The organism is Gluconacetobacter dulcium (assembly GCF_014174165.1).
GTDB lineage: Bacteria > Pseudomonadota > Alphaproteobacteria > Acetobacterales > Acetobacteraceae > Gluconacetobacter > Gluconacetobacter dulcium.
The window spans coordinates 1-56,671 of the sequence record NZ_JABEQN010000007.1; the positions used below are offsets into that span (position 1 = coordinate 1).

Consider the following 56,671-nt stretch of genomic DNA (forward strand, 5'->3'; position numbering starts at 1 on the left):
GGGTTGAGCAAAGGCGGAAGGGACCCATGCTCCCAAACGGGCTCCAGACCCTCGGGGGGGACGGGCTCCCTTCCGCTATACATCCTCGCACATCACCAACAGACAGGGGGGACTGTATCAGACGATCGGGGGATTGCAGCGTTTACAGGGCGTAGTCGAGGTGCCAGAGGAAGGTGCGGCCGAACTCGATATAATCTTTCTGATACTGGATGGCTTCGCCGCGGGTTGTGAAATAGGCCCAGTCATTCAGCAGATTGTTGCCGTCGAAGGCGACCTGGATGTTGCGGGTGATGTTGTAGCCGACATGCAGGCTGAGGTTCCTGTTGTGCTGGACCCATTTGTCGAGCTGGTTGGAGCGCAGCGATTCGAGGTATTTTCCGCGATAGGACAGGGACAGCCGGGCATCGACGCCGTATTTCCGGTAATTGAGCGACATATTGTAGAGGAGATTGGGCGCGTAAACGAGGGGCGTGTCCTTGGTGCGCCACGATTGCCCGCTGTTGGCGCTGCTGCGCTGGAAGGTGACGTTGCCGGAGACGCCGAAGCCGTCGAGGAAATAGAGCGGGGACGCATGCGGGATCAGCCCCAGCAATGTCCGTGACGCGCTGAATTCGATGCCGTAGAGGCGGGCTTTCTTGCCGTTCTCCGGCTGGGTGATGTCGATGCTGCCGACTTCATTGGTGGCGGGGACATAGTCGCCGTTGGTGAAGATGAAATTGCGGATCTGCTTGTAATAGCCGGCCACCGATATCATGCTGTTGGCGTCCATGTAATAATCGCCAGACAGGTCGAAATTCAGCGCGCGGGCTGCCTTGAGGTTGGGGTTGCCCTGTGAGATCGCGATGATGTTGCCGGTGCCGGGATTGCGGGTGACCGTCTGGGAACCGGAGAGATAGGCATATTCCGGCGCGGAGTAGCCGGTCCAGATCGCACCGCGCAGCAGAAGGTTGCGCGTGACGGGCAGGTTGGCCGTGATGCTGGGCAGGAAGACGCCGTAGCCCTTGTAGGAGGATGCGGGCGCCAGCGTATCGCCATCGACGTTGAAGAACGTGCTTTCGGTATTGCGCCGTTCGTAGCGCAGGCCGCCGATCAGGGACAATCTGCCGAGTTCGATGTCGGTCATGAGATAGCCCGAGAAGACCCGTTCGGTCGTGTTCGTGTCGTTGCCATATAGGCTGGCGGCACTGGTTCCCGCGCCCGGCGTTGCCTGCATGGCCGTGCGGATCGCGTTGATGACGGCATCGCGCGAATAGATGGCGCCGTAATAATACCGGTTGCTCAGGATCTGGTTGACGGTGCGGTCGATCAGGCCGGACTGGGCGAGATTGAGCCCATCGAGCGATGTGCCCGAGAAATCGCCCTGCCAGAGCAGGTGATCGTAATAGCTGCGTGTGGAGTTGCGGAACTGGAAGCCGCCCTTGAAATATTTGATAATGTCGTTGACGTCGTATTTGATGTCCAGGTTGGTCGAAACGATCGTGTTGGTCGTGGCGCTACGTTCCAGGGACGCGCCGTCCAGCGGCAGCAGGGCCGGGTTGTATTGCACCGCGTTGGCGAACGGGCTGGCCGTTACCGTCGGGAAGCGGGGGTCGATGTGGCTCCAGCTTATGCCTTCATCGAAGGTCTTGTCATATTCCACCGAATATTCGTTCGGTGTCGAATCCTGGCCCCGGCTGACGCTGGCATTGAAGGTCAGGTGGAACCGGTCCTTGTCGAGTTTGCCGCCCCCCTGGAGATTGGCGAGATACTGATTGTCGTCCTCGACCTGAAATTCGCGGCCGAACAGGAATTTGGTCGGGTCCCAGATGCCGGCCGCGTTATAGTAGTTGCCGGTGTTGTTATATTCGGTCGTGTCCAGGTTGCCGGTGACCTGAAGGCGCGCATATTGGCCGTGCAGGTAGGCCGACCAGATATCCTCGTGATAATCGACGGCGAAGGAGCCGCCGACCCGCGCCTGGCGGGTGCGCCGATAGGCGAGGTCGATGCCCGGCAATTGCAGGCTGTTGAAATCGATCGCGCTCGTGCTGTCGGGGGCCTCGTGATAGGGGCGGTAGGCGCCGTCATTTTCGATTTCCTGCCCCAGGGTGTGATCGACGACGTAATAGCCCGAGAGATAGACGCCCAGACGGTCGTTGAGGAAGCGGCGCGCGCCATCGACCTGAATCTGTCCGCCGAACGAGGACTGGTCCTGCGACATCGCGCTGTCATTATATCCGGCGGCGGAATAGACCCGCAGCATCTGCGGTTTCTTGAAATCGAAGGCGGTCGGCGTCTTGAAGTCGATCGAGCCGGCGATGGCGTCGCCCATCATGTCCGGGGTCTGGGTCTTGGACACCGTGACCCCCGACATGCCGTACGGCTGAAGCAGGTTGAGCGACACGTCGCGGCTTTCGGAATTGGTGCTGGCGACCTTGGCCCCGTTGAGCATGAAATTGTTGTAGGTGCCGGCCAGGCCGCGAATGGTCACATACTGGCCCTGGCCCGTCGTCTGGTTCACGATCGCGCCGACGCCCGGTATCTTGCCCAGGGAGTCGGCGATGGAACTGGTCGTCGAACTGCGGAGATCTTCGGCCGACAGGCTGTCGGTGATCCCGGCCAGGACTCTCTTCTGCTGGATCGCCGTCCTGTCCGCGGCCGCCGCCGTGGCGGTGACGAGAATCGCCTCGGGTTTCGCGACATGCGGGGCGGACACATCCTTTTTCGCCTGGTCGGCCGAAGCGGGCGCGGCTGTGGGGCGCTTTCCCGGTCCGGACGAGGGGGGCGTGCTGTCGTCGGACGCTTTGTGGCTTGCCGCGAACGTGGGCCGATCGGCGAAGGCGAACGGGCCAATGAGTGTCGTCGTCAGCAGAAGGGTTGCCATGCGGGCGCGGCGGCGCGGGCCGGAGCCTGGCATCTGGGGCGTGGAGTGGTCGAGCGGAGAGGGCATCCTGGGCTCCCGGTTGGCCATGCGAGACATAATTGGTCCATACCAAAATGACTCGGATACGTATTGTTAAGAATCAGTGACGAACCGGAGTGATGGCGTTTTTTACTTATAAATGAAGAAAAAATGGCGTTCTTTCACGGGAGGCATGGTGGTGGTTCTGGTCGTGACGCTTGTCTTCATGCGTCAATGATCCTGTCATAGAACCTTCATTCGGCAGGGGCGACGGCTGGTTATAAAATTGTGGTATATACCAAATGGTGTCTGATGAAATCGAGCTTCGTATCGCGTCTGCCCCGACCCGCCATGACGGCTGTTGGTGGCGTCGCCGGGTTTGCCGCCTATTTTTCCATGTACGCCTTTCGCAAGCCTGTCGCCGCCGACACGTTCGCGGGGGTGGCGCCGTTTCTGCATGGTCTGGATTATAAATCTGCCGTCATCATCATGCAGATCGCGGGTTATGCGCTTTCAAAGCTGATCGGGATCCGCGTGGTCGCGCAGTTCGGCCGCACGGGGCGCGGCTATGCGATCATCGGGCTGGTATCGATTGCCTGGGCGGCGCTGATTCTGTTTGCCGTCGCACCCGCGCCATGGAATGCCGCGTTCTTTCTGCTGAACGGGTTGCCGCTGGGCATGATATGGGGCCTGGTCTTCAGTTATCTGGAAGGGCGGCGGGAGTCCGATATCCTGGGGGCGATCCTGTGCGCGAGCTTCATCTTTTCCTCCGGGGTCATGAAGTCGGTGGGAGAGGTGATGGTGCGAAGCGGCATCGGCATCTGGTGGATGCCCGCCGCCGTGGGCGCGGTGTTCTTTCCGCTGCTGCTGCTGTCGGTCTGGGCGCTGGAGAGCCTGCCGCCCCCCGATGCCCAGGACGAGAAGGAGCGCATGCCGCGCGTACCGATGTTCAGGGCCGAGCGCATGGCCATGCTGCGGGCGAACTGGATGATGATCTTCCCGCTTGTCGCCGGCTATGTGATGCTGACCGCGATCCGGGATTTTCGCGATAATTTCGCGCCCGAACTGTGGCAGGCCGCCGGCTATCGGGATGTCGCGGCGCTCTTTACCGAAAGCGAAGTGCCGGTCGCCATCGGCGTGCTGGTGGTGCTGGCGGCGTTGAACCGGGTGCGCGCGAACCTGGCCGCCTTGCAGGCGATGCAGGTGCTGATCATCCTTGGCGCGCTGATGCTGGCGGCGGCGACCGCTTCCTTTCAATGCGGCCTGATTTCCGGGCTGGTCTGGATGGTGCTGTCGGGGATGGGGCTTTATCTGGCCTACACGCCGTTCAATGCCATGCTGTTCGACAGGATGATCGCCGCGATCGGCAAGCCGGGCAATTCGGGTTTTCTGATCTATGTTTCCGATGCGGCGGGGTATTGCGGCAGTGTCGGGGTGATCGTGTCGCGCAATGCGTATGGCGCGCCGGGAAACTGGCTGTCGTTCTATGTTGCGTTTGCCTATGTCACGGCGGCGGTCGTGACCGGCTTTGGCCTGCTGTCGCTGTTTGTGGCGCACCGGCGCCTGGGGGGAGGGGCGCCGGCGCGTGTCATGCGACCGTGAGATCGACCTCGATCCGGATGGCGTTGGCGCACCAATATTCCTGGTCATATTCGATGACCCGTCCGCGTGCGTCGTAGCTGGTGCGGATGACGAGAAGCCCCGGCGTGCCGGATTTGACCCCCAGACATTCCGCCGTGTGCCGCACCAGAGCGCATGCGCGCATTTCGACATGGTTGCGCGTCACGACCAGCCCATAGACATCGCGTAGGACGCCGCTGAGCGACCCGTTGAGATTGTGACGCGCCAGGCCGGGGGCGAGCGCCGGATTGATGGTGATGTCCTCGACCAGGACCGGCCGTTCGTCGATGCTGCGGCGGCGTTCGACCCGATAGAGGGGGTTGCGGACGCCCTTGCCGAAAATATCCAGGATGGCGGGCGGCTGCTTTTCGGTCTTGACCTGAAGGGTTTCCGTGGCCGGCAGGCGGCCTTGTTCCGCCACATAGGTCATGAAGCCGGACCAGCGGGTGGGGTCGTACGTGACGGGTTTGGGCGACACGTACCAGCCGCTGCGGTCCTTGCGGTAGATCAGACCCTCGGCTTCCAACTGGGACAGGGCCTCGCGGACGGTGCCGCGGGCGCTGCCGATCAGTTCATGATATTTGCGTTCGGACGGTAGCCGGGCGCCTGATGACAGGATGCCGGCCTCGATCTCGTTCGCGATCTGGTTGCGCAGGCGAAGATAATGGGGTTCGGCACTGTCGTTTTCGGAATCGGTTTGAAACAGGCTGCATTCTCCTGATGATGGTGCGACGGTCGGAAATGTCGTCCAGCATCACGGATGGCGGATACAGCGTCAAGTATGACGCGGAGCGGCCGGCGCGGACCGGTCGTCCATGGCGGTTTCCAGCGCCGGGTCCGTTTTCGTCGGTCTGACGGCACCATACAGGCGGGCCTGGAAGGACGGGTCGGTGGTGCTCCGGATTGTCAGGGCATACCAGCCATCGCTGTGCGTCAGCGGGACCGTGACGGTGTGGACCGCGCCGGCCAGGAGCACGGTCTGGTGGAAAGTGGAATGGGCGGGCGTGGTGTCGTCCGTGAGCTGGATCTGCTGCGGCAGGGGGGTGAGGCCGATCAGCGACAGACGGAGCGACTGGCCCGATCCGGCCTCTGCCCGCACCGCGACGGGCAGGCGCGGGGAGGTGTCGCAATGATGTCTGATGAAGCCGTCGGGGCCGCGCACCGTAAAATCGTGGCGCGGATCGCTGCCGGTTTCCGCCCATAAGCGGGCATGGTGATCGTGACCGGCCCCGACCGTGAAGAAGAGCGGGGCGTTGCGGTCGCTGTTGTCATGGACGCTGAGGCATATGCCGACGGTGCCGCTATTGGCGATCAGGAGGCTGGGGGCGCCCTCGGCATCGGGCACGATGTCCACCGTGAAATCGTAAGGCAGGGGGCGGACGGGGCGTTGGCCGGCCATCTGGCGGGGCTGGCGCTGCGTGGCCGGAATGGCGAAGGCCCGGCCGGCCAGGGACCGCGCGATCCGGCTTTGGGTGTCGCGGATATGGGGGAACGTGAGGGGGATGTCGGCGGTGGGCCGGGAGAAATCGAACGCGCTGAGAAGATCGCCGCAGACGGCGCGGCGCCAGGGGCTGATATTGGGTTCCATTACCCCGAAACGCCGTTCGAGGAACCGCAGGACGGATGTGTGATCGAATAATTGTGAACAGATATAGCCCCCGCGACTCCATGGGCTGACGATGAGCGCGGGCACGCGGATGCCCAGGCCGATCGGCTGGGCGCCGGGGTGGGGGGTACCGGGCGGGTACTGTTTCGCCTCGCCGGCGGTCGAGACGGTGCTGAAACCCCGATCGGGGGTCAGGGGGGGAACCGGGGGCGCCATATGGTCGAAAAAGCCGCCGGCTTCGTCGTAGATGGTGATGAAGACCGTGCGGGCGAACGTCTCGGGGTGATCGACCAGGGCTTCGATCAGTTTCGCGGTCACAAATTCGCCGCGCGCCGGAATGGCTTCCGGATGTTCCGACAGGTCCTTTGCCGTGACGATCCATGAGACCTGCGGCAGTCGGCCGGCCGCGATATCCGCGCGGAACGCCTCGACAAGCTGGGTGCCGTCCGAACGGGTGCGATCGGCGCCGCTGCGATGCTCGCTGACCCATGAGCGGCCACGGGCATACAGGCCGGACTCGCGCGGGCAGGGCCGGAAAGCCGGGAAGACCGAGAGCAGGTTGTCGCCGAAATTATCGTATTCCTGGTAAACTTTCCACGCGATCCCTGCATTTTCCAGGCGTTCGGCGTAGGTGTGCCAGTTATAGGCGTCGGCGCGCAGCGGCTGGTCCTGTGCCATGTCGGCGCTGGGGGTTTCGGACTCGCCGTAATTGTCCATTTCCGGATCGCCGCCGACCGTGCCGCCGCCATTGCAGCCGGAGAAGAGGTGCAGGCGGTTGGGGTAGGTCTGCGTCATCGTGGACGCATGCCATGCATCGCAGAGGGTGAAGGCGTTGGCCAGATCGTAATAGAACGGAAGGTCGCCCGCGGTGAAATGCAGCATGCGCTGCCGCATTTCGTGCGTGGCGCCCCATTGGTCGAAACGCCCGCCCGCGAAGATGGTCAGGTTGGCCAGGTGGCTCTGGTCGGCGCCATCGACCGTGAAGGAGCGGGTGCTGCGGCTGTCGCCATGATAGGGCAGGACATAACCGTCGGGATGGTCCGCCGAGGGCTGGCACCATACCGGCCTGCCGCCCGGCAGCCGCAGGGGGTGGGGGTCGGAGAAGCCGCGCACCCCGTTGAACGCACCGAAATAATGATCGAACGAGCGGTTTTCCTGCATGTGGATGACGACATGCGCGACGTCCTGCACCGAGCCGGTCCGATGGGCGGGCGCGATGGCGAGGGCGCGTTCGACCAGGCTGCGCATGAAGGGGAGCCCGACGAGGGAGGCGCCGGCCGTGGACAGAACCCGACGGCGTGACGGACCGGACATATCTTTTTCCTTGCCATGGTGCGACCGAGGAGCCAATAAATAGGCCGCAAATCTGGTATAGTCCAGAATGAAATCTGAGCGTCGGGTGACTATGAATATTGTCGATCGGATCTATGACTTTTTCGCCGAATTTGGTGGTCAGGATTATGGCGAAGATGTTTCGCAGCGTGATCATGCCCTTCAGTGCGCATGTCTGGCGCAGCGGGACGGAGCGCCTGATACGATCGTCGCCGCGGCGCTGCTGCACGATATCGGGCAGTTTATCGATCGGGCCGGCGCGCAGGCGGAAATGTCGGGAACGGACGGGTATCACGAGCACCGGGGCGGGGCGCTGCTGCGGCCTTATTTTCCGTCGTCGGTGATCGCGCCGATCGTGATGCATGTCGATGCCAAGCGGTATCTTTGCGCGCGTGAGCCGGGATATCGCGAAGGGCTGAGCGCGGCGTCCGAACTGAGCCTGCGGTTGCAGGGCGGACCGTTCACGCCTGAGGAAGCCGAGGCGTTCGAGAAGAATGTCCATTTTCACGACGCCATTCAGGTCCGCCGCTATGACGATGCCGGCAAGATGCAGGACATGGCGGTGCCGCCGCTGGAATCCTATCGCGATCTTCTGATCCGGCTGGTGGCCCAGGGCGCGGATCGCCCCAGGCGGGAAGCGGCTTCGGACAAATGATATCGACCGGTGGTGCCGGGGGTGAGCCTATCCGGCGCTGTCGATCCGGTCCTGCGTCTTCGTCTGAAAATCGCTGGCTTCGTGGCGTTCGCGCAGTTGTTCTGACGGGTCGCCGCTGGTGCGGTTGACCATGCGGCCGCGCTGGACGGCGGGGCGGGCCAGCAGGCGGTCGGCCCAGGCTTGCAGATGTTTGTAGTCCTGCACGCTCAGGAACGCGGCTGACGTGCCGTAGAGCCAGCCTTTGGCCAGGCCGCCATACCACGGGAAGATCGCCATGTCGGCGATGGTGTAACTGTCGCCAGCGATGTACGGGGTTTCCGCCAGGCGGCGGTCCAGCACGTCGAGCTGGCGTTTGGTCTCCATCGCGAAACGGTCGATCGCATATTCGATCTTGTGCGGCGCGTAGGCGTAGAAATGGCCGAAGCCGCCGCCGAGATAGGGGGCGCTGCCGACCTGCCAGAACAGCCAGTTGAGGCATTCGGTGCGTCCGGCGATGTCCTTCGGCAGGAAGGCGCCGAATTTTTCGGCCAGGTAGAGCAGGATGGAGCCGGATTCGAAGATGCGGAGGGGCTCCGGTCCGCTGTGATCGACCATGGCGGGGATCTTGGAGTTCGGGTTGACGGCGACGAAGCCGCTGCCGAACTGGTCGCCGGTGCCGATATTGATCAGCCACGCATCATACTCGGCCCCCGCATGACCGGCGGCCAGCAGTTCCTCCAGCATGATCGTGACCTTCACGCCGTTGGGGGTGCCGAGCGAATAGAGCTGGAGCGGGTGCCGGCCGACCGGGAGCGCCTTGTCGTGCGTGGGGCCGGCGATCGGGCGATTGATGTTGGCGAACTGGCCGCCGTTTGCGCTGTTCCAGGTCCAGATCCTGGGCGGGGTGTAATCGGTCATGGTGATGCTCCGGTATCAGGGTGTGGGCGGGTAGTTGGACGGGAACAGGGCCCGGAGCGATTGTTCGTCCGTGGCCGTCTTGAAGACATGATCCTGCCCGACGGCGCGGGCGCGGGCCACCGCGGGGCGCGCGTCGATGGTCTGGAAGAAACGCTTCAGGTGCGGCCACGGAGCCAGCGGGTCATCCGTCGTGTTCATGACCCGTGCCGCGCGGTCGATCCAGCCCCAGGCGGACATGTCGGCAATGGTATAATGCGTGCCGGCGAGATAGGCGCGGTCTTTCAGATGGTCGTTCAGGACCTGGTAATGACGCTCGGCCTCGCGTCGATAGCGATTGATGGCGTACGCCTGATCCCCTGGCGCGAAATACTGGAAATGCACCGCCTGGCCGGAATAGGGGCCCAGGCCGGTGGCGGTGAACATCAGCCAGGACAGCAGGTCCGGCCGGTCGGCCGGGGTGCCGAGAAAGCGGCCGGTCTTTTCGGCAAGATAGAGCAAAATGGCCGTGGAATCGAAAACGCGCGCCGGTTTGCCGTCCGGCCCGTCGGGATCGACGATCGCGGGGACCTTGCCGTTGGGGTTGATGGCGCGGAAGGCCGGGTCATGCTGTTCGCCCTTGCGGGTGTCGACGGGGACGACCGTGTAGGGCAGGCCGCTTTCTTCGAGGAACAGCGCGACCTTCGCGGGGTTGGGGGTGGGGTGGAAATAAAAGCGGATCATGAAGCCTCCAGTCGATCGGGGCGCATGGGAACGGGGTGTTTTAGTACGCGCGTTACAGAATGACGTGTGGCGTTGCGTATGGCAAGATGGGCCGATGACCCGTGGATGGATGTTGGAATGGCGCGTCCGAGAGAATTTGACGAAGAGGCCGTGCTGGATGGGGCGGTCGCGTGCTTCTGGCGGCAGGGGTTCGATGCGACGTCGATCCGCGATCTGGTCGGCGAGACGGGGCTGACCGCCGCCAGTCTGTATAATGCCTTTGGGGATAAGCGGTCGTTGTTTCGGCTGGCGCTGGAACGGTATATCGAAGCGGGGATCGGCCCGCGCATTGCGCGATATGAGGCCATGACGCCGCTGGAGGGTGTGCGGGGCTATCTGGAAGACGTGATGGCGCGCTCGTTGAACGACCCGGAGAACAAGGGGTGCATGGTGGTGAACGCCGCGCTGGAATTCGCGGCGCGGGATGCCGAGTTCCGGCCGGTGATCGTGGGCACGTTCGCCCGGATCGAAGCGTTCTTTCTGGACTGTATCGAGCGGGGCCAGCAAGATGGCAGTATCACGCGCCTGCTGGCGGCGGCGGATCTGGCCCGGCATTGTCTGGCCGTGTTGATGGGGGTGCGCGTGCTGGTGCGGGTCCGCCCTGAACGCGCCGTGTTGAACGGGGCGGTCGCGGCCCTGATGGCGTCGCTGGCGGCGGGGCCGGGCGAGCGGGCGGATGCCAGCCCGGTCGGTGCCATATCACGAGAGGATTGAAAAATGATCTTGCCCGTAACGCATCTTGCCGCGTTCGCTCTGGTCGCGCTGGGGATGGCGCTGACCCCCGGACCGAACATGATCTATCTGATTTCGCGTTCGATCTGTCAGGGGCCGCGTGCGGGGCTGGTCTCGCTGGGCGGGGTCGCGCTGGGGTTCGTCTTCTACATGGTCTGTGCCGCGTTCGGGATCACGGCGCTGGTGATGGCGGTGCCGTATGCCTACGATGCGCTGCGGCTGGGTGGCGCGGCCTACCTGCTCTTTCTGGCGTGGCAGGCGATCCGGCCCGGTGGGCGCTCGCCGTTTCAGGTGCGGGCGCTGGCGGCGGATGGCAATCGGCGGCTGTTCCTCATGGGGTTCATGACCAATCTGCTGAATCCCAAGATCGCCGTCATGTATCTGTCGCTGCTGCCGCAATTTACCGTGCCCGGTTCGTCGATGCTGGCGCAGATCCTGATGCTGGGAGCCATGCAGATCGGCATCAGTGTGCTGGTCAATGCCGCCATTGCGCTATCCGCGGGGAGAATGGCGATGTTTCTTGAAACCAGGCCGGGTTTTGCCAAGGCCCAGCGGTGGGTCATGGCCACTGTGCTGGGCGGGTTGGCGGCGCGGATGCTGACCGAGCATCGGGGCGCATAGATCGCGGGGCGCCTAAATCTCGGGCTCGGGCTCGGGCTCCGGCGGGGGCATTCTCCGTCGGGTGAGCAATGCATCGTTTTATGATGGAAAGGGTGGCTCCCGAAGTAGGACTCGAACCTACGACCCAGCGATTAACAGTCGCTTGCTCTACCAACTGAGCTATTCGGGATCAGCGCCGGGGCACCGTATAGCGGAGGTTCGGGACGGAGGTAAACCCCCTGATGCGTTTTTTTTTGACGGCTAGGAGAGGAGGCCCCAACCATGCGATGAAGCCTCGTGCGCGATGAGCTGCATTGCGCCGGAGAGGGGCTGAAGGGGGCCTGGGACGGGGATGGATCAGAAGGCCGGTCATCCATGCGTGGCCTGACGAGGCGGCGCCTGCTGCTTGGCGCGGGCGGTGCGACAGCAGGGGCGGCCGTCGTGGGCGCTGTGGTGGTGCATTATCGGCGCCCCCGGCCGGTGGTGATGCACAAGGTCGTGCTGGATGGTCGGGCGCGGCGGATGGTCCTGTCCTGGCCGTCGTCGAATCGTTTGTTGTTCCATGTCGCGCAGGCGCGGTTTTTCGGCACGTACAATCTGGACGTGACGCTGGTGGATGGGGCGCGAACCGGCCGGACGACCATCGCCGATGTGGTGGAAGGACGGGCCGTGGGCGCGGCGGCGCCGATTCTGACCTGGCTGGACCGTTACCGTCTTGGCCCGATTCCGGTGCATCTGGTCACCGGTCTGCAATCGGGGGGCTTTCGCCTGCTGGTGCGGCGTGGGGTCAAGGGCTCGCGGCTGGATAATGTCGCCGGTATGCGCATTGCGGTGACGGACCAGGATATGGCCGACCGGCTGTTCTTCTCGGTCATGATGCGGCGCAAGGGCATCAATCCGGACGATGCGGTGCATTGGGTGACGCTGGCGCCGGCGCAGATCGAAGACGCCGCGCGGGCCGGCGAGATCGATGCCGTGGCGGCGCACGATCCGCTGGCGTGGCAGTGGCTTCACGCGCCCGATCCGCTGTTCTTTGAACTGGCGAACAGCACGACCGGGCATTACAGCCAACGGACCAATCTGGCCCTCGGCCTCTCCGACGCCCTGTTGCGGTCCGACCCGGTGGGGGCCGCATCGCTGGTGATGGCGCTGCGCGCGGCCTCGGACTGGGTCCGCCAGCATCCCGACGAGGCCGCCGGGCTGATGGCCGAGGCGACGGATGGCATGGATGCCGCCCAGATCCTGGCCATGCTGCGGCATGAAAGCCTGGGGATCAGCCCCGTGGGGCATGACCTGCGGGTGCAGGTGTCGCAATATGTGGATGAAATGAAGCTGCTGGATCGCGTGCCCGATGCGGTCGGTTCGGCCGCTTATGCGCGGCGGCTGTGCGTCAATGTGCTGGAGGCCGATGAATCCGGCGCGCTGCTGATTCCGGATGCCGGGCCGGCCTGATGCCCGGCCCGGCATCCGTTCAGTCGTAGAATTCGGGCGCCTGCCGGAAGTGGGGCCAAGCCTCGGGGTCGTGACCGGTGACGATCCGGGCGGCGGTGCGTTCGGCCAGGGCGTGCAGTTTGCGCACCGAGCGCACGCTGTCGATCGTCGAGGTGAGGAAGCCGGGCAGGGAGCGTTCCGCCCAGTGATCGAGCGTGTAGGCGGCGTCGATCGTCAGCAGGGTGGCGCCGGTTCCGGGGAGGCGGACCAGGAACGACATGTGACCCGGTGCGTGGCCGGGCGTGAACACCGTGGTCAGCACGCCGTCGCCATATAGATCGTGATGGTCGTCCGCGAGGCCGTTGAGGAACTGCCATTTCAGCCCCGGACGATCGAAATCGCGCCGGATATAGCCGCCTGTCGCGAACCAGTCGGGCGCGTAGGCATAGTCATATTCCGCCTGCTGGACGATGTGGGTGGCGTTTGGAAAACGGCCGATCGCGCCGGTATGGTCCAGATGCAGGTGCGATTGCAGGACATGGCGCACGTCCTCGGGCCGGATGCCCAGGCGGGCGAGCTGGGCCACGCATCCGTCCGCCTCGGTCATCACGGGCCAGTAGGTGTCGCAGATCGCGCCCCAGTAGCCGCGCGGGTCGGTCGCGACCTCGACGGCGTTGCCGCCGTCGATGATCGTGTGGCCCTTGGGATGCGTGATCAGGAAGAAGGGAATCGGGATTTCATAGTCCGCGCCGTTGCCTTCGTTCATCTTGATGTTGTGCAGCTTGCATTTTACGGACCCGCTCTGGAACATGTACAGCCGGATATCGGTCATGGTGGGGCGTCTTCGTGGCTTGGGCCGTTTGCCGGCCTCGTGGTTTCGACTGGATTTCGCCGGGCGGTTCAGAAGGCCTCGCGATACAGGGCCAGGGCGTCTTCTTCGGTGATTTCGACCGGGTTGTTGACCAGGAGCCGGGTCTGTTTCATGGCGTCGCGGGCCAGCATGGCGAGGCTGTTGTCGGTCACCTTGACATCGCGCAGCCGGCGGGGGGCGCCGCTTTCGTCCATCAGCGTCATCATATGCGTGACGAAGGCGGCCGCGCGGGTGTGGATGTCGCCTTCGCCCGGCGCGCCGACGACATCGGCCAGTTCGGCATAAAGCGGGGCGGCGATGCGGGCGTTGTAGCGCAGCACCGGCCCCAGCATCAGCGCGTTGGTCAGGCCGTGGGGCAGGTGGTAATGGCCGCCCAGCGGATAGGCCAGCGCATGGACGGCGGCGACCGGCGCGTTGGCGAAAGCCTGGCCGGCGAACAGGGCGCCCAGCAGCATGTTTTCGCGCGCCGCGCGGTTGTGGCCGTCGCGGCACGCGGGCAGCAGGTTGGCCGACAGCAGGCGCAGCGCCTCGCGCGCCAGCATGTCCGAGATCGGGTTTTTCCGGAATTTCGACGTATAAGCCTCGATCGCGTGGACCATGGCGTCGATGCCCGTCGCCGCCGTGTGGATCCGCGGCAGGCCGACCGTCAGCGCGGCATCGAGCAGGACGAAATCGCCGTAGAGCTGGGGGGAGACGACGCCCATCTTGGTCGTCTCGCCCGTGGTGATGATCGAGATGTTGGTGACTTCGGACCCCGTGCCGGCCGTGGTCGGGATCAGGGCCAGGGGCAGGCGCGTGCCGGTGACGTTGCCGACGCCGTACATCGAGGCCAGATCCTGTGCCGACCCCGCCGTGACGGCGATGAGCTTGGCGATGTCCAGCGACGAGCCGCCGCCCAGTCCGATGACGATATCCGCCCCCTGTGCCCGTGCGGCGGCCGTGCAGTCCAGGACCACGCTTTCCGGCGGATCGGCGACGACATCGTCGAAGAGCGTGACCTGAAAGCCGGCCTGTTCCAGCGAGGTCCGCACCGGGTCGATCAGTCCGGCGCGGACCAGTCCGGCATCGGTGACCAGCAGGGCCGAGCGGGCAGCGAACCGCCCGGCCAGTGTCTCGCCCAGGCGGCCTGCGCCGCCCCATTCCACATGGATATGGGGGACCGTGGTGAAGCCGAAGGGAGTGAAGGTCATATCGTTATTCTCTTTTGATCTTGTTTTTTGAACGATACTGGCCCGATGCCGGTTTTTTTTAGCCTATGGCGGAGCAGAGATATTTGATTTCCAGATATTCCTCGATGCCGTGACGCGAGCCCTCGCGGCCCAGGCCGGACTGCTTGATGCCGCCGAAGGGCGCGACCTCGTTGGAGATCAGGCCGGTATTGTGGCCGACCATGCCGTATTCCAGGGCCTCGGCGACGCGCCAGACCCGGCGGACGTTCTCGGTATAGAAATAGGCCGCCAGACCGAATTCGGTGTCGTTGGCCATGGCGATGACCTCCTCCTCGGTCTCGAAGCGGAAGAGGGGGGCGACGGGGCCGAAGGTTTCCTCGCGCGCGACCTTCATCTTCTGGGTGACGCCGGTCAGGATCGTCGGTTCGTAGAAATTGCCGCCGAGCGGGGGTTGCCTGCCGCCCGTCACCAATGTCGCGCCCTGGGCCAGTGCGTCGGCGACGTGGGATTCGACCTTTTGGACCGCGGCCTCGTCGATCAGCGGGCCGACGGTGACGCCGGGCTCGGTGCCCCGGCCGAGTTTCATTGTCCGCACCGTCTCGGCCAGGCGGGCGGCGAAGGCGTCATGGATGCCGGACTGGATGTAGAGCCGGTTGGCGCAGACGCAGGTCTGGCCGGCATTGCGGTATTTCGAGGCCAGCGCTCCTTCGATCGCCGCGTCGAGGTCCGCGTCGTCGAAGACGATGAAGGGGGCGTTGCCGCCCAGTTCCAGGCTGAGTTTCTTGATGGTGGGGGCGGACTGGGCCATCAGGATGCGCCCGACCTCGGTGGAGCCGGTGAAGGACAGCTTGCGCACCACGTCCGACCCGGTCAGCACGCCGCCGATGGCGCGGGCATCGCCGGTGATGACTTGCAGGACGCCGGCCGGGACGCCTGCCCGTTCGGCCAGCACGGCCAGGGCCAGCGCGGTCAGCGGCGTCTGTTCGGCCGGTTTGACGATCATGGTGCAGCCGGCCGCGAGTGCCGGCGCCGCCTTGCGGGTGATCATGGCGGCGGGGAAGTTCCACGGCGTGATCGCGGCGCAGACGCCGACCGGCTGCTTGATGACCAGCAGCCGCTTGTCGGCGGTGGGGGCGGGGATCGTCTCGCCGTAGATGCGCTTGGCTTCCTCGGCGAACCATTCGATGAACGAGGCGGCATAGAGGACCTCGCCCTTCGCCTCGGCCAGGGGTTTGCCCTGTTCGGCGGTCATCAGCGCCGCCAGGTCGTCGGCGTTCGCGATCACCAGATCGAACCAGCGGCGCATGATGGCGCCCCGATCCTTCGCGGTGCGGGCCGACCAGGCGGGCAGGGCGCGGGCGGCCGACGCGATGGCCGCTTCGGCCTCGGCCGCGCCCAGATCGGGCACCTGGCCGACGATCTGCCCGGTGGCCGGGTCGGTCACGGGCGTGGTGCGTCCTGGGGCGGGGCCTCCGGGCGCTGTGATCCATTTGCCGTCGATCAGGCAGTCCGACCGCAGCAGGGTCGGGTCTTTCAGCATTACCATTGCCGTCTCCCTATCGTTCAATATATTGAACGGATGGTCATCATGATGAACTGTGGGAGCGTCGCGCTTCTTCGGTCAAGGTGGGAGGGGGCGGTGGAAGGTCACGATCAGATCAGGTCCGCCGGGGCGCATGTGCCCGCGCTGCGCCGGGCGGTGGCGATTCTCGACCATGTTGCGGCGTCTTCCGACGCGCCGACGCTTTCCGGACTGGCGCGCGCGCTGGGGTTGCCCAAGAGCACCGCGCATGGGCTGGTGCAGGCGATGGAGGAACTGGGGCTGCTGGTGCGCGCGGCTGACGGCAGCCTGCGGACGGGGCCGCACCCCTTGCGGTGGGCGGGCGATTTCCTGGCCCGGACCGATCTGGTCTCGGTCTTCCGGCATGCCATCGCTGAATCGCGGCGATTCGACCGGTTCACCGTGACGATGACGGTGCTGGACGGGGGGGAGGTGGTTTATATCGCCTGTTCGGATGCCAGCCGTCCGCTGGACGTGACGTTTCGGATCGGCATGCGTTTGCCCGCCCCTTTCACCGCGACGGGCAAGGCGCTGCTGGCGGCCCGGCCGGAGCGGGACCTGGATGGACTGTTCGCGCAGGGATTTCCGGCGCCGCTGACGCGCTACAGCGTGGCCTCGCTGCCTGCTCTGCGACGGGAACTGGTCGAGACGCGGGAGCGGGGCTTTTCGATCGACGATGGGCAGATCCGCGAGGGGCTGTTCTGCCTGGGGGCGACGGTTGGCGATCATACCGGCCACGCCGTGGCGGCGCTGGCGCTGTCGCTTACGCGCAGCGAGGCCACGCCGGAGGTGATCGCAACATTGGGGCGCAGCCTGGTCGAGGCTGCCGCCGACCTGTCGCGCCGGCTGGGGGGCGGCTGACCGGCGTTGCCGGTCTTATGCCGCCGCGCGGCGTTTGCGGGCCGGGGTTTCCTTTGGGGCGGCCTTCGTGCTGCTTTTCGTCGTGCCCTTGGTGCGCTGCGTCGTCGGGGCGTCGTGGCGGAAGATCGCGAGGATCTGCATCGCGATCTCGGCACGGGACATGCGGCCTTCGTGGTACCAGGTATCCGCCGTGTTGAGCAGGCGCAGCAGCAGGATGCGATAGATCTGGCGGTCCATCTCCGGCGGCAGGGGCAGGGCGTCGACGATGTCGCGGAAGATGGTTTCGAACTCGTCGCGCTTCTTGACGAGGGCGGCTTTCACCTCCTCGGGCACCGAGCGGAAATTGTTCATGATCGGCAGGGTGAGGGATTCGGCATTGAGCTGGATTTCCAGCATCTCGCTGCATGCGGCCTCCAGCCTGGCCCACGGCGCGGTGTGCGAGGCCATGGCGGCGCGCACCCGCCGTGCCGCCGCGTCCAGCGCCCGGTCGTGGATTTCGATGAACAGGGCCTCTTTCGAGCGGATATGGTAGTATAGCGATCCGCCCATCATGCCGGCCCGTTCGGCGATCTCGCGGATCGATGTCGCCTTGTAGCCATATTCGGCGAACAGCTTGGCGGCGATTTCCAGGATTTCCTGTCGGCGTTCCGGGTTCGGGACGGTATCGGCCGTCGCGGGGGCCTGTGTGCGGCCGCGCCGGGCCGGACGGGCCGGGGGATCGTCATGCGTCCTGTTCGAACCGGTGGTTTTCTGCCTCACGCTCACGCCGACCTGTGCTCCTGATGCCTGCTTTCTGGTAATTCTTAATGCATGGCCGGTTCATGTTCCATGGTCTGATGGGCGGTCTGGCCGAAAGGGCGTGTTTCGCGCGTCCGCGTCCGGCGGGGCCGCACGCTCTCATGTGCGATGAGGCATGCGTCCTTTCGGTCCGGGCAGGACCGTGGAATGGCATGAAGGGTCGATATTCGGGACATGGAAAGCCGGTCTGTCCGGGGGCGCTGTCGATGCGCATGACGCGTGGGTGTGCCGTTTCACGGCGTCTGCCGGTTCTGGCTGCCTTGGGATTGCTGCTGGCCGGCTGTGCCGGAACCGGCCGGCCCCTCGCCTGCCGGGCCGTGGGAGGCACTGCGGTCTATCTGGTCGATCGGGGGTGGCATACCGAAATCGGCGTGCCGGTGGCCGCACTCTCCGGCCCGCTGGCGGTTTATCGCGATATCTTTCCCGGCGCGCGGACCGTTCTGTTCGGTTACGGCAAGAAGACGTTCTTCACCGCGCCGGCGTCCAGCGTGGAAGAATATCTGATCGGACCGTTTCCCGGCCCGGCCGTGGTGCAGGTCTTTGCCATGACCACCACGCCCGATCGGGCCTATGGCCCGGATGCCGTGGTGGTGCTGCCGATGAGCCGGGCGGAGACCGATCGTCTGTCGGAATTTATCGGGGGGGATCTGGAGAGAGGGCGGGACGGCCGGCCACGGCTGATCGCGGTCGGCCATCGGCCGGAGAGCCTGTTTTATGCGGCGCGCAGCCGCTACACGCTGTTCCATACCTGTAACGGATGGGTGGCGCAGGCGCTGGGCCGGGCGGGCCTGCCGGTTTCGGACGATGGGGTGGTGTTCGCGGGCCAGGTCATGGCGCGCGGCGCGCGTGCCGCCGCCATGATGTGCCGTCCGGAGGGGCCGTGAGTGGTGTTACGGACAAGGCGGGTGGGTGCCGTCGGGGCAGACGACATCGGTGCCGCGCGGCACGACGATGACGTTCTTGCCGTGGGGCGGGTGGTCGTCGCCCTCGCCGCTGGCGGAACTGCATGCGGCCAGCGGGAGAAGGAGCAGGCACAGGGCGGTGGAGAGGCGGAACGGGTGGCGTGGCAACGGAACGTCGGTCATGGAAGGTGCCTTGCGGGAGGAATGAGAGCGGCAGCTATTCAATCGCGCGGTTTTCGTTCCGGTTGCCGGTCGGCGGTGATTTTTCCCGTGATGTTCGTCGGTTAGGCGCTCGGGTGGCCGTCCAGCCCCGGCATGCCGATGAAATCCGGCAAGGCCCGGACCCGGCCGAACCATCGCCGCAGGGCTGGATAGGGCGTGAGGTCGATGCCCCCTTCGGGAGCGAGCGCCAGATAGGGAAACAGGGCGCAATCGGCGATCGTGGGGTGGTTGAGCGCGAACCAGTCCCGCGCATGCAGATGGGATTCGAGGATTGGCAGGAGCCGGTTGGTCCAGCGCAGGGCGTCGGCCATGTCCAGCGGATAGCCGAATTTCCGGATCAGGCGGGCGGCGTTGGGGCCTTTGCGGATTTCGCCGGCGGCGACGGACAGCCATTCGGCGACCCTTGCCTGATCCGCCGGGTCCTGGGGCCACCAGCTTCGATCGCTGCTTTTGCCCGCGAGGTAGATGAGGATCGCCTGCGAATCCCGCAGCACGAGGCTGCCATCTTCCAGGACCGGGACTTCGTCGAACGGGTTGAGGGCGTGGAAGGCGGGCGCGTGATGGGCGCCGGCGGCGAGATCGACGGGGACAAGATCCAGCGTCGTGCCGCTGAGCGCGGCGAAGAGGCGGACCTTGTAGCAGTTTCCCGAAACGTCGAGATCGTAGAGACGCATGGGGGCGTACCCTTTTCCGTTTCTGCGGATGGTCTGCTTGCGCCGATGGGGCGACCCGCTTACCGGTAACGGACGATCATTCGTGGGTGGGCGTGAGTCAAGGCGCGAATGAAAGAGGCTGTTCCCCTGCGCCGGATCGTTGTCGAGGATTGCGGGTTGTTTCGTGAACGGACTTATGTGGGTGTGTCCTTGCGCGAACCGGCTGTGCGGGTGGGCGTGCGGCGGCAAAGCCTCTATACGCGCTTTGCAGCATATGTTCGCGATGCCGATGCTGCCGTCTTGCTTTGCCATTCTGCTCCATGGCCGGTACTTCGGGCGTGAACGACCGCCGATAGCGGAGGGAAGATGAGTTCGTTGCCAGTTCTGGAAGGTCGGATCGTGCTGCCCCGGCGGATCATGTCGGGGCGCATCGTCTTTGACGGGCAGATCCGCGAGATCGCGTCACGCCCGGAGGCGCCGCGACACTACATCCTGCCGGGTTTCATCGATTGCCATGTTCATGGCGGCGATGGCGCGGATACGATGGATGGGGCGGCGGCGATCGGGCGGCTGTCGCGTTTTCATCTGGCGCATGGCACCACGACGATCCTGCCGACCACCATTACCCGGCCCTGGTCCGACGTGATGGACGCGCTGCGCGCGGTTGCCGAGGTGCGTCGGGCTGGGGTGCCGGACGGGCCTGACATTCATGGCGCGCATCTGGAAGGGCCGTTCGTCAGCCCGCACAAGCTGGGCGCGCAGCCGCCCTTTGCCGTGGCCCCGCATCCCGACCTCGTGCGGGAGGTGCTGGAGACCGGCATTGTGCGCGTGGTGACCCTGGCGCCGGAACTGGAACATGCCGAGCGGGCCATGCGGATTTTCGCCGGCGCCGGGGTGCGGGTCAGCCTGGGCCACATGACGGCCGATTACGCGCAGACCGAGCAGGCGATCTGCACGATCTGCGCCGCCGGCGGGACGGTGGGGGCGACGCATCTGTTCAACGCCATGGCGCCGATCGAGGGACGCCGCCCCGGCCCCGCGACCTCGTTGATGTGCAGCGATGCGGCTTATGCCGAAATGATCCTGGATACGCATCATGTCCATCCCGCCACCTTTCGCATGGCCGCGCGCCTGATGGAGGGGCGCCTGCTGCTGGTGACCGACGCGATGCGCGGTACCGGTCTGCCGGACGGGCCGAGCCAACTGGGCGGGCAGGACGTGATGATCCGCGACGGGGTGGTGCGACTGCCGGGCGGGTCGCTGGCGGGCAGCGTGCTGACCCTGGATGTGGCCCTGCGCAACGCGGTGGAGAGTGGGGGTGTGGCGCTGCCGCGTGCCGCCGATCTGGTCAGCGGCGCGCCGGCCCGTTATCTGGGCCTGCATGATCGGGGCGTTCTGGCTGTGGGACGCCGCGCCGATTTCGTCGTGATGGACGAACAGTTGCGGGTTCGGCAGGTGTGGGTCGCCGGACGGCAGGTGTGCTGAGGGCCTGCTCTGGCGACGCGGGCCGGCTCCGGGACGCGGTCAGGTCGGGTCGCTGTCGGAGGGTTCGGCGACGCGGATGCCGCGCCGGGTCAGGGCTTCGCGCAGCAGGATTTCCATCTGCGCGTTGACGCTGCGCAGGTCGGCATCGGCGCTGCGCCGGATGGCCGCGAGCAGGGCCGGATCGAGGCGGAGCGCGAACGCCGCCTTGTCCGGCCCGCGCGGCCTTCCCCTGCGGCTTTCGCCGGTCACGAATACAGCGTGCCCGTGTTGACGACCGGTGTGACATCACGGTCGCCGACCAGCACGACCAGCAGATTGGAAATCATCGCCGCCTTGCGTTCGGCGTCCAGGACGCCGCCCAGGCGATCTTCGAGTTCGTTCAGGGCCTGTTCGACGATCGCCACAGCGCCGGACGTGATCGTCCGCCTTGCGGCGATGACGGCGCTCGCCGCCTGTTTGCGCAGCATGGTCGCGGCGATTTCGGGCGAGTAGGCCAGGTGCGACAGGCGGGCTTCCTGCACGATCAGGCCGGCCAGTTCCATCCGGTCGCGCAGGTCGGCGGCCAGGGTGGCGGTCAGCCGGTCTCCGCCGTCGCGCAGGGACAGCACGGCGCCTTCCTGGCGGAGCGGCCCCTCCACCTGCTGTTCGGCCAGGGCGTGGCGGTATTCCTCTTCGTCATAGGGGTGGCGGCTGGCCAGGCTGCGCAGGGCGGTTTCGCCCTGGGCCGTGACATAAGCCTGATAATTTTCCACGTCGAAGACCGCGCGGGACGCCTGGGCCACGCGCCATGTCAGCACCATGCCGATCTCGACCGGATTGCCTGCCGCGTCATTGACCTTCAGGGGGCCGATTTCCTGCGTCACGAGCCGGCGGGTGACCCGCTTGCGCAGGGCGAACGGGTTGACCAGCCAGAAGCCGTCCTGGCTCAGGGTTCCTGAATATTTCCCCAGGAATGTCAGCACCGCCGACTCATTGGGTTGCAGGGTGATGAACGCACGCAGCAGGAGCAGGATCGCGCCGCCGCACAGGCCCGCGCCGATGATGTGGGCCGTGGCTGCGCTGTCCGAGGCGTCTGCCTGGATGGAGAGCAGGCTGATGGCGCCGGCCAGAGCCAGAAGCGGAATGGCGCCGATGCCGACGAAACCCGAAATTGCCCGTGCCCTGATTTCAGCCGTACCCATTCTTGCTGCTCCGTTTTTTCTTATTTTATATATTTATGATATCAAAAAATAAGCAACGAAAAAATATGCGAAGAGCGGGTTTTTTGCCGATTCAGACGGTGAGGGGCGGCGGGATGGCCCGGATGACCGGGGCCGGGCACGATCTCGGTCGTGGTGCCGCCGGCGCGGTCGCGGTGGCGCGCGTGATGCGCGCGGGCTGGGCGGGGGCTGTTGCATCCGGGCGCGGAACGAGGTTGGTTGGGCGGATCGCGGGCGATTTGCTCGCCTGTTCCCTCGTTTCGGAGTTTGCCTGACGTGTCGTCCCGCCTGAATCGTGCCCTTGGACCCTGGCAGCTGATGTTCACCGGGCTGAGCGCCATGATCGGGTCGGGGTGGCTGTTCGGTGCCGAACGGGCGGCTTCCACCGCCGGGCCGGCCGCCATCCTGGCCTGGCTGCTGGGGGCGTTCATCGCCCTGGTCATCGCCGCGATGGCCACCGAGCTGGGCGGCATGTTTCCGGTGGCGGGCGGCATGGTCCGCTATGCCAACCTGACCCATGGGCCGCTGGTCGGCTTCATGGCCGCCGGGGCGAACTGGCTTTCGATCGTCAGCGTCGTGCCGGTCGAGGCCGAGGCTTCGGTGCAGTATATGAGTTCCTGGCCGTTTCCCTGGGCGCGGGGCATGTATCATGACGGGGTGCTGTCGCCGAGCGGGCTGGCCGCCGCCGCCGTGCTGGTGGTGGTCTATTTCCTGCTCAATTTCTGGGGCGTGCGGTTCTTTGCCCGGTTCAATTCCGCCATTACGGTCTTCAAGCTGATCGTGCCGGCGACGACGGCGGTGCTGCTGATGGCCAGCAGCTTCCATGCCGGCAACCTGACCGGCGCGGAGACGGGGGGCTTCATGCCCTATGGCCTGTCGGGCGTGCTGACGGCGGTGGCGACCTCGGGCATCGTCTTTGCGTTCAACGGGTTTCAGAGCCCGCTGAACCTGGCGGGCGAGGCGCGGAATCCGGGACGGAGCATTCCGTTTGCCGTGATCGGGTCGGTGGCGACGGCGACCGTGATCTATCTGCTGCTGCAATGCGCCTATCTGGGCGCGGTGCGGCCGGGTGCCGGAGGATGGGCGGGATTGTCCTTTTCCTCGCCGTTCGCGCAACTGGCGATCGCCTTCAACCTGAACTGGGTGGCGATGCTGCTGTATTTCGATGCGTTTCTCGCACCCAGCGGGGCGGGGGCGACGCATCTGGCCTCCAGCACGCGGATGACGCTGGGCATGCAGCGCAACGGCACGCTGCCTGACCTGCTGGGGGCGATCCATCCGGAATATGGCGTGCCGCGCCCGGCGCTGTGGTTCAATCTCGGTGCCGCCTATATCTTTCTGTTCTGTTTTCGCGGCTGGGGTATTCTTGCGGCGGTGATTTCGGTCTGTACCGTGATTTCGTACCTGATGCTGCCGATCTCGGCGCTGGCGCTGCGGCACACGCTGGCGGATCGTCCGCGCCCGGTGCGGGTGCCGGTGATGCGCTTGACCGGGGCGCTGGCCTTCATGTTCTCGTCGCTGCTGCTGTATTGGGCGCGCTGGCCGCTGAGCGGGTACATCATCCTGCTGATGCTGCTGCTTCTGCCGCTTTATCTGTGGTGTCGCCGGCAGGATAGCTGGGCGCAGCATCGCGCGGCCGCCCGGCATGCCGTCTGGTTCATGGTCTATCTGCCGACGATCGCGGCCCTGTCCTATGCCGGGAGCCCGCAATTCGGTGGGCATGGCTGGATTCCCTATGGGTGGGACCTGATCGTGGTGGCCGTGGTTTCGCTGTTGTTCTGCATGTGGGGGGTGCGCAGCGCCGTGGCCGCGCCGGACCTGTCGCTGATGGACGAAGAGGATGATGGATTGCCGGATATCGGGCACTGAGCCTGTCGCCGCCCTGCGGTGGCGGCTGTGATCCAGTCTGTCGAGCGGGCGGCCGCTATCCTGGAAATCATCGCCCAGGAAGGCGGGCGGGCGCATCTGCGCACGATCCACGAGCAGATGGGCATCGGCAAGACGACCGCCCACAATATTCTGAAAACGCTTGATCGCCTGGGCTATGTGCAGCGTGTGCCGGGGGATATGCGCTATCATCTGGGGAGCCGGATTCTGAATATCGCGCGTATGGCGGGGAATGATGCCATGTTGCGCGATCGGCTGCGGCCGGTGCGGGAGGCGATTGCGCGGGCCTGCGAGGCGACGGTGCTGCTGGCGGTGCCGAGCGGGGATGAAGTGGCGTATCTCGACATGATCGAAACGCCGGCCTGGCGCCTGGATGGTGCCGGATTCGGGCAGCGTGACAGGTTGGAAGGATCGGCGCTGGGACTGGTGTTTCTTGCGTTTTTTCCGGGGTTTGAGAAGAGGATGGCCCTGTCGCAGGGCCGGACCCTGAGTGCGGCGTTTCTCTCGCAGATCGAACAGGTGCGGGCCAGGGGATATGCGCTCGACCTTGAAGCCTCCCGCGCCGGATGGAACTGCCTGGCCGTGCCGTGGCGGGATAACGGCCTGGTACAGGCGGGCATCAGCATTACCGGGCCGGCTGACAGGTTGCCCCGGCGGCGGCTGATCGAATTGAGCTGGACGATGATGACGCTGGCCGCCTGACGGTTTGGGCAGGCCGGAGAGCCTGAGCGAACATGCGCGCTGGCGGCGTGTCCTCCGCGCGTTTCCTGCGCGCATTTTCTGGGCTTCGGTGCTCGTGGCCATCAAGGCCACTCCGCTCCGATGCTCGGAAACACATGTCGGGCGCGGCCCGGAACGGGCCGCTCTCGCGCGCCAGCCCACATGTTCGGTCAGGCTCTTGCACTGTGGCGGCGGCGCGGAAGTTCAACAATATTGAATAAATTCGGAATTGTGGGGTCCGGTTATTCCATGGGCGCTGGTCTCGATTAGAGTGGGGATACGCTTTCCTGACAGCATCAGAGGTCGGTTTTCATGCAGCTTTCATCTGCTACCCATATGCTCGCCGCAGCCCGTGCGGAGGCGGAGCGGCTGGGTGTCGTCGTGTGCGTGTCCATCGTGGATGCGGCGGGGTACCCGGTTGTCTTCCTGCGCATGGATGGCGTTGCGCTGGGCTGTATCGATGTCTGCCACAAGAAGGCCAGGACCGCTGCGTTGTTTCATATGGATAGCGCGGCGTTTGGCCAGGTTGCGTGCCCTGGCGGCGGGGCCTACTCGCTGGAACAGACCAATGGCGGCATGACCAGCTTTGGCGGCGGGCTGGTCATCCGGGACGAGGGCGGGGTGGTGATCGGGGGGATTGGCGTCTCTGGCGCCAGGACCGAAGACGATATCGCCATCGGCCGCGTGGCCGTGGCTGCCCTTTCGTAAATGAGCGTAGAATCCGGGATTGATCCGATGGCGACAGAAACGATTCCGGATGGGCACGGTATTGCCCGCATCCCGCCGCCGCATGGAACGGCCCTGGCATTCCTGACGCTGACATTCGGCACATTCGTCGTGGGCACCGGCGAGTTTGCGATCATGGGGATGCTGCCCGAATTCGCCGCCTCGCTTCATGTGTCGGAAGCCCGAGCCGGCTATGCCATTACGGCCTATGCGCTGGGGGTGGTGGTGGGGGCGCCGCTCTTTACCATTCTCGGCGCGCGGCTTTCTCGCCGGGAGCTTCTGCTGGTGCTGTTCGGCTTTTTCTGTGGCGGGAATGTTCTCGGCGTCATGATGCCGACGCCGGGGCTGGTCGATATGGCCCGCTTCATCACCGGCCTGCCGCATGGTGCGCTGTTCGGGATTTCGGCGCTGATCGGGGCCTCGATGGTCGATCGCGCGCGGCGGGGCTGGGCGGTTGGCCGGGTGCTGTCGGGGATTGCGATCGCCACGCTGATCGGCGCGCCGTTTTCGACCTTCGCCGCCGATCATCTCGGCTGGCGGATCGCCTATGTCGTGATCGGGTTGGCCGGCGCCGTGACCCTGCTGGGTGTGTGGCGGTATATTCCGGCCGATCAACCCGATCGTGCCGTGACGCCGCTGGGGGAATTGCAGGGGCTGGCCAATGCGCAGGTACTGCTGACCCTGCTGACGGCGGCCATCGGTTTTGGCGGCATGTTCACGCTCTACACCTTCCTGACCAGCATCCTGAACAATGTGACCCATGTGCCGGAATGGATGGTCATGACCTATATGGTGCTGTGGGGGGCCGGTATGCTGGCGGGGGCGAATGTCGGGGCCTGGATTGTCGATCGCAACCTGAATGCGGCCGTGCTGATCGCTCTGGTGGGCAGTATCGGGACCATGCTGGTTCTGCCCTATGTCCTGCATAGCCGCATCGGGCTGATGGCGGATGTCTTTCTGGTGCCGACCTTCTTCAACGCGCTGGGGCCGGCGTTGCAGACGAGATTGATGGATTTTGCCGGTACCGCGCAGACCCTGGCGGCGTCGCTGAACCATTCCGCGTTCAATATCGCCAATGCGTTGGGGGCCGTATTGGGCAGCGTTCTGCTGGCGCACCAGTTTGGCTATGGCGCGCTTGGCATGGGCGGGGCGCTGCTGTCCGTCGGTGGATTGCTCGTCTATCTCGTGGCGCTGTTTGCCCTGAAAGGGCGGAACGCCCAGTCCGCCTGAGAGCCTGACCGCAAATGCGGGCTGGTGAGCGAGAGCGGCCCGTCAGGGCCGCGCCCGGCGTGTGTTTCCGAGCATCGGAGCGGAGCGGCCTTGATGGCCGTGAGCACCGAAGCGCAGGAAACGCGCGGAGGACACGCCACCAGCGCGCATTTGCGGTCAGGCTCTGAGAGGCTGGTTGCCGCCTGTCATCCTTCGGCGGCGGCCATTTCCGCCAGTCTGGCGACCGTATTCATGTTGCGTGCGGTCCCGGCCTTTTCGCTGGGGAGGCGCAGGCGGGTCTTCGCCATGCCGTTGGGGTAGAAGACGAACAGGGCGCGTTGTCCCGGGCGGACCTGTTCGTCCTGCGCGCCGGTGGCGCCTTCCATCGGGTCGGCCGGCAGGGGGGTGTCCACGAACAGGGCCATGACGCGGTTGCCCGGCTGGTCGGGGAACGGGTTTTGGGCCACGATCGCCGCGATCTCGGGTGCGGTCCGGACGATGACGCCGACGCGCTTGCCGCAATGCGCGTGGAGCCGGTCTTCGAGCGCCGTACGGACCTGATCTTCGGTTTCGTCGCTGTGGAAGACGACGTTGCCGCTGGCGATATAGGTTTGCACGCGCGAGAACCCGGCGGCCGCGCAGAGTGCGGCCAGACTGGTCATCGGCAGTTTGCCGGTGCCGCCGACATTGACCGCGCGCAGCAGGGCGACATAAGCCGTCATGCGATTTCTCCTTTCAGGACCGGGCGACCCGGTGCAGCCATGCGGCGGCGGCCAGTGCGCCGGCCAGCAGTAGCAGCGTGAAACCGGCGACCCCGTTCCATCCCAGGCCCGTCCACCACCAGCCGCCGACCGAGCCGGCGATGCTGGAGCCGAGATAATAGGCCAGCAGGTAGAGCGACGTTGCATGCCCCCGGTCGATGCGCGCCCGGTGCCCGACCCAGCCGCTGGCCACCGCGTGGGCGGTGAAGAAGCCGATCGTCAGGAACACGATGCCGAGGAAGATGCAGGGCAGGGCATGTGGCAGGGTCAGCATGATCCCGGTTCCCATGATCAGGATGCCGGCGGTGAGCACGCTTCCGCGCCCCATGCGGTCGGACAGCGCGCCCGCGACCGACGAGGACACGATGCCAAACACATAGACCGAAAAGAGCAGGCCCAGCCGGGTCTGGTCCAGATTGTAAGGCGGGGCCATCAGCCGGTAGCCGGCATAGTTGAAGAGGGTGACGAAACTGCCCATGACCGTGAAGCCGATGGCGTAGAGGGCCGGTAGCGCCGGGTCGCGCAGGTGGCGCGCCCAGGAGGCGAGGTGATGGCGCGCGTTCAGTCCCGCTCGGCGGATGAAATTGCGCGAGGGGGGTAGCAACGCCAGGAAGCCGAGGGCGGCGAGAAGGCCGGCGGCGCCGATGATGGTCATGGCCGCGCGCCAGGAGAACGCATCGGTCAGGATGCCCGTGCCGACACGGCCGATCATGCCGCCGAACGCGGTGCCGGCGACGTACAGGCCCATCGCCAGGCCCAGTTCGCGCGGGTGGATCTCCTCGGCCAGGTAGGTCATCGCCACGGCGGGTACGCCGCCCAGCACGAAGCCCTCGGCCATGCGGGCGGCCAGCAGGGCCGGCCAGACCGGTGCCCAGGCGGCGGCGATGTTCAGCACGGCCGACAGCATCATGGACAGGGCCATGATGTCGCGCCGGCCGAGGCGTTCGGACAGGGCGGCGGCGAGCAGGATGGCGACGGCGAGGGCGCTGGTGGACAGGGAGAGGGACAGCGAACTGCTGGCCGCGCCGATGCCGAACTGGTGGGAGAAGACCGGTAGCAGCGGCTGCACGCAGTAGAGCAGCGAGAAGGTCGCGAAGCCCGCCAGGAACAGGGCCAGCCCGGCGCGGCGATAGGCCGGGCTGGCGCGAGTAATGAACGTGCCGGCATCCGCCGGAGCAAGGGGCATGGGGGCGTCCGATCGAGAGTTCAGAACTGGTCGTCGGAGGCTGTTTGAAAAATGCCGGTGCTGGCAAGCCCTGTGGGCGTTTTTCCGCGCGGTGGGCGGGAGGCTGGCGAGGGCTTTACGGCGTGGGGTTGCCGGTGCGGGCCGCGTCTTTTCCCGTGCGGGGCGCTGTCGGGGCGGCGCCGTCTTTGCTGTGTCGTCGCGGCTGGCGGGGGAGTCAATTTCGTGCGAGCCGCGCGATTGCGCGGGCTTCGGTCAACCGATCACGGTCATTCGGCTGACATCGACCAGACCGTGATCGGTGATCTTCAGGTGCGGCACCACCGGCAGGGGCAGGAAGGCCAGTTGCAGGAATGGTTCTTCCAGCGTTACGCCCATCTCGCGCGTTGCGGCGCGCAGGATGTCCAGTTGCGCCCGCACGGTCTCGAACGGTGCGTCGCTCATCAGGCCGGCGATCGGCAGGTTGAGTTCGGCGCGGACCGCGCCGCCCTCGACGATGACGAAGCCGCCGCCGGTTTCGGCCAGCCGGTTGACCGCCGCCGCCATGTCCGCGTCGTCCATGCCGACGACGCAGATATTATGCGCGTCGTGGCCGACCGATGAGGCCAGGGCGCCGCTGCGCAGGCCGAAACCCTGTACGAAGCCGCGGCCGATATTGCCGTTCAGCCCGTGTCGCGCCACGACCGCGACCTTGGCGATGTCGCGCCCGATGTCGGGCAGGACGCGGCCTTCGGTCTCGGGCAGGTCTTCGGTCAGGAAGGTGGTGATGATCTGGCCGGGGACGATGCCCATGACCGGACGACCGGTGCCGCTGCCGGGGACCGTGAAATCCTCCGCCGTGACCGGTCGGTTGAGGATGATGCTGTCGCGGCCGGGGGCCGGGATCGGCTGGCGCTCGGCCAGTGCCGGCCCGATGGGGCGGCCGCCGGCCAGCACATCGGAGACCGTGCAGCGTTCCAGATCGTCGAGGAAGACGATGTCGGCGCGTTTGCCGGGTGCCAGCATGCCGCGATCGGTCAGCCCGAAGGCGCGCGCCGCCGTGAGGCTGGCGGCGCGATAGGCGGCCAGTGGTGGCACGCCGCGTGCGATGGCGCTGCGGATCAGGAAGTCGATATGGCCTTCATGCGCGATTTCCAGCGGGTTGCGGTCGTCGGTGCAGAAAGCCAGGAAGGGGGAGGTTTCGACCGTCAGCAGCGGCGCGAGCGCCGCAAGGTCCTTGCAGACCGATCCTTCGCGGATCAGGACCGTCATGCCTTTGCGGATCTTCTCCAGTGCCTCGTCGGCGCGGGTGGCCTCGTGGTCGGTGGAGATGCCGCCCGACAGGTAGCCGTTCAGCTTCCTGCCGCCCATCAGCGGGGCGTGGCCGTCGATATGGCGGCCCGCGAAGGCGGCCAGCTTGTCCATGCAGTCGGGGGCGCCGGACAGTACGCCGGGCATGTTCATGAATTCCGCCAGGCCGATGACCTTGGGGTGGTTCATCAGCGGGGTCAGGTCGTCCGCCATCAGGACGGCGCCGGAGGTCTCGACTGGCGAGGATGGCACGCAGCTCGACAGGTTGACCCGCAGGTCCATGACCATGCGGGTCGCGGCGTCGAGGAAATAGCGCAGGGCCGGGACGCCCAGCACATTCGCCATTTCATGCGGGTCGCAGATGGCGGTGGTGACGCCGTGGGGCAGCACGCAGCGCTCGAATTCGAACGGCGTGACCAGCGACGATTCGACATGCAGATGGGTGTCGATGAAGCCGGGGACGACGATGCGGCCGCGTCCGTCGATGACGTTGGGGCCGTCGTACCGGTCCAGCGTGCCGACGATGGTGTCGCCGCAGATTGCGATATCGGTCTCGATCAGTGCGCCGGTCACCAGATCGAACAGCCGGACATCACGGATGACCAGATCCGGTGCTTCCGCGCCGCTGCCCTGACGAATGCGGCGGGCGATCAGGTCGGGAGAGATGCTTGCCATGTCGTTCTTAAGCACGGACAGGCGGTGGCGTCCATTATATCCGTGTGGCGTCCTGGCCGGCGAGCGGCGTTCCACGCGTATGCGCGGGGCGCGGGGCTGTGATGTCGGGCATGGCCCAGAGGGCGGCGCCGCCGATCAGGGCCATGACGATGACATACAGGGCCGGCCCGGTGGCATTGTGCCCGACCAGCGCCGAGACGCAGGCCGGCGTCAGCCCGCCGAAGACCGCGTAGGACAGGTTGTATGAGAAGGACAGGCCGGAGAAGCGGGTCGCCGGGGGGAAGGCCCGCACCATCGCGATCGGCACCAGGCTGACATAGCCGGCGCCGATGCCGGCCAGGGCGGCGAGCGCCATGAACCATGAGGGATGGGCGGGGGCCACCGCGTACAGCCCCCAGGCGCCGGCGATGAGCAATGCGATGACCGGTGGGATGGTGCCGCGCAGGCCCCAGCGGTCGGTCGCGGCCCCGATCGCCACGGAGGCGAGGGTGATGCTCAGTGTGGCGATCAGGCTGGCGCGCATGGTGCTGGCGGGGGAAAAGCCATGCAGGCTTTGCAGCAGAGCCGGCATCATCAGCAGCAGGACGATGATCGCGGCGGTGAGCGTCCAGGTGCCGATCACCGAGAGGACGATTGCGCGGCGGCTGGCGCGCAGCACCATGAGCAGCGGGGCCTGCCGTGCCAGCGCATCGTTGGCCTGCATTTCGGCGAAGACCGGGGTTTCGTGCAGCCAGCGGCGCAGGCGCATGGCGATCAGCCCGAACAGGCCACCCAGGAGAAACGGCAGCCGCCATCCCCAATCGGTGATCGCGGTGGGCGACAGAGCCGCATTCAGGCCCAGCGCGACCAGTGAGCCGATCAGCATCCCCGCCGTCAGGCCGCCTGTGAGCAGGCCGCAGGCCAGGCCGGTATGCCGGGGGCTGGCATGTTCGACGACGAAGACCCAGCCGCCAGGGGCCTCGCCGCCCATGGCCGCCCCCTGGGCCATGCGCAGCACCAGCAGCACCAGTGGCGCGCCCACCCCCAGCGTGTCGAAACCGGGGAGCAGGCCGATCAGCAGGGTGGGGGCCGCCATCAAGAGCACGCTGAAGGCGAACATCTTCTTGCGCCCGTGCAGGTCGCCGAAATGCGCCATGATCACGCCGCCGAGCGGCCGCGCCAGATAGCCGGCGCCGAACAGGCCGAAGGTCTCGGTCTGGCGCAGCCAGTCGGGCTGGCTGGCGGGGAAGAAATGCTGGGCGATGACTTTCGCGAAATACGCGAAGATCACGAAATCATAGAATTCCAGTGCGCCGCCCAGCGCGGCAAGCATCAGCGTGCGCAGGTCTTTCCATGTCAGGCTGGCGGTATGGGACGGGGCTGGGGACAGGGGCATGGGGGCTTGGTTCGGTGGGGGTGATTCGGTCTGTCCGACACGGCCTGCGTTCGTAACTCTTTGTCAAGAGTCGGACTCGTGTACGTCGCCGCAAAGAATGTCTTGCGTTTCGGTCGTGCTGACCTTGAAATCGGGGGCGGCCTCCCAAAAAAAGGCGGCCGGTGCGGACGTAAAAAAACAAGAACGCGAGTCTTCACAATGGTTGATACAGGCATGACCCGCTCCGAGGAGCGGTTCATTCGCTGGTCTTTCGGGACCTATTCCGGCAGCAATCCCTCGCTTTCGGCGGGCATTATCCTGCCGACATGGAAAAGCGGGCCGTTGGCGGGGCAGCCGCGTATTCCGGCGGCGATCCGCGATCTGGTCGCGCGTGGCCTGTTGCGGGTCGCGGCCGACGAGGGGCCGCCACGGGCCTATTTCACCTCCACGGGTCTTGGCGCGGTGCGGCGCATGTTCATCCGCCCCCGGTTCGATACGCGGCTTTATGTCCATCTGTGGCGGGAGGTCGAACATCGCGGGGTGTGCGAATAGCCACGGGCCGGGCTCTGGCATTTATCCACAGAAATGGGGACAATCCTGTGGGTGATGTCGGGGAAGACGGTCGGACGGATCGGATTCCATCAGGCTTGTGCATGGGATGTTGCGACCCGCTTCAAAAGGAGGCAGCCGGCATGGTGCCGATCGATCACATTCCGATTGCATTCTCGGCCGGCGTGCCGGAGGACCGGCGCGCCGACGTGCGGGCGGCGCCGCATTTCCGCCGCTGGCTGGAGCAGGCGGCCGCGCGCTTCGACCTGCGCGGCATCGTGGTGCGGGATGTGGTCTTTTTCGGGGCGCGGGTGGGATTTATCCTGGTCGATGCCGATGCGTGGCATGAGGGGCGGAAGGTGCCCGGCGCCGCGCTGTTGCGTGGGGATGCGGTCTCGGTTCTGGTCGTGCTGCATTGCCCCGGTCAGGCTCCGCGAACCATCCTGACCTGCGAGGCGCGCCTGCCGGTGGCCTGCCCCGACCTGCTGGCACTGCCGGCCGGGATGGTGGACGGTGGAAATCTGGTCAGCACCGCCTTGCGCGAACTGGCCGAGGAAGTCGGCCCCGATCTGGTCGTGCCTGCCGAGCGGCTGATCGAGCTGACGACGGTATGGCCGTCGCCCGGCGGCTGTGACGAGGCAATCACCCTTTATGCCGTGGATCTGGAGATCGACGAGGCGACGATGCGGGCGCTGGATGGACGGCGGACCGGGAACGCGGCCGAGCATGAATCGATCCGGCTGCATGTGGTCGCACTGGACGATATTCCGCGCCTGGGCCGGACGGATGCCAAGACCCTGTTGTCCTACCATCTCTATCGGGCCGGGAAGTCCATCTAGCGCCTGGTGCCCCTGCTTCCCCGAAGGCCGGTCATCGCCTGGGTTGCGTTCCCGGTGATCTCTTTCCGGTGGGGTGCAGGAGGAACAGGGTGACGCTCTGGCGGGGCAGGGAGGCGTGGAGCCGGGCGTTCGTGTAGCGGGACGGCGCCAGGTGGACGATCCTGTTATCCGCCAGTTGCCAGGTTTCCACCGTGCCGGTGTCGGACTCATGGGCCAGCGACAACGAGACATCGGCCATGCTGTCGAGCTGTTTGTTGATGACCATCACCGTCGTTGCGCCGTCCCTGGCGCGCAGGGCGGCGAAGGCGGACACCCGGTCGGCGTCGGGTACTGCGGCCTGGATGCTCGTCTCGCCGAACCCATCGCCCTGGTCGTCGTAATTGCGGTAGAGTTTCATGGCCTTGTAGACCGGCGTCCCCGGTTGGGGTGCCGTCCAGCGCAGGGCGATATCGAGCCGTTCCCGGCCGAAGATGCCCAGGAGATCGGCCTGGGCCGTCGCGCCGTTCATCAGCTTCTCGCCGCCCCAGTTATACTCCGTCAGGGCGATGGGGGTGCCGGGATAATAATACCGGTCCACCCATTGCCGCATCAGCGGAATCAGGGCGATCACGCTGTTGATCCAGGTCGGGTCCTTGTAGTGCCGGTCCCACAGGTCGCGGGTCGAACGGTTGCGGGCGCGTGCGACGGTGGGGGAATCGGAATCGGAAAACTCGCCGCCCTGCGGGTAGAAATGCAGGCTGAACACGTCGATCGGATGACCGGCGGCTTTCCATCGTGTCAGCAGCCATGGAACATAATCCTGGCCCTGTGTCTGGTTTTCCCGATCGGGCGGATGGGCCAGGCCGTGCTGTGTGTCGTATTGCTGGTCGAAGCCGCTATATTGATAGCCCGTCCAGCCCCATTCCTCCGGCCCCACGACCAGCCCATGTGGATCGGCGCTTTTGATGGCCCTGGAATAGAGGATGCTCCTGTCGGCGACTTCCTGCGCGTGGGCGCCGATGGGATGGACGTCGTAATGGGTGATGTGCCAGAGGCTCGGTTCGTTATCGAGGATATAAAAGCGGATGTCGCGGCGGGTGAAGCCGGCCGCCAGTTGCCGCACGCGGGCGTGTTCGTTGGCAGGGGTATCCGGGGTTTCGGCATCGTGCGGGTCGGCGTGGGCGATGGGCGTGCCGTCGGGCGCCCGGCCGTTTCCCGCGTCGGGAAACCATTGGGCGTCGTGTGCCTGCTGCGGCCCGTATTTCGCGATGGAAAAGCTGGCGAGGCGCGTGTGGTTCGGACCCAGTTTCGCAGTCCAGCCGATCATCGGAATCGTCACCATCGGGATGGCGCCGCTCTTTCTGGCCGTGGCGATGAAGCGTGGCCCGAACTGGGCGGTTGCGTCATCTGGTGGACATGGCAGGCTTTCGTAGAACCAGTCTGCATCGGTGTTGCGGGCGTCAAGGCGCCAGTTGTACGAACTGGCATTGTTGCCGCCGGAACGGGTGATGGGGGCGCGAAGATCGTGCAGGACGGCGGCTGAACCGAAATTGACGCCGTAGATCAGCGGGCTGATCGGATGACGCCCCGCTGCCGCATCGACGGCAATTTCGACCGCAAGCGTGTCGGCGCGGGCATGCGTGAACTGGAGGACAAAGGCGGCTACGAGGGCAGAGGCTGCTTTACGCATTGGTTTGTCGCCCATCATGGTACCCTGCGGGCTGTTTGCGGAGTGCCCCTGTCGGAGACTCGCCCCGCGTTTTCTGTGCTGCGTGGCAGGTGGCCATCAAGGCCGCGACGCTCCGATGCCCGACAGGACAATTTTTCAAACAGTCTTTCAATTGCAGTCGGTTTTCGGAATGCCCGTTCCAAGAGCTTCGAGCAGGGGACGCAACGTCTCGTTATCGGGGCGCCAGCGCCCCACGGCCGTGCGATAGAGCGGTTTGCGGACCTGCGCGACGCTTGATGTCCTGACCAGGCGCCGGGTTTCGTGAAAGCGCAGGCAGGCATCGTTCCATGGCAGGCCGCACCAGGCGATGATGCGTCGCGCATTGGCTTCGAGATCCTCGACGATGTCTTCGTAATGGACGTCCAGGATCGCGTCTGCCGGCAGGACCTGCCGCCAGTGGGCCATCTGTTGCTGATATTGGCGATGATAACGGCCCAGTTCGCCCAGATCGAACGTAAAATCGAGATTGTCGAAGGAAATCGAGAAACAGGACAGGCAGGTGTCGATCGGATCGCGACAGGTATGGATGATCCGAGCATTGGGCCACAATTGCCGAATGATTCCGATATGGAAGAAATTATCCAGCATCTTGTTCGTGATGCGTGCCGGCGGGTGGTCGCCCGTCCAGTCGATTGCTGCCAGCTTGTCCAGTCGCTGGAGATACTCTTCGGCGATGGCGTGTCGATCCTGCGCACTCAGGCAGGCCAGCGGGGTGCCGACCTGCCACGTCGGAAACCGTTTGGCCGCGTCCTTCAGCGTATCGGTCAGCGTGCTGACTTCGCCGGCGCCATACACGTCCGGATGGCTGGCCAGGATCTGCTCGACGAGTGTTGAGCCCGATCGGGGCATGCCGACGATGAAGATCGGGCGTGACGAGGGATGGCCGGTTCCGGCGGTCGCCGCCAGGGCCTCGGCGGTAAAATGCTCACGCACGGCCTTTGCCGCGCGGGCGACCGGCTTTTCGTCATAGGGCACGAGGCGGCGGCGGATCGCGTTGGCTTTCAGCAGATGGTCGAACGATTCCTGATTCCGGCCGAGGTCGGCAAGTGCTTTGCCCAGTGCGAAATGGAGAGTCATCCTGCCTCGGTCGTCAAGCGTCTCTTCGCGCCCGGCCAGGGCGTGCATGGCGGCCAGCGCGGGATCGTCGGGCGCCAGTTTCGTCAGGCGGGCGAGGGCCAGATAATGGCTCGGTTCCTCCGGTGCCAGGGCGATGGCCCGACGCCGGTGGGCGATCGCCGCGTCGATATGCCCCTGTTCCTGAAGGAGTTGGGCCAGGGCGGCGTGGATCGGCGCGTCGTCCGGCCGCAGGGCGTGGGCCTGTTCCAGGTGATGGATGGCCTCGGCGTGGCGCCCGGCTTTGCGCAGCAGCGTTCCCGTGGCGGCGTGGATGGCGTGCAGGCTTGGGTCCTGTTCCAGAACGGAGCGATAGCAGGCGATCGCCTCGTCGAGACGATTGAGCGCGACCAGGGCCTGAGCCAGATTGCGCGCCGCGTCGGGGCAGGCCGGCGTGTGGGTCAATGCCGTGCGGAACGGCTCGGCGGCCTCTTCATGTCGGCCGGCCGCGTGCAGCGCATGGCCGAGGCCGGTGAGGGCGGCCATGTCCTGTGGATCGGCGGCCAGGGCCGCGCGGTGGCGGGCGATGGCCTCCATGCGGGCTTCGATCGCCAGGACCGCACGGTATTGCTCGATATTATCCGTGGTGTGGCCGCGCGCCGCCAGGGCTTGCCTCAGGCGTGCCCGCGCGTCGGGGAATGAAGGGCGCAGGTCGATGGCCTTGCGGAAGCTGCTGATGGCTTCTTCTGTTCTTCCGGATTCATGGAGCGCCAGGCCGAGCGTGTTGAAGGCTTCCGCATTGTCGGGCATCAGGGTCTTGGCGCGTTGCAGGAAGGGGACCGCCTGTTCGAACTGCTTCCGCCATGTATGGATCGTGCCCATGAGCAACAGACCTTCGGGATGATCCGGAGCCTGGGTAAGGCGTGTCAGGGCGTAGCGGAGAGCGTCGTCGGTCGTCGCCTCGGTGGGGACGGCGGTGCCCGAGGGCAGGCAGCCAGACGCGGCCTCGCCAGCGGCAGGCTGGATATCCTCGTTTGTTTCGCGCATGCCGACAGGATAGTTGTTTAAGCCGGTATGGCTGTCAATCCGGGCGGCCGGTCGTCAGGATATGCGTGGGGCCGTGGGTCTGTCATCTGGAAGGCGTGTTGTGTCGCGCCGGCCGGTAGGGCATGAGGGGCACCTGAAACAATCCCCCCCGAAATGTCGGCAGGTCCCTGAATATGGCGGAACATACACCAATCGGTCTCGGTCATGAGGCGTCACCCGTCAGGGCACTGACCCATTCGGGCAATTTTCATGCCGACGAGACGCTGGGATATGTCATCCTTCATTATGCGCTTGCGCCGCAGGGGGACCTGCGGGCGCGGATTCTGGGCGAGGGGCCGGAGGACCGGCTGACCTTTAAGCGCTCGCGCGTGCCGGGGCAGATCCAGGCCGCGGAGATCGTGTTCGATGTCGGTGGTGTGTACGATCCGGCGGCGGGGCGGTACGACCATCACATGAAGAACAAGCCGCTGCGCGAGGACGGTACGCCCTACAGCGCGGCGGGGCTGCTGTGGAAGGATTATGGCCTGGCCGCGATCCGGAACATGCTGGCCGAGCCTGTGGAGGACGCCATGGAGGCCGCCATCTGGCAGGCCGTCGACAAGGCGCTGATCCTGCCGGTCGATCTGGATGATAACGGCGTGGCGAAAATGGGACGGCTGTCGCTGGCGGAGATCGTTTCGACCTGCGGTGCGGCCTGGGACACCGCCGAACTGTATGGCGCCGAGGAAGCGGGAAAGCGCGAAATGACCGGCTTCGCCGATGCGGCCGGGATCGTGGCGCGGTATCTGGTCGGGGTTGTCGATCGTGCGCGGGCCAGCCTGAAGGCTGTGGAGCGTGTGTTGCGTGCCTATGAGCTGGCCGAAGACAAGCGCATTCTGGTGCTGGAGACGGGGATGCCGGCCGAGAAGGTGATTTTCGAGCGCGATCTGCCTGTCGTCTATGTCGTCTCGCCGGCCGGTGGCGGCCAGTGGAATGTGAAGGCGGTGCCGCCGGCACGGGGGGAGTTCGGCCAGCGTGTCTCGTTGCCGGAAGCGTGGGGCGGGCTGGAAGGCCAGGCGCTGGCCGATGTCTCGGGGATCGGGGATGCGGCCTTCGCGCATCCGGCGCGGTTCATCTGCGGTGCGCGCAGCCGGGCGGGGGCCGTGGCCATGGCCCGCCGGGCGCTGGAGATCGGCGCGCCCTGATTTCGCCATTCCCCGTCGATCCGCCTGCCGCTGCCTTGCCGGGAGAGCGTGACGCGCTCCGTGAGGCGTGGGCCGCCCGGTCGGCGGCGGGCAGGGACTGAGTCTCTTTGACCGGCAGAGGGGGATGCGGCACGCTCCCGCTCCGTTCGCCCAACTGCTGGAGGCTCTCTGCCATGTCGTCTTATCCGGATACCTTGCTGTTTATCGACGGTCGGTGGATTGCTGCGCAGGATGGGCGGTTCATCGACGTGGTCAACCCTGCGACCGAGCAGGTGATCGGGCGGGTGGCCCATGCCGGCCAGCCTGATCTGGCCGCCGCCGTGGCGCCGCCGAACGGGGCTTTGCGGTGTGGAGCCGCATGTCGGTGTTCGAGCGCTACCGGATCATGCGGCAGGCGGCGACCCTGCTGCGGGCGCGGGTCGATGACGTTGCGCCGGTCCTGACCCAGGAGCAGGGCAAGCCGCTGGCCGAAGCGCGGACGGAATTGCTGGGGGCGGCGGATACGATCGACTGGCTGGCCGAAGAGGGACGCCGGGCCTATGGGCGGCTGATCCCGTCGCGCGCGGTGGGGGTGAGCCAGACGGTGATCCGCAGCCCGGTGGGGCCGGTGGCGGCGTTCTCGCCGTGGAATTTCCCGGTCAACCAGGTGGTGCGCAAGGTCGGCGCGGCGCTGGCGACCGGCTGCTCGATCATCGTCAAGGCGGCGGAGGAAACGCCGGCTTCGCCGGCCGCGCTGATCCGCGCCTTTGCCGATGCCGGGGTGCCGGCGGGGGTGATCGGGCTGGTCTATGGCACGCCGTCCGAAATTTCGGAGACGCTGATCGCGCATCCGGCGATCCGCAAGGTGACGTTTACCGGCTCGACCGTCGTGGGCAAGATGCTGGCCGCGCTGGCCGGGTCGCACATGAAGCGGGCGACGATGGAACTGGGCGGGCATGGGCCGGCCATCATCTGTGCCGATGCCGATATCGACCATGCGGCGGCGACGCTGGCGGCGGCGAAATTTCGCAATGCCGGGCAGGTTTGCGTCTCGCCGACCCGTTTCCTTGTGGAGCGTCCGGTCTTCGGTCGGTTCGTGGAGCGGTTCGCGGCGGTGGCCAGGGAGATCCGCGTGGGTGACGGGCTGCTGCCCGATACGAAAATGGGGCCGCTGGCCAATGTCCGGCGCGTGGAGGCGATGGAAGCCCTGATCGGCGATGCGACCGGCAAGGGGGCGACGATCGTGACCGGTGGCCAGCGGATCGGCAATGCCGGTTATTTCTTTGCGCCGACGGTGCTGACCGACCTGACCACCGACATGCGGATCATGAATGAGGAGCCGTTTGGTCCGGTGGCGCTGATGAATCCGTTCGATACGCTGGACGAGGCGCTGACCGAGGCCAATCGCCTGCCATACGGGCTGGCGGCCTATGGTTTTACCGGCGCGGCCCCCACGGCCGCCCGCCTGCGCGACGAGGTGCGGGCCGGGATGCTGACGGTGAACCATCTGGGGCTGGCGCTGCCGGAGGTGCCGTTCGGCGGGATCGGCGATTCCGGTTATGGCTCGGAAGGCGGCAGCGAGGCGCTGGATGCCTATCTGGACACCCGTTTCGTGACGATCCGAGATTATGTCTGACACGGCGGCCTTTGAGGCCGGCAGTCTGGCGGCGCTGTGGGCGGCGCGCTATCGCGAGGGCGTCGCGCCGGGGGCTTTGCCGGACGAGGCGATGCTGCGGCATCTGATGGCGCATCGCTCGGTGCGGGCCTATCGGCCCGATCCGTTGCCCGAGGGCGTGCTGGAAGGGGCGATGGCGGCTGGCCAGTCGGCCTCGACGTCCTCGAACCTTCAGGTGTGGAGCGTGGTGGCGGTCGAGGATGCCGAGCGGCGCGCCCGCCTGTCGGAACTGGCCGGTGGGCAGGCGCATATCCGTCAGGCGCCGCTGTTTCTGGCGTGGCTGGTCGATCTCTCCCGACTGGCGCGGCTGGGGGCGAGGCTGTCGCACGCCACCGAGGGGCTGGATTATCTGGAGACCTTTCTGGTCGGGGTCGTCGATGCGGCGCTTGCGGCGCAGAACGCGGCCGCTTTCTTCGAGGCGCAGGGGCTGGGGATCGTTTATATCGGCGGCCTGCGCAATCACCCGGAACAGGTGGCGCGCGAACTGCGGCTGCCGGATCGCTGCATGGCGGTTTTCGGCATGTGTGTGGGGTATCCGGATATGGCGCGGCCCGCCGCGATCAAGCCGCGCCTGGCGCAGGCGGTCGTGCTGCATCGCGAGTGCTACGATGTGTCGGGCGAGGACGCGGCGGTCGGCCGGTATGACGGTATCGACGAAGCCTTTCAGCGCGAACAGGGGCTGGCGCCGCGCGCGTGGTCGGATGCCATGGTGCGCCGTGTGGCCGGCCCGCAATCGCTGAATGGCCGCGACCGGTTGCGTGAGGCGCTGGGTGCGCTGGGATTTGCGCTGCGATAGGTCGTGCCGTGCGGGCATGGCGTGGGTGTATTGATCTGATCTTGCTGCGATGGAGATGATGCGCATGCGGCGTCGCGATTTGCTTCGATCTGTTCCGGTCCTGCTTGTGTCCCCGGCGTGCGCGCGGGCGCCGGCGGAGGGCGCGATCGCGGCCTATGAACGCGCGACGGGCGGGCGGGTCGGCGTTTTTGCCCTGAATATTGCCAGCGGAAAGCGTTTTGCCTGGCGGCAGAGCGAACGGTTTGTGATGTGCAGCACGTTCAAGGCCTCGCTGGCCGCGTGCGTGCTGGCGCGCGTCGATCGGGGGGACGCGGATCTGGATGAGGTGATCGCGTTTACGGCCGCCGACATCGGGGGGATGTATGCGCCTGTCGCGAAAGAGAATCTGGGCCGGGGCGCGATGTCGGTGCGCGAGATGTGCGCGGGGGCCGTCGAATTCAGCGACAATGTCTGTGCCAACAAACTTCTGACGCGGATCGGTGGTCCTGCCGCGTTGACGCGGTTCTGGCGGTCGATCGGCGATGATGTGACCCGCCTTGACGACGTTGAGCCTTTTCTCAATCGCACGCCCCTGGGCGGGGTGCGGAATACGACGACGCCGTTGGCGATGGCGGGGATCGCCCGGCGGCTTGTGCTGGGGGATGTGCTCTCGGAGGGGTCGCGGGCGATGCTGAAGACCTGGCTGGTCGATTGCCAGACCGGAAAGAACCGCCTGCGCGCGGGCCTGCCGGGCCAGTGGGTGGTGGGCGACAAGACGGGGAATAATGGCAAGGACGCCGCCGGCGACATTGCGATTGCGTGGCCTGGGGTGGGCGGGCCGATCGTCATGGTTGTCTATACGCGCGGGGGTGCGCCGGATGATGCGCAGTTTGCGGCGCTCTTCGCGGGGATCGGGCGGCATGTGGCGGCGACGCTGTCGTAACCGGCTGCCGGCCTGATGCGCGGCGGCGCGGGCTTGACGTGCCGCGTGATCTGGGGATTCTGACCGGTCGGGACGTGCCGTGGGGTGCGTGCCTGTTGCGTCGTGCATGCGGCACGCGCCGTTTCGTCGTGAGAGAGCAGGATCATGGATAGCGCCGATCAATTCCGTTTCACGCATATTCCGCACCCCGCGCCGGTATCGGTCGCGCAGCGTACGGAATTGCTGGCCAATCCGGGGTTCGGGCGCGTCTTCACCGACCACATGGCGGTCGTCCGCTACAAGGAAGGGCAGGGCTGGCATAATCCGACGATCGAGGCGCGGGCGCCGATCGCGCTCGATCCTGCTGCGGCCGTGCTGCATTATGCGCAGGAAATCTTCGAGGGCATGAAGGCGTATCGCGCCGCCGATGGTGGCGTGGTGATGTTCCGCCCGGATGCCAATGCCCGGCGTTTCCGCCAGTCGGCCGAGCGCATGGCCATGGCGGACGTGCCCGAGGCGCTGTTCCTGGAGGCGGTGCGCGAGCTGGTGAAGACGGATCGCGACTGGATTCCGTCAGGGGAGAGCGCCAGCCTGTATCTGCGGCCGTTCATGATTGCCAACGAGGCGTTCCTTGGGGTGAAGCCGTCCTCGGAATATCTGTTCATCGTCATCGCATCGCCCGTCGGGGCGTATTTCAGCGGTGGCGCCGTGTCGGTGTGGGTGTCGGAGGATTATACCCGCGCCGCCCCCGGTGGGACCGGCGCGGCCAAGTGCGGTGGCAATTACGCCGCCAGCCTGCTGGCCCAGCGCGAGGCGAAGAACCAGAAGTGCGATCAGGTGCTGTTCCTGGATGCCGCCGAACATCGGTGGATCGAGGAAATGGGCGGCATGAACATCTTCTTCGTGATGGATGACGGCACGCTGGTCACGCCGCCGCTGGGGGGGACGATCCTGCCCGGCATTACCCGCGATGCGCTGCTGACGCTGGCGCGCGACAAGGGGCTGACGGTGCGCGAGGAAGGTTACAGCATCGACCAGTGCTATGAAGACGCGGCCAGCGGGCGCCTGAAGGAAGCCTTTGCCTGCGGTACGGCGGCTGTGGTGACGTCGATCGGCCGTTTCCGTGGGCATCGGGGCGAGATCGTGATCGGTGCGGGGAATGGGGCCGATCCGGTGACGGAGGGGCTTCGCGAGGCGCTGATCGGCATTCAGCGCGGCCAGCGCCCGGACCCCTATGGCTGGGTCCAGCGCGTCGACTGATTGATGCCAAGGCGGGGCGTTCAGCCCCGCCGTTACAATTGACTGAATAAACGAACCGGTTTGCACAGGCCGCCGGCCTTTGCCGGGGTCAAGGGGCTGAGCCCCCTGGTCTTCAGGGCAATGCCGCGATGCCGGTCAGTTCGACGCGCCAGGCCGGGTCGGCCAGTCGGGCCTCGACGGTGGCGCGGGCCGGTTTGTTGCCGCGATCCAGCCATTGGTCCCAGGCGCGGTTCATGGCGTCCAGATCGTCCATGTTGGCCAGGAAGAGCTGGACCGAGAGCAGGCGGCTCTTGTCGGTGCCTGCTTCGGCCAGCAGGGCGTCGACCTGACGCAGGATGTCGGCCATCTGCCCTTCGATATCCAGCGACGAATCATCGGTGACCTGGCCGGCCAGATAGACCAGCCCGTTATGGATCGTCGCGCCGCACAGGCGGGTTTCGGGTTGCAGGCGGGTGATCGGACTCATGGGGGTCTCTCTGTTCGTGGGGCGAGGGGGCGAACGATAGAATAACACACGCATCCGTGACAGATGGGCCTCGGTGGACGGATCAGTGTGTCGGCCGGTCGGTCAGCATGCGCAGGAAGGCGATGATATCCTGCCGTTCGCGTGGGGTCAGGGCCGGGGCGTCGCCTGGGTGGCGGTCGAAGGGGGCGTCCGTGATGTCGAGGTTGGTGCGGTAGGTGGGCGGCAGGTCGTCCTGGCGCAGGATCTGGCCGTTGGCGTCCTTGGGGTAGATCCGCTCGGGGGCGACATCGCGCAGGACGTAGAAATCCAGCACCTCATTGAGCGTGTGATAGATGCCGTTATGGAAGAAGGCGTGGCGGGTGGCGGTGTTGCGCAGGGTTGGCGTGACGAACAGGCCGCACATGTCGGCGCGGGTTGCCATGTCGGTGCGGACCGGGCCGCATAGTCCCAGATCGTAAAAGGCGGGGTTGCGGTTGGCGGACAGCGTGCGGTTGCGCGGGACGCCGAGGGCCTCGAACTGATGGTCGGTCAGCAGCGGGGGCGTGCCGTCGGGTTTGGGGCGGTCGGGGTGGCAGGCGGCGCAATTGCCTTTTGCCGGGTCGTTGAACAGCAGGTAGCCCCGGTGCTGGGCCGGCGTCATGCGCCGCCGGCCTTCCAGCCAGTCGTCATATGGGCTGGCGTAGGGGTGGAAGGCCGGGTCTTCGATCTGGTAGCGCGCGATGGCGAACAGGGCTTCGGCGAGCAGCAGATTGTCCGAACTGGCGACGGCGGGGCCGCCCAGGCGGCGGAGCATCGGGGCGTAGGGGCCGTGCTTCAGCCGGGCCAGCACGATGGCGCGGCTGGAGGCCATTTCGTCGGGGTTGAAGAGGGGGCCGTTGGCTTGCTGTTGCAGGGTGTCGGCGCGGCCGTCCCAGAACAGGCCGCCTTGCGGGACCATGTTGACGGCGGACGCGGCGTTGTTCTGCGCGGTCTTGGCGCCGTGCGGGCCGATGGCCGTGGCGGAGGGGGTGGTGGCGGTTTCGGTTTCGGCATCGTCGGGGCCGATGCTGAAATTGGGGCGGGTTTCCAGATAGGTGAGGGTGGGGACCGCGCGCAGCCCGTCCCGCGTCAGGTCGGTGCCGCCCAGGGCGACGGCGGCCGGGCCTGCCGGGGCGTAATGATGCGCGGGGTCATGGCAGGAGGCGCAGGATTGCCGGCCCGATCCGGACAGGGCGGGATCGTGAAACAGGCTGCGCCCGACCTGCGCCATTGCCGAGAGGGGGGCGGCGGCCGGGCGATGCAGCGCGACGGGACAGGGATTGCCGCCATCGGGCGTCGGCAGGCAGGCGGCCGGGGGGGCGCCGGCGGCGAGAGCCGGTAAGGCCGGAAGCACAAGGAAGAGGAATATTCTAAAAAGCATTGAATATGTCGAGATAGATCTCGAAATTGTCGATATCTCATAACCCCGAGGGGTGAAGGGGACGACTGTCCCCTTCCGGGTGCAGGGCAGCGCCCTGCGTTGCTTGCGATGCCTAACGAGCAATCGCGGAGCGCGGTTCGCCGGTCGTAGGGTCCAGCAGCAGACGGCCCATCCGGGGCGGCTGGGTGAAATCGAACAGGTCGCGCAGGTCGGCGGCGTCGGCGTCGAAGGAGCCGCCGCCCAGGCGTGTGCCGTGCAGCCAGTTGTCTTCGATGAAGCGGGTGATCGAACTCTGGGTCAGCAGGACGTGGCTGATATGGTTGGTCTTCGCCCACGGGGAGACGACCAGCAGCGGGATGCGGGTGCCGGGGCCGCAGCGGCCGTTGACGGGCCGGCCATCGACGCCCATGGGGCGGGGGGCGCTGCCACCGCAGCGGCCGGGGCCGTCCAGTTGGTCGGCCTCGGGGTCGCTGGAGGAGCGGGTGGGGGGGACGAAGGCGTGGTCGTACCAGCCATCGGAATCGTCCCAGGCGATGATGACGGCGGTGTCGCGCCATTCCGGCCGCTGCTGCACCATGTTCAGGACTTCGACCAGGCCCTGCTGTTCGTCCAGCGGGTCGGAATAGCCGGCGTGGCCGTCCTGATAGCCGAGGAGCTTGATGAACGAGACGGCGGGCAGGGTGCCGGCGCGCAGGACGGTGGCGAAATCGCGCAGGTCGTATTCGTGGTTGGCCGGATCGCGCGTGACGCCGTCCGCCGCGAAGGTGTGGCCGATCGCGGCGACCGAACTGGGGCGGGCGTGGGTGGGGTTGGCGGTGCTGGGATAGTACTGGAACCAGTTGTGATGGGGGATGTAGTCGGTGATCGTCTGGCCGACCACGGGAGAGGGCGTGGAACGGGCGCAGCCGGTGGTGCCGTTGGGGTTGCGGATGTCCAGCGCGAACCCGCCCATGAAGCCGCCCCAGGTGATGCCGGCCTGGTTCAGCAGGTCGCCGACATTGCGGCCGCGCATGGTGACCTGATTGCCGGGAACCGAGCAGACATCATAGGCCGGGTCGATGTCGTTGATCATGGTCCAGCCGCCCTGGCCATCGGCGATATAGGGCGTTGCGGCGTGTTTGGTGGCGGGCTTCTGCGTCGTCCGGACGATCAGCATGCCGTTGGTCTGGCCCGCGACGACTTCCAGCGCGCCCGGCGTGGAGGGGCCGTAGGTGTCGGTGTAGGTGGCGTCGCTCATGGCGAAATGCTGGGCGTACTGCCACAGGGCGGTGACGGTGTTGCCGTCGAAATAGCCCATCACCTGGCCGCGCGTGCCAAACGCGCCCACGCCGCCGGGGGTGCCGCGCCCGGTATGGAGGGGGAACAGGTCGGCCTTGCCGCCATGATAGGCCATCTGCTCGGCCGTATAGGCGTGGTTCTGGTCGGCGGTGGCGGCCTGGGTGCGGTCGAGGCGGAACGGCAGGCTGGCGTCGGCGCCGTTGGCGGGACCGGCGTTGGGGTTGCTGGTCAGCAGCCCCGCCGTGACCAGCGTATTGGCCGGCGGGGTGCCGGGCCGGGCCGTGAAGGCGGGTTCGCCGGGCGGGTTGGCGGCCTGCGGATAGGTGGCGAAATAATGGTCGAACGAGACGTTCTCGTCATAGACGACGATCAGATGCTTGATCGGCGTTGCCGTTTCGGGCTTTGTCGCCAGCGTATTCGGGGTAGGAGCGGCCAGGGCGGGGGTGGTGGCCAGCAGGGCCACGAGGGGGCTGGCGAGGCGAACGGGGCGGGAAGAGATCATGCCGGGCGCGTATCCTGCGGTTTGCGGTTCTGCGGCCCCGGAGCGGACCGATCGTGCGGGACGATCATCTCCGGGCCATCGCCGTTCCGGCGGCGGCCCCGGCGGTCGGCCTTCGTTCTATAGGGCGTCGTTCCGGCCTTGGCCATCATGGAACGGGAGCGGAAGAGTGTGAATTCTTGATGATGCCGGGTGCGTCGGGGCTTGACGTAGATCAGGGTCCGCTGCTGGCGGACGGGCTAATATCTCCTGCGTCGCGCCCTCGGTGCGCCACCCCTGCATTGTGAGGAACGAGCATGACCGGAAAGATGAAGGCCGCCGTCGTCCGTGAATTCGGCAAGCCGCTGACGATCGAGGAACTGGATATTCCGACGATCCGTGCCGACCAGATCCTGGTGCGGCTGGATGCGTGCGGCGTGTGCCACACCGACCTGCATGCCGCCCGTGGGGACTGGCCGGTGAAGCCGAAGCCGCCTTTCGTGCCGGGACATGAGGGTGTGGGGCATGTGGTGGCTGTGGGAAGCGCCGTCAAATGGGTGAAGCAGGGCGACGTGGTGGGCGTGCCGTGGCTGTATTCGGCGTGCGGCCATTGCGAACATTGCCTGGGCGGGTGGGAGACGCTGTGCCCGACGCAGGACGATACGGGCTACACCGTCAACGGATGTTTCGCCGAATATGTGGTGGCCGATCCGAATTACGTGGCTCATCTGCCGAAGAATATCGACCCGATGCAGGTTGCGCCGGTGCTGTGCGCGGGGCTGACGGTCTATAAGGGCCTGAAGATGACGGACACCCGTCCGGGCCAGTGGGTCGCCGTTTCGGGTGTGGGCGGGTTGGGCCAGATGGCGGTGCAGTATGGCGTGGCCATGGGACTGAACGTGATCGCGATCGATATCGACGACGAGAAGTTGCAGACCGCCAAGGTGCTGGGGGCGGCGCTGACCGTGAATGCGCGGTCGGTCGATCCCGCGCCTTATATCCAGTCGCAGGTGGGCGGGGCGCATGGCACGCTGGTGACGGCGGTTTCGCGCACCGCCTTCGCGCAGGCGATGGGCTTTGCCCGGCGCGGCGGGACGATCGTACTGAACGGCCTGCCGCCGGGGGAATTCCCGATTTCCATCTTCGACATGGTGATGGCAGGGACCACGGTGCGGGGGTCGATCGTCGGCACGCGGCTGGACATGATCGAGGCGCTGTCGTTCTTCGCCGACGGCAAGGTCAAGACCGTCATCGAGCCCGACCGGCTGGAGAATATCAACGAGATCTTCGCCGAGCTGGAGGCGGGCAACGTGCAGGGACGCAAGGTGCTCGACCTGCGGGGGTGACGGGTGGTGGGGGCATAAGCCCTTGTCATAAGGGTGGAACCTTCCGGCTTTGCGCTGCTCCGCCTCGGGTACGATGGGCCGCGCCGCCGTTCGCCAGATCGAAGATCGCCGTCAGTTCGCAGCACAGGGGGAGGCGTCGGCACAATGCCCCCGGCCGGCGCGCGGATTGCTTCCACCAGCCGGGTCGCCTTGAGCTGGTAGCGGTCCGAGAGGTTTGGGGGGGGGCACGCGCGGCAAGTCCGTCGGGATTGTCGGCCATGTGGGCGGCGATCTCGGCCTTCCTGGGCCAAGGCTCCTGCATTCGCGCCTTCATCGCAGGCTCCATACATCCCGTCCGCGATCGCGCGCAGGATACCCGCCCTGCTTCGGTGGAATGCTGTCTGGCGCCTTGCGATCGGCCACCAACCTGAAGCCTGTGCTGCCTGTTTTTGGCGGCTTTCGCCCTCTCCACGCATATCGCAGGCCATTCCAGGCGGTCGAACTGGGAAAATCCTTTTCTTCGCTCTCACTCACTCCGTCGCATCGAACCTTCTGCGATAGGCGCTCGCGGTCAAACCAGTGATGCGTCGGAACTGTTTGCGGAATCCGGCCTCCGATCCGAACCCGGTCACATGCGCGATTTCCGCGACTGGCAATCGCGTTTCTTCCAACAGTTCCCGCGCCCGCGCGACGCGCTCGTTGAGCAGCCAGTTCAGCGGCGTCAGACCTGTGGCGTCGCACACATGGCGATGCAGACCGCGCGGGCTCATTCTCGCCTCGGACGCCATCCGTTCGACCGGCCAGTGCTCGTGCAGGCGTCCGCGAATCATATCGAGCAGTGTTGCGAGGCGGCGCCCCGCATGCTTCGCCACCGGACGCGGGATAAACTGTGCCTGGCCGCCGTCCCGGTGGGCGGGAATGACCAGCCGGCGGGCCACCTGATTGGCGATCCGGGCACCGAAATCCTGCCTGACCACATGCAGGCAGAGGTCGAGGCCCGCAGCACTCCCGGCAGACGTAAGGAGCCGTTCGTCCTCCGTGTACAGCACGTCAGGTTCGACCCTGATCTCTGGATAGGTTCGCGCCAGAACGTCCGTGTGGTGCCAGTGTGTCGTGGCACGACGCCCGTCGAGCAGGCCGGTGGCGGCAAGGACAAAAGCGCCCGAACAGATCGAGACGAGCCGTGCGCCACGCATATGGGCTGCCCGCAGAGCCGCCGCGAGATCATCGGGTACGGGGGCGTGCGGACCGCGCCAGCCGGGAATGACGACCGTATCGGCCTGATCCAGAAGAGAGAGATCGCCGTCCGGCAGAACGCTCAGGCGTGCCCCGGCACGGAGCGGCCCGGCTTCGACCCCTGCGACGACGCAACGGTACCAGCCCGGCCCCGCCTCGGGACGCGATAGGGCGAAGACCTCCATCGCGCAGCCATATTCGAATGCGCACAGCCCATCATAGGCGAGAACGACAACGAGAGGGCGATCGGACATAGACAAGAACTCTGGCAGGATCGGAGCGTAGATGACCGATCCGGACACTTACGCCAAATCCATCATCCCAGGAAGATAGCGGCTCCTCACCCGAATGGAGCAAAGACCTATGAAGCTGGTCGGAAAACTGGATTCTCCTTACGTTAGGCGCGTGGCCATTTCCCTGACGCTGATGGAGGTTCCGTTCGAACATGTCTCCCTCTCGGTGTTTCAGGATGAGGCCGCGTTCGTCGCGATCAATCCCGTGCTGAAGGCGCCGAGCCTCATGACGGAAGATGGAACGGTCCTGATGGAATCGACCCTGATCCTCGACCATATCGAGCATGGGCTGCCGCCAGCCCGGCGGCTGATGCCGGAGGATGCTCCGGATCGGATGCAAGTGCTCCACACGCTGGGCTTCGCCCTGGTCGCGGCGGACAAGGCGGTGCAACTCGTCTACGAACGGACGCGCCGGCCGCCGGACAGGCAGTATCAGCCCTGGGCGGAGCGCATCGTCGATCAGGCCCATGCCGCCTTCTCGATGCTTGATGCGCGCTATGCCCGTTGCGCCGGTGACTGGTTGCTGGGAACGGTGTCACAGGCCGATATCTCAACCGCCGTCGCCTGGACTTTCGCCCGCAACGAAATCCCCGACATCGTGACCGGGGACGCGTATCCGGCTCTCCTGCGCCTCGCCGCCCGAGCGGAAGCACTGCCGGCATTCCTGAAATGGCAGCCGAAATAAGCAATATTTGGGAGAATACTATCCGATACAGGCGGATGCTGGAGGGCGCGCCGGGTCGTCATCCTCGGCGCGCCGCGACAACGGGCATATTCCTGCCCGCTGTCGCGTTCGATGCTTTTGAAAATCAGGGAATCAGACGTTCCGAACGCAATCTCGCGAACAGGTCAAAGAATGAGTCCGGCGTGTACTGATAGTCCGTGAAGCCGGCGCGCCTGCTTTTGCTCATGTCCGTGACGCATTCCACGGGACGGCCGAGATCGGCATCGGTATGCCATGCGGACGCAACGCGATGAATGTCGGGTTCCGCCAGACCGTGACGCGCCGCCATGGTCGTCCAGAGCCTGCTATCCTCCGCAAGCATCTCATCCAGAGACAGCGCGGCTTCTGGATAGGGCGCGGCTTCGATGCCGAACCATGTTGCGAGGTCCGGCCAAAGCCATTTCCAACGGAAGACGTCGCCATTGACGATGTTGAAATCCTGATTCTGCGCGGCGGCGGTCGTGCCCGCCCAATGCAGGTGGCGAGCCAGTTGGCGCGCGTCTGTGACATCCGTCAGGCCATGCCACTGGTTGGGTGAGCCGGGGAATACGAACGGCCGCCCGGTCTCGCGACAGAGGCTGGCATAGACGGCGAGAGTCGAGCCCATATTCATCGCATTGCCGACGGCATGGCCGATGATCGTGCTCGGACGATGCACGCTCCAGGAAAAGCCGTGGCGTGACGCGGCCTCGAACAGGGCGTCTTCCTGATCGTAATAGAAATTCGCGATCGGGAGGCGTGGCATATCTTCACGAAACGGCGTTTGTACGCCACCGCCCTGGGCATAGGCTTCGAACGGGCCGAGATAGTGCTTGAGCCCCGTCGTGAGGGCCGCGTGACGGATCAGCCCCGGAGCGGGCAGCGCCGCGAAGACGTTTCGCACCATCGCGCCGTTGACCCGGCAGTTTTCGGCCTCCGTCGCCATCCGCATCCATGAACAGAAATAGATATGGCTCGGCCGTATTCCGGCCAGGGCCGTCCGCAACCCTTCCGCGTCCAGCAGATCCGCCGCGATGGGGATTGCGCCGCGCCCCGCCTGCCGGGGGCGGCGCGCCAGGCCGTGGACGACCCAGCCATCCGCGACCAGCCGGGCCGCGAGATTCTGCCCCACGATTCCCGTGGCGCCGACGATCAGTGCGCTATAAGACATGCCCAGTCTCCTTCGGCAATCAGACGGCGGGGGGATTGAGGCGCGCAAACGCGGCCTGGCGGTAATAAGGGAAATACGGATAGGCGGCTTCTGTCCGGCTCGCATCATCCAGGCGCGCCGTCTGTTCAGCCGTGAGGCGCCATCCGACGGCACCGAGGTTCTGGCGCAGTTGTGCTTCATCGCGCGCGCCGATGATGACCGAGGCAACCGTGGGCCTTGAGGTGAGCCAGTTGAGGGCGATCTGCGGCACGGTCTTTCCCGTCTCGCCCGCGATCTCGTCCAGCATATCGAGAACACGGAACAGACGCTCGTCATCGACGGGCGGCCCGAAAGCGGCTGTCTGGTTCAGGCGGCTGTCCGCGGGAAGTGTCTCGCCGCGTTTCAGGCGGCCGGTCAATCTTCCCCAGCCCAACGGACTCCAGACCAGCGCGCCTACGCCCTCTTCTCGTCCGAGCGGCATCAATTCCCATTCGTAATCACGGCCGACGAGCGAATAATAGACCTGATGGGCGACATAGCGCGGCCAGCCATATCGCTCCGCTATTCCCAACGATTTCTCCAGTTGCCAGCCGGAGAAATTGGAGACGCCGATATACCGGACCTTTCCGGCGCGGACGAGTTCGTCCAGCGTTGCGAGCACTTCCTCGAACGGCGTTGCGGCGTCGAAAGCGTGAAGTTGGAGCAAATCGATATAGTCAGTGCCCAGGCGCCGCAACGACGCTTCGACGGCGGGAAGCAGTCGCGCGCGAGACGTGCCCGCCTCTGCTGGCCCTTCTCCCATCGGTAGGCCGGTCTTCGTGGAAATCAGCACCTTGTCGCGCCGGTTGCGGATCGCTTCTCCCAGCACCTCTTCCGATGCGCCGTCGGAATACACGTCGGCTGTATCGAACAGGGTGACGCCGGCATCCAGGCAGATGTCGATCAGCCGCCGTGCCTCCGTGGCGTCGGTCTTGCCCCAGGCGCCGAACAGCGGCCCCTTGCCGCCAAAGGTGCCGGCACCGAAGCTGAGCAACGGAACCTTGAGGCCGGATTTTCCGAGCGACCGATAGTCCATCCCGTCTTCCTTTCGATCCTGCACATGCGCGTGCCGTGAGCAGGCAGGATAAGGGGCAGGGAATTCGTGATATAGAGTGCCGGATGGAACATCATCTGTGAAATGAAAGACCGAATGGCAGGCATCGAGATCAATCGTTCACGCGAAATGGCGGTGTTCGTACACATCGTCGAGCAGGGCGGCTTCTCGGCTGCCGCGCGGGTGTGTCGGATGACGCCATCGGCGATCAGCAAACTGATCGCCCGCCTCGAAACGCGTCTGGGCGCACGGCTCGTCAACCGTTCGACACGACGTTTCCAACTGACGCCCGAAGGGTGCGTCTTCTACGAGCGCGCCACGCAAATTCTGGCGGACATCGCGGACGCGGAACGGAGCGCCGGGGCTGGCGAACGGCCTTTCGGGCGTGTCCGCCTGACGACGAGCGCTTCCTACGCCATCCATATCCTCGCACCGATCCTGCCCGACTTTCTCGACCTCTATCCCGATATCACCCTGGATATCGTCCAGACGGACATGGTGATCGATCTTCTCTCCGAGCGAACGGACGTGGCGGTGCGTGCCGGACCGCTGAAAAGTTCAAGCCTCGTCGCACGCAAGCTGGGTGAGACGCCATCGGTCATTACCGCCGCGCCCGGTTATCTGAACCGCTTCGGTGTGCCAGAGACCATCGCCGACCTGGACCGGCATCGCAGGCTGGGTTTCGGCTATCTCCGCGCGATCGATGGCTGGCCTTTGAAACAGCACGATGAGACGATCGTGCATCCGGCATCCGGTCGCGTTCAGGCCAGTGACGGCGAGGCGCTACGACAACTCGCATTAAGCGGAAACGGCCTTGCCCGGTTGGCGCTCTTTACCGTGCGCGACGATATCGCCGCCGGACGACTGGTTCCCGTTTTGGAAAGGTTCAATCCGGGGGATCACGAAACATTCTACGCCGTCCATGCGGGCGGAAGCGGTCCGCTTCCCTCGCGTGTTCGGGCATTGCTCGATTTTCTCGCAGCGCGCGGGCGCGTGGAATGAAAGATCATGTCGGATCAGGATGGTTGACGGTCGCGCTGCGAAACTGAAGTGCGTGGCTGGAATGTCCGCGCGGGACCGGGCCATCATGTCATGGAGGCTGCGAATGCCGACATCCGCTAAGCGCACGGTTCCGTACTGATTTTGTCGTGGTCTGTTTTCAATGCGACATGCAACCGAAGAAAAACCTCGTGAATCTGCTGGTTCATGAGGTTTTTGATGGGATCGTTGGTTGTGGGCATGGTGTGGCCGATACCAACACGCCTTTTCTGTTAATTCTCTTTTTGAAATCGGTCAGGCTCTCAGGACATAACGAAACTGACCGTATCGAGCGTGAAACTGCCATCGTCTTCGATCTCGAAATATGCGCGCACATCGTCCGGTGCCGCCCGTTGCAGAGAGCGGATCGCCTGAATGCGTTCGGGCGGGGTGCGCGTGCGTGCGACCCAACTGGAAAACGCCATGCGCAACCGCCGAGGTGTCATGGCCTGCATGGCAAAGCCGGCGCGCCCAAGAGCCGACACCCATTCGGACACCGTGTAGTCCCGTACGTGCGAAATGTCGCGCGTCAGTTCCAGCGTCTGGAGCCAGCTATCGCAGAGGACATGTGACGGCGCGGCGACATCGATGAACATGGCGATGCCGCCGGGCTTCAGGACGCGGCGTGCCTCGCGCAATCCCTGCTCCATATCCTGCCAGTGATGGGTCGTGAAGCGACAGAGAACCGCGCAGAAACTGGCATCCTCAAATGGAAGGGATTCAGCGAAAGCCTGTTGCGTCGCGATGTTGGACAGTCCGCGTTCTTGCGCCGTTCGACGCACCGCGTCCAGCATATCCGGCGTAACGTCGCAGGCGACGACCTGCTCCACATGCGGGGCGACCCGGTAGCTGACATGTCCGCCGCCGCAGCCCAGATCCAGAACGCGACGCAACCCCCTGCCGGCAACAGCCTGTTCGATCTCGTCCAGATCCTCTCCGGCGCTGTGGACGGCACTGGATACATAATCCGCCGCGCGTTCTCCGTAATGGCGTGCGGCGTAACTGTCCGACGTGTCTGTCATGATCGCTCCTTTCCGTTGACGCGCGCAGGATGGGCGGTTCATGAACCAGAGATAAGGTCTATTGTTATACGGGTATAAAAAGTGCCACCATGATCTCCATCCCTGAGCAACGCCGGACCCTTGGCGCCTTCCTTCGTGCCCGCAGAGAGGCGTTATCGCCCGAGCGGGCGGGGATTTTCCCGATGCCGGGCCGCCGACGCACCCCAGGTCTGCGACGGGAGGAAGCCGCGCAGCTCTGTGGCATCAGCACGACCTGGTACACCTGGCTGGAACAAGGGCGCGAGGTCGCCTGTTCCAACCAGGTGCTCGCAAGGGTGGCCGATGCCCTGCTTCTGTCGTCGGCGGAAAGAACCTACCTGTTCGAACTGGCCCGTCAGAACGATCCGCAGGCTCCCGCCGCCGCGCCCTCGCATGTGGTACCGCCAGACCTGCTCCGCATGTCGGATTTGGTAACCGCCCCGACATATCTGCTGGACGCGCTGTGGTCCGTGCGCGCCGCCAACGCCGGGGCGCGGCATCTCTTCGCCGGATGGATCGGCGGCGAAGAGCCGAACCTGTTGCGCTATGTCTTCCTGAACCCCGAAGCCCGCATCTTTCTCGACGACTGGCCCGATCGCGCGCGACGGCTTCTTGCGGAGTTCCGTGCCGATACCGCCCGCCGGCCGGATGACAGGGCCATGCAGGCGATGGTGGATGACCTGCGCGCGGCAAGCTCCGATTTCGAGCGGCTGTGGACCTGCCACGCAGTGCTGTCCCGCGAAGGGGGACGACGCATGTTCAACCATCCGCAGGACGGCGTGCTTCATTATGAGCAGATCACGCTGATTCCCGCCACATATCCTGGGTACAAGGTGGTGACGCTCATCCCTTTCCTCGGTTGAGGCTTGGGCACTCCTTGCCGTCGGGCAACGGCTATCATCTGTTTTGTCGAACGCCTGTCTTCATGTGATTCTCGGCGACGATCACGATCACGATCACGATCACGCTCGCCCTCCGCCGGCGGAAGCCGCAGGAAATAAACCTTCAGAAAGGCTCTGTTTTCGTTAGGGGCCAAAATGCGAGCTTTCTCGGAGCGAAGGCTCCGGGGTGGGCGCAACCCTCATGGGAGCATGGTGGTGCGGGGCCGTTCCGAGTTATGAGTCCTGCATCATGGACGAATGGGTTGGGAACGGGCGATGCGGAACAGCGCGCGGATCTGGGAATGCGTCGAGGCCCGCAAGGGGCCGCTGATCGCGCTGAGCGACGCGGTGTGGGCGGTGCCGGAGCTGAATTTCGGCGAATTCCGCTCGGTCGCGCTGCATGACGCGGCGCTGGAGCAGGCGGGCTTTCGCGTGACCCGCGATGTGGCGGGTCTGCCGACCGCGATCATGGGCGAGGCCGGGGACGCGGGGCCGATGATCGCCTTCCTGGGCGAGTATGACGCGCTGCCGGGGCTGAGCCAGGAAGCCGGGGCGATGGCGCATCGGCCGCTGTCGGGCGATGGAAACGGCCATGCCTGCGGGCATAACCTGCTGGGGTCGGCGTCGCTGCTGGCGGCGGTGGCGCTGAAGGACTGGCTGGCCGAGACCGGGATGCCGGGGCGGGTGCGCTATTATGGCTGCCCGGCGGAGGAAGGCGGCGCGGGCAAGGGCTTCATGGTGCGCGCGGGCGTGTTCGATGACGTGGATGTTGCGATTTCGTGGCATCCCTTTGCCTTCGCCACCGTCTTTCCGCCGGCGGCGCTGGCCAACATGCGCATGGATTTCACCTTCACCGGGCGGTCGGCCCATGCGGCGGCGGCGCCCCATCTGGGCCGTTCGGCGCTGGATGCGGCGGAACTGATGAATGTGGGGGTGAACTACCTGCGCGAGCATATGCTGCCGAGTTCGCGCATCCATTATGCCTATCAGGACGCGGGCGGTACGGCGCCTAACGTGGTCCAGTCGCGGGTAGTCATTCGCTATACCGTTCGCGCGGCCGAACTGGACGATATGCTGGCCCTGGCCGCGCGCGTGCGCAAGGTGGCCGAAGGCGCCGCGCTAATGACCGAAACCCGGATGGATTGCGCGGTGGTCAGCGGGATGGCCAATCTGCTGCCGAATCCGCCGCTTGAGGCGGCGATGCAGGCGAATCTGGAACGGCTGGGACCGCCGCCTTTCGATTCGGCGGATCGGGCGTTTGCCC

The 56,671-nt window shown here is 65.7% G+C and carries 49 protein-coding genes, 1 tRNA gene and 1 pseudogene (1 of these 51 cut by a window edge); 24 read left to right on the top strand and 27 right to left on the bottom strand.

Annotated features, from left to right (window positions below; translation table 11 throughout):
• Positions 1-142 precede the first annotated feature (142 nt).
• Positions 143-2,926 carry a TonB-dependent receptor gene (locus HLH25_RS07320; RefSeq protein ID WP_182973437.1) on the bottom strand — a complete coding sequence of 928 codons (2,784 nt, stop codon included), beginning with the start codon at positions 2,924-2,926 and terminating at the stop codon, positions 143-145.
• 303 nt (positions 2,927-3,229) lie between these two features.
• On the opposite strand from HLH25_RS07320, the gene HLH25_RS07325 reads away from it, so the two are divergent.
• Positions 3,230-4,480 carry a DUF5690 family protein gene (locus tag HLH25_RS07325; protein WP_220791716.1) on the top strand — a complete coding sequence of 417 codons (1,251 nt, stop codon included), beginning with the start codon at positions 3,230-3,232 and terminating at the stop codon, positions 4,478-4,480.
• On the opposite strand, the gene HLH25_RS07330 is transcribed toward HLH25_RS07325, so the two are convergent.
• On the bottom strand, positions 4,467-5,204 hold the full coding sequence (locus tag HLH25_RS07330) for a UTRA domain-containing protein (protein WP_182973571.1): 738 nt from the start codon (positions 5,202-5,204) through the stop codon (positions 4,467-4,469). The two genes, HLH25_RS07325 and HLH25_RS07330, sit on opposite strands and share 14 nt — an antisense overlap.
• A gap of 69 nt (positions 5,205-5,273) precedes the next feature.
• A complete protein-coding gene (locus tag HLH25_RS07335; RefSeq protein ID WP_182973439.1) occupies positions 5,274-7,418 on the bottom strand; it encodes a phosphocholine-specific phospholipase C in 2,145 nt (714 codons plus the stop codon).
• An 85-nt stretch (positions 7,419-7,503) separates the two neighbouring features.
• On the opposite strand from HLH25_RS07335, the gene HLH25_RS07340 reads away from it, so the two are divergent.
• On the top strand, positions 7,504-8,091 hold the full coding sequence (locus tag HLH25_RS07340; protein WP_220791718.1) for an HD domain-containing protein: 588 nt from the start codon (positions 7,504-7,506) through the stop codon (positions 8,089-8,091).
• A 27-nt stretch (positions 8,092-8,118) separates the two neighbouring features.
• Here the strand turns inward: HLH25_RS07340 and yghU are convergent, their stop codons facing one another.
• On the bottom strand, positions 8,119-8,988 hold the full coding sequence (gene yghU / locus HLH25_RS07345) for a glutathione-dependent disulfide-bond oxidoreductase (RefSeq protein ID WP_182973441.1): 870 nt from the start codon (positions 8,986-8,988) through the stop codon (positions 8,119-8,121).
• A gap of 15 nt (positions 8,989-9,003) precedes the next feature.
• Entirely contained in the window at positions 9,004-9,708 is a 705-nt protein-coding gene (locus tag HLH25_RS07350; protein ID WP_182973442.1) for a glutathione S-transferase family protein, read from the bottom strand.
• Positions 9,709-9,825: 117 nt separating this feature from the next.
• Between HLH25_RS07350 and HLH25_RS07355 the strand changes: the two genes are divergently transcribed.
• Positions 9,826-10,461: a TetR/AcrR family transcriptional regulator gene (locus HLH25_RS07355; RefSeq protein ID WP_182973443.1), complete on the top strand. Its 636-nt coding sequence runs from the start codon at positions 9,826-9,828 to the stop codon at positions 10,459-10,461.
• A gap of 3 nt (positions 10,462-10,464) precedes the next feature.
• The gene (locus HLH25_RS07360; protein ID WP_114727287.1) at positions 10,465-11,100 is read left to right on the top strand and encodes a LysE family translocator; all 636 of its coding nucleotides are present in this window, start codon (positions 10,465-10,467) and stop codon (positions 11,098-11,100) included.
• Positions 11,101-11,193: 93 nt separating this feature from the next.
• Here HLH25_RS07360 and HLH25_RS07365 read toward each other — a convergent pair.
• A tRNA-Asn gene (locus tag HLH25_RS07365) sits at positions 11,194-11,269 on the bottom strand.
• 185 nt (positions 11,270-11,454) lie between these two features.
• Here HLH25_RS07365 and HLH25_RS07370 point away from each other — a divergent pair.
• Complete coding sequence (locus HLH25_RS07370; protein WP_182973444.1) at positions 11,455-12,531, top strand: ABC transporter substrate-binding protein; 1,077 nt, start codon at positions 11,455-11,457, stop codon at positions 12,529-12,531.
• Positions 12,532-12,550: 19 nt separating this feature from the next.
• Here HLH25_RS07370 and attM read toward each other — a convergent pair whose 3' ends face one another.
• From attM to HLH25_RS07385, 3 genes are all read right to left on the bottom strand, one after another.
• On the bottom strand, positions 12,551-13,342 hold the full coding sequence (gene attM / locus HLH25_RS07375; RefSeq protein ID WP_182973445.1) for an AttM family quorum-quenching N-acyl homoserine lactonase: 792 nt from the start codon (positions 13,340-13,342) through the stop codon (positions 12,551-12,553).
• Positions 13,343-13,410: 68 nt separating this feature from the next.
• Positions 13,411-14,571, bottom strand: a complete 1,161-nt coding sequence (locus HLH25_RS07380) for an iron-containing alcohol dehydrogenase (RefSeq protein ID WP_182973446.1) — start codon at positions 14,569-14,571, stop codon at positions 13,411-13,413.
• A gap of 58 nt (positions 14,572-14,629) precedes the next feature.
• Positions 14,630-16,096 (bottom strand): NAD-dependent succinate-semialdehyde dehydrogenase, encoded by a 1,467-nt coding sequence (locus HLH25_RS07385; RefSeq protein WP_182973447.1) that lies wholly within the window; start codon positions 16,094-16,096, stop codon positions 14,630-14,632.
• 93 nt (positions 16,097-16,189) lie between these two features.
• On the opposite strand from HLH25_RS07385, the gene HLH25_RS07390 reads away from it, so the two are divergent.
• A complete protein-coding gene (locus tag HLH25_RS07390) occupies positions 16,190-16,972 on the top strand; it encodes an IclR family transcriptional regulator (RefSeq protein WP_220791720.1) in 783 nt (260 codons plus the stop codon).
• A gap of 15 nt (positions 16,973-16,987) precedes the next feature.
• Here HLH25_RS07390 and HLH25_RS07395 read toward each other — a convergent pair whose 3' ends face one another.
• Positions 16,988-17,737, bottom strand: coding sequence for a TetR/AcrR family transcriptional regulator (locus HLH25_RS07395; protein WP_310889070.1), 750 nt, complete (start codon positions 17,735-17,737; stop codon positions 16,988-16,990).
• 185 nt (positions 17,738-17,922) lie between these two features.
• Here HLH25_RS07395 and HLH25_RS07400 point away from each other — a divergent pair, with 185 nt between their 5' ends.
• On the top strand, positions 17,923-18,654 hold the full coding sequence (locus HLH25_RS07400) for a DUF2459 domain-containing protein (protein WP_246401600.1): 732 nt from the start codon (positions 17,923-17,925) through the stop codon (positions 18,652-18,654).
• A 6-nt stretch (positions 18,655-18,660) separates the two neighbouring features.
• On the opposite strand, the gene HLH25_RS07405 is transcribed toward HLH25_RS07400, so the two are convergent.
• Both HLH25_RS07405 and HLH25_RS07410 read right to left on the bottom strand, forming a co-directional pair.
• A complete protein-coding gene (locus tag HLH25_RS07405; RefSeq protein WP_182973449.1) occupies positions 18,661-18,855 on the bottom strand; it encodes a hypothetical protein in 195 nt (64 codons plus the stop codon).
• A 101-nt stretch (positions 18,856-18,956) separates the two neighbouring features.
• Positions 18,957-19,568, bottom strand: a complete 612-nt coding sequence (locus tag HLH25_RS07410) for a glutathione S-transferase family protein (RefSeq protein WP_182973450.1) — start codon at positions 19,566-19,568, stop codon at positions 18,957-18,959.
• A gap of 345 nt (positions 19,569-19,913) precedes the next feature.
• On the opposite strand from HLH25_RS07410, the gene nagA reads away from it, so the two are divergent.
• Positions 19,914-21,032, top strand: a complete 1,119-nt coding sequence (nagA, locus tag HLH25_RS07415; protein ID WP_182973451.1) for an N-acetylglucosamine-6-phosphate deacetylase — start codon at positions 19,914-19,916, stop codon at positions 21,030-21,032.
• Positions 21,033-21,071: 39 nt separating this feature from the next.
• Here the strand turns inward: nagA and HLH25_RS07420 are convergent, their stop codons facing one another.
• Together HLH25_RS07420 and HLH25_RS07425 are read right to left on the bottom strand one after the other, a co-directional pair.
• A complete protein-coding gene (locus HLH25_RS07420) occupies positions 21,072-21,281 on the bottom strand; it encodes a toxin-antitoxin system HicB family antitoxin (RefSeq protein WP_182973452.1) in 210 nt (69 codons plus the stop codon).
• Positions 21,278-22,213, bottom strand: a complete 936-nt coding sequence (locus tag HLH25_RS07425; protein WP_182973453.1) for an SPFH domain-containing protein — start codon at positions 22,211-22,213, stop codon at positions 21,278-21,280. Before HLH25_RS07425 ends, HLH25_RS07420 begins: the two co-directional genes overlap by 4 nt.
• Positions 22,214-22,507: 294 nt before the next feature.
• Between HLH25_RS07425 and HLH25_RS07430 the strand changes: the two genes are divergently transcribed.
• The 4 genes from HLH25_RS07430 to HLH25_RS07445 all read left to right on the top strand — a co-directional run bounded on the left by HLH25_RS07430 (position 22,508) and on the right by HLH25_RS07445 (position 26,794).
• Positions 22,508-24,100: an APC family permease gene (locus HLH25_RS07430; RefSeq protein ID WP_182973454.1), complete on the top strand. Its 1,593-nt coding sequence runs from the start codon at positions 22,508-22,510 to the stop codon at positions 24,098-24,100.
• A 27-nt stretch (positions 24,101-24,127) separates the two neighbouring features.
• The gene (locus HLH25_RS20645) at positions 24,128-24,820 is read left to right on the top strand and encodes an IclR family transcriptional regulator (RefSeq protein WP_182973455.1); all 693 of its coding nucleotides are present in this window, start codon (positions 24,128-24,130) and stop codon (positions 24,818-24,820) included.
• 330 nt (positions 24,821-25,150) lie between these two features.
• On the top strand, positions 25,151-25,546 hold the full coding sequence (locus HLH25_RS07440; protein ID WP_182973456.1) for a GlcG/HbpS family heme-binding protein: 396 nt from the start codon (positions 25,151-25,153) through the stop codon (positions 25,544-25,546).
• A 27-nt stretch (positions 25,547-25,573) separates the two neighbouring features.
• Positions 25,574-26,794: an MFS transporter gene (locus HLH25_RS07445; protein WP_182973457.1), complete on the top strand. Its 1,221-nt coding sequence runs from the start codon at positions 25,574-25,576 to the stop codon at positions 26,792-26,794.
• Between the two features lie 185 nt (positions 26,795-26,979).
• Here the strand turns inward: HLH25_RS07445 and HLH25_RS07450 are convergent, their stop codons facing one another.
• From HLH25_RS07450 to HLH25_RS07465, 4 genes are all read right to left on the bottom strand, one after another.
• Complete coding sequence (locus HLH25_RS07450; RefSeq protein ID WP_182973458.1) at positions 26,980-27,495, bottom strand: DUF1697 domain-containing protein; 516 nt, start codon at positions 27,493-27,495, stop codon at positions 26,980-26,982.
• A gap of 13 nt (positions 27,496-27,508) precedes the next feature.
• On the bottom strand, positions 27,509-28,720 hold the full coding sequence (locus HLH25_RS07455) for an MFS transporter (protein WP_182973459.1): 1,212 nt from the start codon (positions 28,718-28,720) through the stop codon (positions 27,509-27,511).
• Between the two features lie 252 nt (positions 28,721-28,972).
• Positions 28,973-30,682, bottom strand: a complete 1,710-nt coding sequence (gene ade / locus HLH25_RS07460) for an adenine deaminase (protein WP_182973460.1) — start codon at positions 30,680-30,682, stop codon at positions 28,973-28,975.
• Positions 30,683-30,716: 34 nt separating this feature from the next.
• Complete coding sequence (locus HLH25_RS07465) at positions 30,717-32,057, bottom strand: MFS transporter (protein ID WP_182973461.1); 1,341 nt, start codon at positions 32,055-32,057, stop codon at positions 30,717-30,719.
• A gap of 213 nt (positions 32,058-32,270) precedes the next feature.
• Here HLH25_RS07465 and HLH25_RS07470 point away from each other — a divergent pair, with 213 nt between their 5' ends.
• Complete coding sequence (locus HLH25_RS07470; protein ID WP_246401602.1) at positions 32,271-32,588, top strand: hypothetical protein; 318 nt, start codon at positions 32,271-32,273, stop codon at positions 32,586-32,588.
• Between the two features lie 140 nt (positions 32,589-32,728).
• Positions 32,729-33,424: an NUDIX domain-containing protein gene (locus tag HLH25_RS07475; protein ID WP_182973463.1), complete on the top strand. Its 696-nt coding sequence runs from the start codon at positions 32,729-32,731 to the stop codon at positions 33,422-33,424.
• Positions 33,425-33,455: 31 nt separating this feature from the next.
• Here HLH25_RS07475 and HLH25_RS07480 read toward each other — a convergent pair whose 3' ends face one another.
• Together HLH25_RS07480 and HLH25_RS07485 are read right to left on the bottom strand one after the other, a co-directional pair.
• Positions 33,456-35,093: a glycoside hydrolase family 44 protein gene (locus tag HLH25_RS07480; protein WP_220791722.1), complete on the bottom strand. Its 1,638-nt coding sequence runs from the start codon at positions 35,091-35,093 to the stop codon at positions 33,456-33,458.
• Between the two features lie 147 nt (positions 35,094-35,240).
• Positions 35,241-37,232, bottom strand: a complete 1,992-nt coding sequence (locus HLH25_RS07485) for a tetratricopeptide repeat-containing sulfotransferase family protein (protein WP_182973465.1) — start codon at positions 37,230-37,232, stop codon at positions 35,241-35,243.
• A gap of 173 nt (positions 37,233-37,405) precedes the next feature.
• On the opposite strand from HLH25_RS07485, the gene HLH25_RS07490 reads away from it, so the two are divergent.
• The 5 genes and pseudogenes from HLH25_RS07490 to HLH25_RS07510 all read left to right on the top strand — a co-directional run bounded on the left by HLH25_RS07490 (position 37,406) and on the right by HLH25_RS07510 (position 43,027).
• Positions 37,406-38,416: an MYG1 family protein gene (locus tag HLH25_RS07490; RefSeq protein ID WP_182973466.1), complete on the top strand. Its 1,011-nt coding sequence runs from the start codon at positions 37,406-37,408 to the stop codon at positions 38,414-38,416.
• A gap of 173 nt (positions 38,417-38,589) precedes the next feature.
• Positions 38,590-40,031: pseudogene (locus HLH25_RS07495) on the top strand (NAD-dependent succinate-semialdehyde dehydrogenase).
• Complete coding sequence (locus tag HLH25_RS07500) at positions 40,024-40,866, top strand: NADPH-dependent oxidoreductase (RefSeq protein WP_182973467.1); 843 nt, start codon at positions 40,024-40,026, stop codon at positions 40,864-40,866. Before HLH25_RS07495 ends, HLH25_RS07500 begins: the two are co-directional and overlap by 8 nt.
• A 64-nt stretch (positions 40,867-40,930) precedes the next feature.
• Positions 40,931-41,788, top strand: a complete 858-nt coding sequence (gene bla, locus HLH25_RS07505) for a class A beta-lactamase (protein ID WP_220791723.1) — start codon at positions 40,931-40,933, stop codon at positions 41,786-41,788.
• Positions 41,789-41,932: 144 nt separating this feature from the next.
• Positions 41,933-43,027, top strand: coding sequence for a branched-chain amino acid aminotransferase (locus HLH25_RS07510; protein WP_182973468.1), 1,095 nt, complete (start codon positions 41,933-41,935; stop codon positions 43,025-43,027).
• Between the two features lie 112 nt (positions 43,028-43,139).
• Here HLH25_RS07510 and HLH25_RS07515 read toward each other — a convergent pair whose 3' ends face one another.
• The 3 genes from HLH25_RS07515 to HLH25_RS07525 form a co-directional block, all read right to left on the bottom strand.
• Complete coding sequence (locus HLH25_RS07515) at positions 43,140-43,493, bottom strand: RidA family protein (protein ID WP_182973469.1); 354 nt, start codon at positions 43,491-43,493, stop codon at positions 43,140-43,142.
• Positions 43,494-43,575: 82 nt separating this feature from the next.
• Positions 43,576-44,865, bottom strand: a complete 1,290-nt coding sequence (locus HLH25_RS07520; protein ID WP_343065490.1) for a cytochrome-c peroxidase — start codon at positions 44,863-44,865, stop codon at positions 43,576-43,578.
• Positions 44,866-45,004: 139 nt separating this feature from the next.
• On the bottom strand, positions 45,005-46,672 hold the full coding sequence (locus HLH25_RS07525; RefSeq protein ID WP_182973471.1) for a phospholipase C: 1,668 nt from the start codon (positions 46,670-46,672) through the stop codon (positions 45,005-45,007).
• Between the two features lie 293 nt (positions 46,673-46,965).
• Here HLH25_RS07525 and adhP point away from each other — a divergent pair, with 293 nt between their 5' ends.
• Positions 46,966-47,994 carry an alcohol dehydrogenase AdhP gene (gene adhP, locus HLH25_RS07530; RefSeq protein ID WP_182973472.1) on the top strand — a complete coding sequence of 343 codons (1,029 nt, stop codon included), beginning with the start codon at positions 46,966-46,968 and terminating at the stop codon, positions 47,992-47,994.
• A 509-nt stretch (positions 47,995-48,503) separates the two neighbouring features.
• On the opposite strand, the gene ftrA is transcribed toward adhP, so the two are convergent.
• The gene (gene ftrA, locus HLH25_RS07535) at positions 48,504-49,463 is read right to left on the bottom strand and encodes a transcriptional regulator FtrA (RefSeq protein WP_182973473.1); all 960 of its coding nucleotides are present in this window, start codon (positions 49,461-49,463) and stop codon (positions 48,504-48,506) included.
• Between the two features lie 109 nt (positions 49,464-49,572).
• On the opposite strand from ftrA, the gene HLH25_RS07540 reads away from it, so the two are divergent.
• Complete coding sequence (locus HLH25_RS07540) at positions 49,573-50,187, top strand: glutathione S-transferase family protein (RefSeq protein ID WP_182973474.1); 615 nt, start codon at positions 49,573-49,575, stop codon at positions 50,185-50,187.
• Between the two features lie 124 nt (positions 50,188-50,311).
• Here the strand turns inward: HLH25_RS07540 and HLH25_RS07545 are convergent, their stop codons facing one another.
• Together HLH25_RS07545 and HLH25_RS07550 are read right to left on the bottom strand one after the other, a co-directional pair.
• Positions 50,312-51,376, bottom strand: a complete 1,065-nt coding sequence (locus tag HLH25_RS07545; protein ID WP_182973475.1) for an SDR family oxidoreductase — start codon at positions 51,374-51,376, stop codon at positions 50,312-50,314.
• Positions 51,377-51,395: 19 nt separating this feature from the next.
• A complete protein-coding gene (locus HLH25_RS07550) occupies positions 51,396-52,430 on the bottom strand; it encodes an aldo/keto reductase (protein ID WP_182973476.1) in 1,035 nt (344 codons plus the stop codon).
• 114 nt (positions 52,431-52,544) lie between these two features.
• Between HLH25_RS07550 and HLH25_RS07555 the strand changes: the two genes are divergently transcribed.
• On the top strand, positions 52,545-53,450 hold the full coding sequence (locus HLH25_RS07555) for a LysR family transcriptional regulator (protein WP_182973477.1): 906 nt from the start codon (positions 52,545-52,547) through the stop codon (positions 53,448-53,450).
• A 299-nt stretch (positions 53,451-53,749) separates the two neighbouring features.
• On the opposite strand, the gene HLH25_RS07560 is transcribed toward HLH25_RS07555, so the two are convergent.
• Positions 53,750-54,508 carry a class I SAM-dependent methyltransferase gene (locus tag HLH25_RS07560; RefSeq protein ID WP_182973478.1) on the bottom strand — a complete coding sequence of 253 codons (759 nt, stop codon included), beginning with the start codon at positions 54,506-54,508 and terminating at the stop codon, positions 53,750-53,752.
• An 89-nt stretch (positions 54,509-54,597) separates the two neighbouring features.
• Here HLH25_RS07560 and HLH25_RS07565 point away from each other — a divergent pair, with 89 nt between their 5' ends.
• Both HLH25_RS07565 and HLH25_RS07570 read left to right on the top strand, forming a co-directional pair.
• On the top strand, positions 54,598-55,389 hold the full coding sequence (locus HLH25_RS07565) for a helix-turn-helix transcriptional regulator (protein WP_182973479.1): 792 nt from the start codon (positions 54,598-54,600) through the stop codon (positions 55,387-55,389).
• 294 nt (positions 55,390-55,683) lie between these two features.
• Positions 55,684-56,671: the 5' portion of a M20 family metallopeptidase gene (locus HLH25_RS07570; protein WP_182973480.1), read on the top strand. It continues 437 nt past the right edge of the window; only the first 988 of its 1,425 coding nucleotides appear in the window; it begins with the start codon at positions 55,684-55,686; its stop codon lies beyond the right edge, outside the window.

Excerpts from the sequence above, each read along its gene's own strand:
- HLH25_RS07515 (WP_182973469.1), bottom strand. The coding sequence starts at position 43,493 with ATGAGTCCGATCACCCGCCTGCAACCCGAAACCCGCCTGTGCGGCGCG.
- HLH25_RS07490 (WP_182973466.1), top strand. The coding sequence starts at position 37,406 with ATGGCGGAACATACACCAATCGGTCTCGGTCATGAGGCGTCACCCGTC.
- HLH25_RS07455 (WP_182973459.1), bottom strand. The coding sequence starts at position 28,720 with ATGCCCCTTGCTCCGGCGGATGCCGGCACGTTCATTACTCGCGCCAGC.
- HLH25_RS07325 (WP_220791716.1), top strand. The coding sequence starts at position 3,230 with ATGACGGCTGTTGGTGGCGTCGCCGGGTTTGCCGCCTATTTTTCCATG.
- HLH25_RS07370 (WP_182973444.1), top strand. The coding sequence starts at position 11,455 with ATGCGTGGCCTGACGAGGCGGCGCCTGCTGCTTGGCGCGGGCGGTGCG.
- HLH25_RS07385 (WP_182973447.1), bottom strand. The coding sequence starts at position 16,096 with ATGGTAATGCTGAAAGACCCGACCCTGCTGCGGTCGGACTGCCTGATC.
- HLH25_RS07475 (WP_182973463.1), top strand. The coding sequence starts at position 32,729 with ATGGTGCCGATCGATCACATTCCGATTGCATTCTCGGCCGGCGTGCCG.
- HLH25_RS07350 (WP_182973442.1), bottom strand. The coding sequence starts at position 9,708 with ATGATCCGCTTTTATTTCCACCCCACCCCCAACCCCGCGAAGGTCGCG.
- HLH25_RS07410 (WP_182973450.1), bottom strand. The coding sequence starts at position 19,568 with ATGCGTCTCTACGATCTCGACGTTTCGGGAAACTGCTACAAGGTCCGC.
- HLH25_RS07540 (WP_182973474.1), top strand. The coding sequence starts at position 49,573 with ATGAAGCTGGTCGGAAAACTGGATTCTCCTTACGTTAGGCGCGTGGCC.
- bla (WP_220791723.1), top strand. The coding sequence starts at position 40,931 with ATGCGGCGTCGCGATTTGCTTCGATCTGTTCCGGTCCTGCTTGTGTCC.
- HLH25_RS07480 (WP_220791722.1), bottom strand. The coding sequence starts at position 35,093 with ATGCGTAAAGCAGCCTCTGCCCTCGTAGCCGCCTTTGTCCTCCAGTTC.
- HLH25_RS07525 (WP_182973471.1), bottom strand. The coding sequence starts at position 46,672 with ATGATCTCTTCCCGCCCCGTTCGCCTCGCCAGCCCCCTCGTGGCCCTG.
- HLH25_RS07445 (WP_182973457.1), top strand. The coding sequence starts at position 25,574 with ATGGCGACAGAAACGATTCCGGATGGGCACGGTATTGCCCGCATCCCG.
- ftrA (WP_182973473.1), bottom strand. The coding sequence starts at position 49,463 with ATGTCCGATCGCCCTCTCGTTGTCGTTCTCGCCTATGATGGGCTGTGC.
- HLH25_RS07355 (WP_182973443.1), top strand. The coding sequence starts at position 9,826 with ATGGCGCGTCCGAGAGAATTTGACGAAGAGGCCGTGCTGGATGGGGCG.
- HLH25_RS07545 (WP_182973475.1), bottom strand. The coding sequence starts at position 51,376 with ATGTCTTATAGCGCACTGATCGTCGGCGCCACGGGAATCGTGGGGCAG.
- nagA (WP_182973451.1), top strand. The coding sequence starts at position 19,914 with ATGAGTTCGTTGCCAGTTCTGGAAGGTCGGATCGTGCTGCCCCGGCGG.
- HLH25_RS07470 (WP_246401602.1), top strand. The coding sequence starts at position 32,271 with ATGACCCGCTCCGAGGAGCGGTTCATTCGCTGGTCTTTCGGGACCTAT.
- yghU (WP_182973441.1), bottom strand. The coding sequence starts at position 8,988 with ATGACCGATTACACCCCGCCCAGGATCTGGACCTGGAACAGCGCAAAC.
- HLH25_RS07565 (WP_182973479.1), top strand. The coding sequence starts at position 54,598 with ATGATCTCCATCCCTGAGCAACGCCGGACCCTTGGCGCCTTCCTTCGT.
- HLH25_RS07550 (WP_182973476.1), bottom strand. The coding sequence starts at position 52,430 with ATGGACTATCGGTCGCTCGGAAAATCCGGCCTCAAGGTTCCGTTGCTC.
- HLH25_RS07320 (WP_182973437.1), bottom strand. The coding sequence starts at position 2,926 with ATGCCCTCTCCGCTCGACCACTCCACGCCCCAGATGCCAGGCTCCGGC.
- HLH25_RS07555 (WP_182973477.1), top strand. The coding sequence starts at position 52,545 with ATGGCAGGCATCGAGATCAATCGTTCACGCGAAATGGCGGTGTTCGTA.
- HLH25_RS07360 (WP_114727287.1), top strand. The coding sequence starts at position 10,465 with ATGATCTTGCCCGTAACGCATCTTGCCGCGTTCGCTCTGGTCGCGCTG.
- HLH25_RS07485 (WP_182973465.1), bottom strand. The coding sequence starts at position 37,232 with ATGCGCGAAACAAACGAGGATATCCAGCCTGCCGCTGGCGAGGCCGCG.
- HLH25_RS07500 (WP_182973467.1), top strand. The coding sequence starts at position 40,024 with ATGTCTGACACGGCGGCCTTTGAGGCCGGCAGTCTGGCGGCGCTGTGG.
- HLH25_RS07380 (WP_182973446.1), bottom strand. The coding sequence starts at position 14,571 with ATGACCTTCACTCCCTTCGGCTTCACCACGGTCCCCCATATCCATGTG.
- adhP (WP_182973472.1), top strand. The coding sequence starts at position 46,966 with ATGACCGGAAAGATGAAGGCCGCCGTCGTCCGTGAATTCGGCAAGCCG.
- attM (WP_182973445.1), bottom strand. The coding sequence starts at position 13,342 with ATGACCGATATCCGGCTGTACATGTTCCAGAGCGGGTCCGTAAAATGC.
- HLH25_RS07440 (WP_182973456.1), top strand. The coding sequence starts at position 25,151 with ATGCAGCTTTCATCTGCTACCCATATGCTCGCCGCAGCCCGTGCGGAG.
- HLH25_RS07560 (WP_182973478.1), bottom strand. The coding sequence starts at position 54,508 with ATGACAGACACGTCGGACAGTTACGCCGCACGCCATTACGGAGAACGC.
- HLH25_RS07405 (WP_182973449.1), bottom strand. The coding sequence starts at position 18,855 with ATGACCGACGTTCCGTTGCCACGCCACCCGTTCCGCCTCTCCACCGCC.
- HLH25_RS07425 (WP_182973453.1), bottom strand. The coding sequence starts at position 22,213 with ATGGGTACGGCTGAAATCAGGGCACGGGCAATTTCGGGTTTCGTCGGC.
- HLH25_RS07465 (WP_182973461.1), bottom strand. The coding sequence starts at position 32,057 with ATGCCCCTGTCCCCAGCCCCGTCCCATACCGCCAGCCTGACATGGAAA.
- ade (WP_182973460.1), bottom strand. The coding sequence starts at position 30,682 with ATGGCAAGCATCTCTCCCGACCTGATCGCCCGCCGCATTCGTCAGGGC.
- HLH25_RS07510 (WP_182973468.1), top strand. The coding sequence starts at position 41,933 with ATGGATAGCGCCGATCAATTCCGTTTCACGCATATTCCGCACCCCGCG.
- HLH25_RS07335 (WP_182973439.1), bottom strand. The coding sequence starts at position 7,418 with ATGTCCGGTCCGTCACGCCGTCGGGTTCTGTCCACGGCCGGCGCCTCC.
- HLH25_RS07450 (WP_182973458.1), bottom strand. The coding sequence starts at position 27,495 with ATGACGGCTTATGTCGCCCTGCTGCGCGCGGTCAATGTCGGCGGCACC.
- HLH25_RS07400 (WP_246401600.1), top strand. The coding sequence starts at position 17,923 with ATGAAGGGTCGATATTCGGGACATGGAAAGCCGGTCTGTCCGGGGGCG.